Here is a 57,671-nt window from a genome sequence, read left to right as displayed (position 1 = left end):
AGCACCAATAGCAGTACCGCGAGGATGGTGACCAGGACTTTTATCCACACCGCCTGTAACGCCCTCTATTCTGACCCTTTGTGCCGGGTTCATCATCGATCCGCAGCGTGTTTAGAGCATATAAGGAGACGCCCGGGCATGAAACCCAGGCGCTCATCATCAGTGACGATCAGCAAATGGCGACGAGTCAGCTCTGCAGATGGGGAAATGCGGCCAGACCCGGATAGGCTCCCTCCGCGCCCACCTCTTCTGCGATACGGAGCAACTGGTTGTACTTGGCGACACGATCGGAACGCGATAAAGAGCCGGTTTTGATCTGTGTCGCCGTCGTCGCAACGGCGAGATCGGCAATCGTGCTATCTTCGGTCTCGCCGGAACGGTGCGACACCACTGAGGAATAGCCGGCGTCATGCGCCATTCGAATCGCATCCAAAGTCTCGGTCAGGGTTCCGATCTGATTGACCTTTATGAGTATCGAATTAGCAATCCCCTTATCGATGCCCTCCTTGAGAATCCTGGTGTTGGTAACGAACAGATCATCGCCAACCAGTTGGCAACGCTGGCCGAGGCGTTCTGTCAGATGTTTCCAGCCATCCCAATCGCTCTCTTCCATGCCGTCCTCGATGGAGATAATGGGGTACCTCTCGACCCACTCTTCCAGGTAGGCCGCAAAAGCCGATGCATCGAGGTGTTTGTCTTCCGAGGCCAGGTGATAGAGGCCGTCCTTGTAGAACTCCGAGCTCGCCACATCGAGCGCGAGATGGATGTCCTTGCCGGCGTGGTAACCGGCCCGGGCAATCGCCTCCATGATCACTTCGATGGCCTCCTCGTTGGAGCGCAGATCAGGTGCAAACCCCCCTTCATCACCGACAGCGGTGTTGAGACCGCGCCCCTTCAGCACCTCTTTCAACGAATGGAACACCTCGGCACCACAACGAATGGCTTCCGCGATACTCGGGGCTCCGGTCGGTAACACCATGAACTCCTGGATATCGACATTGTTGTCGGCATGGGCACCGCCATTGAGAATGTTCATCATGGGCACTGGAAAAAGGTAGGGCCCTTGCGGCTGGAGGTGGCGATACAGCGCTACACCGTTCTGGGCAGCGGCGGCGCGCGCTGCGGCCAGCGAAACCGCCAGCAGCGCGTTGGCGCCAAGTCGCCCCTTGTTCTCTGTGCCATCGAGCTCAATCAGGGTGCGATCGATCTCGGCCTGCTCCCCGACCTCCATACCGACGACGGCGTTGCGGATCTCACCATTGACGTTGGCCACGGCATGCAGAACACCCTTGCCCAGATAGCGCCGGGCATCGGCATCTCGCAGCTCGACAGCTTCGCGAGATCCGGTTGACGCACCGGAAGGAACGGCCGCACGCCCCAGAATTCCGGAGTCGAGGATGACATCCGCCTCGACGGTCGGATTGCCCCTTGAATCGATGATCTCCCGACCAATGACTTGCCTGATCTTTGACATTATCCTTTTCTTTCTCAATGAGATACCTGGTTTTATTAATGTGCTTTATTGAATGAATTTTCAGTGTTTACGCTTCGTCACCTGATCGAGTTCCCGCAGGATTACAAGCAGATCCGCCATCTCACCCAATGGCCAGGCGTTGGGACCGTCGCTGAGCGCCCGGTCGGGTGTGGGGTGAGTCTCCATGAATAAACCCGCGACACCAACCGCTACCGCAGCACGCGCGAGCACGGGGACGAACTCCCGCTGTCCGCCGGAGCGGTTTCCTTCCCCGCCGGGCAATTGAACAGAATGGGTGGCATCGAACACCACCGGGCAACCGGTATTGCGCATTACGGCGAGCGAGCGCATATCCGAAACGAGATTGTTGTAACCAAACGAGACACCACGTTCGCAGACCATGATCTGCTGGTTTCCGGTGGCACGTGCCTTTTCCACGACGTTGCCCATATCCCAGGGTGAGAGAAACTGGCCCTTCTTGATATTCACCGGCAGTCCTTGTCCGGCGACGGCCTGGATGAAGTTGGTTTGTCGGCATAGAAACGCGGGTGTTTGCAACACGTCGACTACCGCAGCCACTTCGCTCAGCGGCGTATCTTCATGAACATCCGTCAGGACCGGCACGCCAAGCTGCTGCTTAACGCTCTCGAGGATCCGCAAGCCTTGCTCGATCCCGGGCCCGCGGGGGCTGATATGGGAGGAGCGGTTGGCTTTATCGAAGGAGGACTTGTAGATGAACGGAATACCCAGCCGGGCGGTAATCTCGCGCAGTTCACCCGCGGTGTCCAGCGCCAGCTGCTCGCTTTCGATGACGCAGGGTCCGGCGATCAGAAACAGCGGGTGTTCGATTCCGGCGTCAAAGCCGCACAGCTTCATGCCGTTGCCACCGCCTTTTCGCGCGTCACACGCGCATCACGCGCGGCCTGGATGAAGCCGCTGAACAGCGGATGCCCATCACGGGGATTGGAGGTGAACTCGGGGTGGAACTGGCAGGCCAGAAACCAGGGGTGACCGGCGATCTCGACCACTTCCACCAGGTTGCCATCCTTGCTGAATCCGGTCAGTGACAGTCCCGCCTTGCTCAGAGGCTCTCGATAATTGTTATTGAACTCATAGCGATGCCGGTGCCGCTCGCGTATCGCGGCCTTGCCGTAGAGCTTGCGCACCAGACTGCCCTCCACCAGCCGCGCCTCCTGGCCACCCAAACGCATACTGCCGCCTAGATCGGTATCTTCGCTGCGGCGCTGTACCGTCCCGTCACCCTCCTGCCATTCGGTGATCATGGCGATGACCGGATGGGGGGTATCACGGTTGAATTCAGTGCTGTGCGCCGCATCGAGCCCGGCCACGTTACGGGCGTACTCGATCACGGCCACCTGCATTCCCAGACATATCCCGAGATAGGGTATGCCCTGTTCGCGGGCGTAGCGCACGGCTGCGATCTTACCTTCGACACCACGCTCGCCAAATCCGCCGGGGACCAGAATAGCGTCCATACCGGTCAGGCATTCGATACCTGCACGCTCTATCGTTTCTGAATCGATGTAGTGGATACGCACCCGGGTGCGCGTGTGGATACCGCCATGGGCCAAGGCCTCGTTAAGAGACTTGTAGGACTCGGTGAGTTCGACATACTTGCCGACCATGGCAATGTGAACCTCGGCCTCGGGGTGTTCCATGGCATCGATAACCCGTTCCCAATCGGAGAGGTCAGGCGAGGGCACGTCGAGACGCAATTTATCGACCACGATGTCGTCCATCCCCTGACCGCGCAACAACCCCGGAATCTTGTAGACGTTGTCTACATCCTGGGCCGAGATGACCGCCTTCTCTTCCACGTTGGTAAAGAGGGCAATCTTGCGTCGTTCCTGTTGGGGAAGTGGCAGCGCGGAGCGACACAGCAGCAGATCGGGCTGGATGCCGATGGAGCGCAGCTCCTTGACCGAATGCTGGGTCGGCTTGGTCTTGATCTCGCCGGCGGTGCCGATGTAGGGCACCAGAGTCAGGTGGATGAAGATGGCGCGATCATGACCCAGCTCCACCCCCATCTGGCGGATGGCCTCGAGGAAGGGCAGCGATTCGATGTCACCCACGGTGCCGCCGATCTCGACGATGGCCACATCGGCGTTTCCGGCCCCGGCGCGGACCGAGGCCTTGATCTCGTCTGTAATATGGGGAATGACCTGTACGGTGCCGCCCAGATAATCGCCGCGGCGCTCCTTGCGGATCACGCTTTCGTAGATCTGCCCAGTGGTGAAATTACTCTGCTTGCCGGTGGCTGAGCGCGTAAAACGCTCGTAGTGCCCCAGGTCCAGATCGGTTTCCGCACCGTCGTCGGTGACGAAAACCTCGCCATGCTGGAAGGGGCTCATGGTGCCGGGGTCGACGTTGATGTAAGGGTCGAGCTTGAGCATCGACACCTTGAGACCGCGCTCCTCGAGCAACGCACCCAGCGACGCGGCGGCAATGCCCTTCCCCAATGAGGAAACGACGCCGCCCGTTATAAAGACGTATTTGGTCATGGAAATCCGGCTTTCGGATTTGGGAACCACCACCACTTCGTTGCGGCAGAAGCGGGTAAAAGGTAGTGAAGTTCCGTGAATTCAGAGGTACTACGGACGGGAGGTAAAAATACCAGAAAGCACCCCACTTCCACAACGCCGGTCGTCGCATCAAAGAAGCTGCTCAGTCGTTTGCGGGCCTCCATTTCAGCACCCATCCACATTCGTCTGGAGAGGCGGCAAACCCCTCACTGATGATCCGGTCGGCAACCGCTATCAACTCCTCGCCGTGGTAGATCAGAGGAATGCGATCACGCAGCCAGGGTGGCACGGCGTGCTCCTGCAGCAGTTTTTTCAACGAATGGGAGTCACGCCGTCCTGCGGGATGGCAATGCTCACCGCCCTGCCGGAAGCGCACGATCAACGGACCTGAAAGCAATTTCGACACTGACAGTCCCTCGCCGGGCCGTCGTTGTGCGCCAAGCCTCCCCCCACCCGGCAGTTCGAGGGGTAATTCGGGATCCCACGACAGCCGGAGTGCAGGATCAACGGCCGGAAGCGTCGGCATGAGGTAGAGCATCTCCCGATAACGGTGCATTTCGGCGCCTTCCCAGCGCAGTGCAGGATTGCGGTCGGGCGCCGCATCCCAGAAATCGGTTGCCATGCGCTCCAGTCGCCGGGCATTCGGCACTGGAAAACCGCAACGAGCAATCCAGGCGCGCAGCAGATTGCGTCTTCTCACGACCGAGTGATCGGCAAGCACCTTCCAGCGCAGTTCACGGGGATGGGGGGTACTTGCCGCCGCAATATCGCTCGCCGCCAGCTCCTCCAGCAGTTGCGCTGATTCGCCGCAGAGGCGTGCGCTGCGTGAGAGCGTCGTCGCCAGTGACGGCCAGCGCTGCTTCAGGAGCGGGATAACGCTGAGCCGCAAAAAATTGCGATCCAAATCCTGCTGCCGGTTACTGTGGTCTTCAACCCAGCACAAACCTGCCTGCGAGGCCCAGGCAAAGAGCTGATCACGCCGAAAATCCAACAGCGGCCGCACCAGCAGGCCATTGCCGAAGGGGCGCAAAAAGGGCATGGCAGCCAACCCATGCGGACCGCTGCCACGAAGCAGCTGCAACAACAGAGTCTCGGCCTGGTCATCCGCATGATGGGCCATGAGCAGGCAATCGCCAGGCTCCGTTTCCCGCGCCAGGGCGCTGTACCGTGCGTTCCGCGCCGAGGCCTCGATTCCCTTACCGCTTTCCGTATCCACGACCACATTGAACTGCACGAGAGGCACGCGCAGTTCACAGCAAACTTGAGCGCAGTGTTGGGCCCATTCGTCGGCATAGGGACTCAGCCCGTGATGGATGTGGATGGCATCCAGCGCCGCCAGGAGAGCTCCGGATTCGCGCAAGCGCTGCAGCGCTGTGAGTAGCACCATGGAATCAAGACCACCGCTGAAAGCGACGCGCAAGCGTCTGACATCGGGTATCTCAAGCAGCGGCGGCAGCAGGGTTTCGGGAGTGAAAGGCATGTGGAGGGCGCTTTGCCCGGGGCGATTTAGCTCTTGAACGAACCGTAGCCCATAAGACGTTGATAGCGTTGCTCAAGCAACGCTTCCGTATCGAGTTCTTCCAATTCGTCCAGATTGGCGATGAGCGCGACCTTCAAGGTCTCGGCCATACCATCTATATCGCGATGTGCGCCACCCAAAGGTTCCGCAACGATCTCGTCGATGAGATGGAGAGACTTGAGCCGTCTTGCCGTGATACCCATGGCTTCGGCTGCATCCGAGGCACGTTCAGAGCTTTTCCACAGAATCGAAGCACATCCTTCGGGCGAAATCACCGAGTAAGTGCTGTACTGGAGCATCGACACCCGATCCCCGACCCCGATGGCGAGCGCACCACCCGATCCCCCTTCACCGATAACCGTGCAGACAATGGGTGTGCGTAGTTTGGACATGACGAAGAGGTTGCGAGCAATCGCCTCGCTCTGACCGCGCTCTTCAGCGTCTACCCCTGGATAGGCACCCGGAGTATCGATAAAAGTCACAATCGGGAGTTGGAAGCGATCGGCCATCTGCATAAGTCTCAGGGCCTTGCGGTAACCCTCCGGTCGCGGCATACCGAAGTTGCGCCGGAGTTTTTCTTTGGTATCACGACCCTTTTGATGGCAGACGAGCATCACCGGGCGTCCATCGAGCCGCCCTACACCGCCAACGATGGCGGGATCATCGGCGAAGGCTCTATCGCCGCTCAGCTCCTGAAAATCGGTGACGATTCGCTCGATATAATCCAGGGAATAGGGCCGTTGCGGATGACGCGACAGCTGCGCGACCTGCCAGGGTTTCAGTGCGCTGAAGATCGACTCCGTCAGCGTGCGGCTCTTGGCTTCGAGCCGTGAGATCTCCTCGCTTATGTTGATCTCGTTGTCATCGCCCACCAGACGCAGCTCTTCAATCTTGGCCTGAAGCTCCGCGATGGGTTGTTCGAAATCGAGAAAGTTGAGATTCATGTTAGAACATACTTTAAATGATTAGCATAACCGACTTTTATGATTGGATTTTTCCGAGCCCTCACAGGCACAGGGTTCACATTATGACTCTGCGGCAGCTGATTGTCACATGCTTCCAATTTCAGAACCTGTCTCAAAATTTCACGCGAGCTGTGCCGGTCGCTCGCGCTTGCAGCGCCAGGCGCTGCAATCGTAGTTAGTTTATTCCCAATGAGCGAGCCGCAACACCGCAGGCGGGGGATTTTGAGATAGATTCTAGAACCTATCTCAGAGTCCCGCGCGTGCTGTGTTGAGCCCCAGAGGTGCGCTGGGTAGGCCCGAAGGCGCAGCCAATAGCAGCGCTATTGGCAAGTCGAGAACACCGCCAGCGCACCTCCGGGGCCAACCCGCAGGGCCGGCCGCTCATGACTCCAGCGTGGTGTTGCGGCTCGCTCATTGGGAATGACCCAACCACGCTCGCCGCGCCTGGCGCTGAAACCACGAGCGACCGGCACAGCTCGCGCGGGACTCTGAGATAGGTTCTAGTAAACGAGTTCCACATTCTCTGCCGCCTCCAGCTTTGTCAGTCGCATGAGAAGTTCATCGCTGGGCACTATGTTCCACGATGTGTCGAGCATCAGGGTGGTGGTGGCAGATTCGTTGCGATAATGGATCCAAACCGGTGTCGTGCCTCCACGGAAGGGGTCCAGGGCTTTGACAAGCTTCCCCGCCAGATCGCCCGATGCCGGAGAACCATGCAGCGTGATACGCAGATGGCGGGCGAATTGGGTGCGCGCCTGTTCAATATTCAGGACCCGCTCCACCATCAATCGTTGACGACCTGAATAGTCATCGAAGCTCAACGTCCCCTCGACGACCACCAGCCGGTCTTTGACCAGCAAATCCCGAAACTGTTGAAAGGTTTCGCTGAACAGTGTGATCTCGATCCGGCCACTGCGATCATCCAGTGTGACGAAAGCGATCTTGCCACCGCGCTTTGTGGTCGTCAGGCGTTGCGCTATCACCAAGCCCGCCAGAATCACGCTCTGTTCGCGCTTACCGCGCCCGTTGTTACCCGTATCTTCGTCGCCGATAAAATCAGCGATCCGCCCGCTGGTGAATCGACTCAATTCCGCTTCATAGCGCAGGATGGGGTGTCCCGTCAGATACAGTCCCAAGGTCTCTTTTTCGGCTGCCAAACGCTGTTCTTCATCCCACTCTTCAAGCTCCAGGAGCGCCTCGGGTATGGCCTGCGTCGTCCCCGCGCCATTGTCGGCAAGCCCGAAAAGGTCCACCTGACCCACCGCTTCCATCGCGGTGTGTTGTACCGCCATCTGCAGCGCGGTCGGGAGCTGCGCCATCAGGGTGGCCCGATTGGCTCCCAAAGCATCGAGAGCTCCCGCACGTATCAACGCCTCGAGAACCCGTCGATTGACCTTGCGTTGATCAATTCGACGACAGAACTCCGAAAGATCCTTAAAGCGACCGTGTTGTGTGCGCTCGGCAACGATGCCCTCCAGCGCCGCCTGTCCCACCCCTTTGATAGCCCCCAGGCCATACCGGATCCGCGCCTCATCAATGGCACTGAATGCATATTCCGAACTGTTGATATCGGGCGAGAGAACTTCCAGCGACAGGTTATGGCACTCGTTTATCATTCCCACCACTTTATCGGTATTGTCCATATCCGCGGAAAGCACCGCGGCCATAAACGCGGCCGGATAGTGAGCTTTTAACCAGGCAGTCTGGTAGGAGACCAGCGCGTAGGCCGCTGAGTGGGACTTGTTGAAACCGTATCCGGCGAATTTCTCCATGAGGTCGAAGATATGCCCCGAGGTCTTCTCCTCAACTTTCCTTTTTGCCGCTCCCGCGAGAAAGATGCTGCGCTGCTCGGCCATCTCTTCGGGTTTCTTCTTGCCCATTGCTCTGCGCAGCAAATCCGCGCCGCCCAGCGTGTACCCGGCCAGCACCTGGGCGATCTGCATCACCTGTTCCTGATAGAGAATAACGCCGTAGGTGGGTTTGAGAATCGGTTCCAGCTCCGGGTGGGGATAGTCGACTTTCGCCCGTCCGTGCTTGCGATTGATGAAGTCATCGACCATGCCAGACTGCAGCGGCCCGGGACGAAACAGGGCTACCAGCGCAACGATATCTTCGAAGCAATCGGGCTGCAGGCGCTTGATCAGATCTTTCATGCCCCGCGATTCCAACTGAAAAACCGCCGTTGTGGCACAACGCTTCAACAGCGTGAAGGTCGGGGGATCATCAAGAGCGATTGTGGTGATATCCACTGGGTCGGCACCGTTCGCCGTTCTGCCGCTGTTGATGGTCCTGAGGGCCCAATCGATGATGGTTAAGGTGCGCAAGCCCAGGAAATCAAACTTGACCAAACCCACTGCTTCGACGTCATCTTTGTCGAACTGGGTCACCAGTCCTCCGCCACCCTGTTCACAGTAGAGAGGTGCAAAATCGGTGAGCACCGAGGGTGCTATGACCACGCCGCCAGCGTGTTTGCCGGCGTTACGGGTAATTCCCTCCAGGGAACGGGCGAGATCGATGAGCGTTCGTATCTCTTCATCGGTGTCGTAACCGGTGCGCAGTTCCTCACTTTGCTCAAGCGCCTTATCAAGGGTTATGCCGAGTTCGAAGGGAATCAGTTTGGCGACTCGATCAACAAAGCCGTAGGGGTGTCCGAGCACGCGGCCCACGTCCCGGACCACAGCACGAGCAGCCATGCTTCCGTAAGTGATGATTTGGCTGACGCGGTCTCGACCGTACCGTTGTGCGACATACTCAATAACCCGATCACGCCCCTCCATGCAGAAGTCGATATCGAAATCCGGCATCGACACGCGTTCAGGATTGAGGAAACGTTCGAAGAGAAGATCGTACGTCAGGGGGTCGAGATCCGTGATACCCAAGCAATAGGCGACCAACGAGCCGGCTCCGGATCCACGCCCAGGTCCCACCGGAACACCGTTCTCCCGCGCCCAGCGAATAAAATCGGCAACGATCAGGAAATAGCCGGGAAAACCCATCTGGGTGATGACTTCCAGTTCGTGCTTCAATCGTGCTCGGTACTCCGCCTCCGGCAACGGGAGTTGCCCATCGTGGAGAATTCGGGTTTTCTTCAACCGCTGTTCCAGCCCCTGCTCCGCTTCGCGTCTGAAGAACTGATCCTCCGTCATCCCCGAGGGAACCGGGAATTCCGGCAGGTAATTTTCACCCAGCGTCAGTTCGAGATTGCAGCGTTTGGCTATCTCTACCGAGTTGGCAAGCGCCTCGGGCAGATCGGCAAACAGTTCGGCCATTTCCTGGGGCGATTTGAGATACTGTTCCGGACTGTAGCGATGTTGGCGGCGAGGATCATTCAGGGTGCGTCCATCATGGATACAAACCCGTGCTTCGTGGGTTTCAAACTCGTCGTTACGCAGAAATCGCACATCATTCGTTGCCACGATTGGAACCCCATGTCGGGTTGCAAGATCCACTGCTTGATGCAGATACTCCTCCTCCCCGTCACGTTCTGTTCGCCAGACTTCCATATAGAAGCGGTCGCCGAACAAGTTTTGATAGCGGTCGATGAGCATCGCTCCCTCCTCGCTTCGCCCACCGAACAACGCACGGCCGATCTCACCATTCACCCCGCCGGAAAGCGCTATCAAGCCATCCACTCCCTCCTCGGCGAGCCACGCCGAATCGATCATCGGCACGCCGCGATGCTGCCCTTCCAGATAACCACGCGACACCAGGCGAGTCAGGTGGCGATAACCCTGGGCATGCTGACACAACAAGGTGACACGAGCGGGAACAAGGGACTCATCATGAGGACGGAGCCAGAGATCGACACCAACGATTGGCTTTATCCCGCCCTTTAACGCTGCCTTATAGAACTTGACCATCGCAAAAAGGTTGGTTTGATCCGTAACGGCGACCGCGCCCATTCCATGTCCCGCAACCGCATCTATCAAGGGTTTGATGCGTACCACACCATCTACCAACGAGTATTCGGTATGGAGTCGTAAATGTACGAAGGGCGTTTGCTTCATCGAACTCGCACTGTTCAGCTACCGTTGTGGATGGTGCTCATCGACAATCACGGTCCTCATCTATTCCGATGTGTGTCCATACCTGCGAAATGCCTGCGATCACTTCGTCGATACAAGACGACGAACGGGGGCGAAACTGCGCCGGTGCTCCTGGCAGGGACCATGCAGGCCCAAAGCCATGATATGTCTTTTAGTCGGATACCCCATGTGCTCGCATAATCCATATCCCGGGTATTGTTCATCAAGCTCCCGCATGATGCGATCTCGTGACTCTTTGGCCAGAATCGAGGCAGCAGATATGGCTGCCTCCGTCAAATCACCTTTGACGATCGCCTCAACAGGCACTTCCAGATCAGGGCAATGATTACCGTCCACCAGCACTCGGGTTGGTTGTTGTGCCAATGCCATGACTGCCTTGCGCATCGCGAGCAGTGTAGCTTGCAATATATTGATGCGATCAATCTCCGCAGCCTCCACACGCGCCACAGACCAACAAAGCGCATTTGCAATGATCTGCTTCTCCAAAAACGCTCGGCGTTTGCTGCCTAGTTTTTTTGAATCGGTCAAACCCTCGATGGGGCGAAGCGGGTCAAGAATCACTGCGGCGGCGACAACAGGTCCAGCCAGCGGTCCCCTGCCTGCCTCGTCCACACCTGCCACGAGTGCTTGAAGTTCTACAGTCACATCATCGCCCTTTAGTGCCGACCAACTCGAGAACCGCGCTGGCGGCCTGTTTGCTCGCATCTTTGCGCAACTGAAAATGAATTTCCGCGAAGGTCTCCTGCAATTCATGGGTCCGATCCGGATTATCAAGGAAGGACAGCACTGCGGGGCCCAGCTTTTCAGGATCGACATCGTTTTGAAAGAACTCTTGCACTACCTCTCGTCCCGCCAAAAGATTGGGAAGGGAGAAATTCGGGACTTTAAGCAGGCGACGCATCATCAATTGCGTCAGAAACGCCATTCTGTAGGCAACCACCATCGGTCGCTTGAGGAGCATGGCTTCCAAGGTTGCCGTGCCCGACGCCGCCAGCACAACATCCGCTGCTTCCATGACTTCTCTTGAGTGGCCATCAATCAGGGTAATGGGAAGCTTTTCATCATATTGCGCGATGAAAGCTTCAAACATGCCGCGTATCTTTGGACTTGCCATCGGAGCTATAAACCCGAGATTCGGTTTTCGCTGTCGACACCAATCGACGGTCGCAACGAAACGCGACCCGAGATACTTGAGTTCACTGGAGCGGCTACCCGGGAGCAAGGCGACAATCTGTCCGCGCGATGATAGGCCTAGATCCCGCCGCGCCTCCAGGCGATCACTGACCAGCGGTATCAAATCAGCCAGGGGATGACCGACAAAGCGGACGGGAATATTGTGCTCCCTGTAGAACTCAGCTTCGAAAGGAAACACCGTGAGCATCAGATCAACTGCACGGGCTATGCTGTGGATACGATATGTGCGCCAGGCCCATACAGTGGGACTGACATAATGAACCGTTGGTATTCCCTTCGCCCGAAGGTGACGTTCAAGGTTGAGATTGAAATCGGGCGCATCGATGCCAATGAAAACATCAGGTGGCGCGTGAGAAAAATGTTTGACCAAACGTTTTCGAATGCGGAGTACTTCGGGTAAATGCCCAAGAACTTCTACGAGACCCAGGAGCGAGAGTTTTTCTGCAGGGTAGAGTGCTCGGCAGCCTTCGGAGATCATCTGCGGCCCGGCGATACCCTCGAACTCGATACTCGGGTGTTGTAAGCGCATAGCGCGAATCAAGCCGGCACCTAAAAGATCTCCAGATGTCTCTCCGGCTACTATGCCAACCCGCAGCGTCGACACGCCGCTCTTCTCCACTTGGTTTCCCGATGGCCTGTACTCAGCGCACGATACTGCGCCGAGACTGGCTGATGAACCGTTCGATGGAAGCTACTTCATTGCATATTTTTCCCATCTCCACTAACTCTTCCTGTGCCTTGGCCAGTGGCAGCTTAGATTTATAGAGTGTTTTATGGGCGATGCGTATGTGTTGAATTGTTTCCTGGGAAAAACCCCGGCGGCGCAAACCTTCGGCATTGATTCCATGCGGACTTGCCGGATTGCCAGAAACGGTCGCGAAGGGAGGCACGTCCTTGAAGATCACACTACCCAGTGCACAAAAGCTGTGCGCACCTATGCGGCAGAATTGATGAACGATCGCAAAGCCGCCCATAATAACCCAGTCGTCAACCGTGACATGTCCAGCCAGGGAAGCCGCATTGGCAAAAATGGTGTTATTGCCAACCTGGCAATCATGGGCAAGATGACTATACGCCATCATATAGTTATCGTTACCCAGGCGGGTCACCCCATTTCCGTTCACGGTACCGCGGTTGAGTGTCACATATTCACGAATGACGTTTCGATCACCGACTTCCAGCCGTGTTGGATCACCTTTGTAGCCCTTGTCCTGCGGGGCATCACCGAGCGATGCAAATTGATGGATTCTGTTGTCTCTGCCAATATGAGTAGGTCCTTGTATAACCACATGCGATCCGATGTGGCAGCCCTCTTCAATTACGACTCCTGGACCGACCACAGTAAAAGGGCCAATCGTGACCCCCGCGGCGATCTCAGCTTTCCCGTCTATCAAGGCAGATGGATGTATCACTACTCTAGATCCTTTATAGCGCCCATCAGATCCCCGGAGGCTGCAGTCTTACCATCCACCTTTGCGACCCCCGAGAACATCCATATCCCGCGTTTACACTTATTGAGCTCCACCTCAAGAAAGAGCTGATCCCCCGGCTCGACCGTGCGCTTGAACCGGACGTTGTCCATGCCGGCAAAGTAGTAGAGTTTGTTACCTGATACTTCCTCGGGCGCCGTCAAAAACGCGAGCATCCCGGTTGCTTGTGCCATTGCTTCCATTATCAGAACGCCTGGCATTACGGGTTTGATCGGAAAATGCCCCTGAAAGAATGGCTCATTGACTGTCACGTTCTTTAACGCGACCAGTCGTTTTCCAGGTTCCGATTCGATCACCCTATCTATCAACAAAAAGGGATAGCGATGAGGCAAGAATTCGCGAATCTGGTGAATATCTAAAACGCTCAAAGAAACCTCCATGGAGTCATTAGAACACTCAACTCGAACCCTCCTGATCGTAACCCTCGACTTTTCGTTCGAGTGCCTTCAGGCGTTTCGCCATATCGTCGAGTTGCTTAAAGCGGACGTAATTTCTGTGCCATTCGGCATTTGATTGCAGGGGTGTTCCTGATGAGTAAACACCGGGTTTTTCTATTGACTTTGTTACAAGCGACATTGCCGTTATATGTACATCATCTGCAATTTCGAGATGCCCCAGCACCACCGCTGCGCCTCCAATAGTGCAATTACTGCCTATCTTTGCACTTCCCGCGATGCCTGCGCAGGCGGCTATTGCCGTATGTGCCCCGATGCGCACATTGTGCGCAATCTGTATTTGATTATCGAGTTTGACGCCATCGGCTATGTAGGTGTCGTCCAGCGCTCCTCGATCGATCGTTGTATTGGCGCCTATCTCAACATCATTGCCGATTACTACGCGGCCTATCTGCGGAATTTTCAGCCACGCAATCCCGTCCTTGGCCAGTCCGAACCCGTCCGCACCAATCACTGCTCCCTGGTGAACCAGCACCCGATCGCCGATACAAACATCGTGTGCAATGCTTACATTGGCTTTCAAACTACATTCGGATCCCAATTCACTTCTGGCGCCTATTACACAGTTTGGTCCTATGGATGTTTTCTCCCCGACCACTACCCCCTGTTCCACTACTGCATTAGGTCCAACATAAACGCTTTTCGCCAAGCTCGCCGATGGGTCGATTACCGCAGTTTCGTGAACACCACTTTTGATCTCCGTCGGTGTAATGAGATTAACTGCACGTGCAAAATCAGCGTACGGGTTGTTCGAGATGAGTGTGTTACCAATAAATTCGCTGCCCAGTTCCTGATGTACTATCAGCGCACTTGCCCCACAGTCGGCAAGTGCCTTTTTGTGCTTGGCGCTCCCGACGAACGAAATATCGCCAGACTTGGCGCTCTCCAGGGAGGCCGCTCGCCTGATGACAATCCCCGGATCACCCTCGAGTTGCAATCCAAGGTATTGTGCCAACTCCCCCAGAGTGATCTCACCCATCTGGATCGTCGTGCCTATTTGGTTGCTTCTTTCTTCAACTTTTCTAAAACGAGTGAAGTGATATCAACGTTATCGCTGGCGTACAGAACTCCATCGGTCAGCACCAGATCATAGCCCCCCTCGTTTGCCAGTGCCCGGATGGACTCGACTACCAACTTCTGCAGTTTGGCCAATTCCTCGTTGCGTCGTATGTTCAAATCTTCCCTGAACTCATCCCGCGAGCGTTTCAAATCCCGCTTCCCGGAAAGTATATCTCTCTCAATTTTCTTTCGTTCTGCATCGCTCATTATGGCGCCGTCTTTGCTGAGCTTTTCTTCCAATTGACGCAATTCCTTCTGTTCTGCTACCAATCTCCTGTCTCGCGGCGCAAATTCCTTTTCCAGGTTTGCTCGTGCCGCATCTGCCTGTGGAGCCTTTTCCAGCAATTGTGCCGCGTTTACGAATCCTACCTTTAAATCCTGTGCACCAATCGCCATTGGAGAAATCAAAGCGCATAAAAAGGCGACCGTTTTTACCGCTGCTACTTTCGACGTGAACCTCATCGCACGTGCCCCCTCTAAAACGCGAAACCTAGTGTGAACTGAAATTGCTGGATATCATCTCCGGCCTTTTCCTGAATAGGCTCTGCAAAACTGAATACTAATGGACCTATTGGGGAAAACCAATTAAGTACCACCCCCATTGATGCTCGAAATTCGCTGGCATCATACTCGCCTGAAACGGTATCAAACACGTTTCCAACATCAAGAAACAGACCCATGCGGACCGAATCACTGCTTTCAAGCCAAGGTGGTACGAATATCACCTCTGCACCACCTACAACTTTCAAATTGCCCCCGATTGGATTACCGTTTGAGTCCTTTGGGCCGAGGGAGTTGCCATCAAATCCTCTTACAGATCCTATACCCCCGGCATAGTAGTTTTCAAAGAAGGGCAATGCGTCGGTTTTTCCAATTCCTTCGCCAAATCCTAACACCCCTTTCAGGGCCAGTGTCATGCTATTCGACAGGCCGTAAAACCAGCTATGTTGATAACCCAGTTTGTAGAACTCCAGATCGCCGCCTGTCAACTCAAGCGTTGCGCGGGCGGAACTACCTTGTGTGGCAAAAAAAGAACGATCTCTGGAGTCTCTATGCCAAGAGAAGGTCACTTTAGCCGTATCAAATTTATCGCTATAGGTGTTGATGAAATCGTAGATCTCAGTTGGAGTTGATGCTGTTGTATCCAATGCGGTGTTTTTGATCTCAAGCGCGACACCTAACCGATCGACTTCGCTGACGGGTATGCCGTAGTTTATGCTTGCGCCAATTTCATCCGATGTGTAATCGGAAACGGATGCGCTCCCCGCATCGGTCTCGCGCCGATAGACACTAAAACCGCGACTGATGCCATCTTGGGTATAATAGGGGTTGTTGTAGGAAAAACTATAGGTTTTGCTGACATCACTATTATCGAATTTGAGACTGACCTTGCTGCCCGTACCCAGAAAATTTTCCTGATTGACGCTGAAGCTAAAAATGACTCCTTGCGTGTCGGAGTACCCGACGGCGGCAAGAACATTCCCTGACGGCTTTTCCACCACTTTTACGACGATATCTACTTTGTCGTCATCACCCGGTACCGAGGGTGTTTCTACAGTTACGCTCTGAAAGAAACCAAGTCTGTTCAATCTCTCCCTGGAAAGCTTTAGCGATTTTCCCGACAGGGCGGCGCCTTCGTATTGCCTCAATTCGCGTCTGATCACTTCATCATGTGTCTTGAAGTTTCCTGCAATCGATATGCGCCTGACAAATATTCTTTTGCCCGGATCAATAAAGAACGTCAGCTTCACTTCGTTCGCTTCTTCATTCACTTCGGGAATGGTATTAACGTTGGCGAATGCGTATCCCTCGTCTCCCAGCCTTTCGGTGACGGCCACTGCTGATTCTGTAACCAGTTTTCGTGAGAAACTTTCACCCGATTTTACCTTTATAAGCGATCGAACTATTTCTTCAGCTATAACCAAATCGCCCGCCACCTTGACATCACCGACATTGTATTTTTTACCTTCACGAACATTGACGGTTATATAAATGTCCTTTTTGTCCGGCGTTATTGAAACCTGGGTGGAATCCACTGCGAAATTAAGAAACCCTCTATCCAGGTAGTAGGAACGAAGTTTCTCAAGGTCGCCCGCAATTTTTGCCCGCGAGTATTCATCCTTGCTGGAAAAGAATGAAAACGACCCCGGTATACCCGATTCGAACTGGTCCAGGAGTTTCTCGTCATCAAAGGTAGTGTTGCCAACGATGTTGATTCGCCTTATCTTCGCAACCCATCCCTCGGCGATTTTAAGATTCAACTTCACGCGGTTGCGTTGCAAAGGAACAACTTCCGAATCCAGCCGAATGCTGTACTTTCCCTGGCTGATATATTGTCGCCGCAGTTCCTGTTCGACCTGCTCCAATATCGCCTGATTGAATACCCGCCCCACTGAAAACCCTATTCCCCGCAAGCCCGTCAGCAAATCCTCTGTATCCATACTGTCGTTGCCTGATATGTTGATTTCTGCCAACGCTGGCCGTTCTCTTACAAATACAACAAGCACATCCCCATCTCGTTCCAACCGAACATCTTCGAAAAACCCGGTCTTGAACAGAGCACGCACCGCATCCTGACTTCCTTGCCGGGTTAATGGGTCACCCACCTTCACCGGCAGGTAGGTGAACACGGTACCCGCCGAAATTCGCTGCAGGCCCTCCAGACGAATATCAGAAACAGAAAATGTTTCAAAACCCCACCCGGCACTCGCGTAACCCAGGAAGGTCGCCAATACACAAAGCCTCAGCAATCTTCGACACGCTTGTATAGTAGGAACCACAACCACCCCTATTATCGTTTTTAGGCCCAAGAAGTTGTGTGGCCTGCGAAAGTAAACCGCCTCCAGGGCGATGAACCCAAGCACACCAGCCCACCCCACCACGACACCAGGTGCCTCCTCAAATGGCGCTAGCCGAACACTCGCGAGAGATCGTTATAGAACGCCAAACCCATCAACACGACCAGAAATGCGACGCCGAGTCTCTGTCCCAATGCCTGAGCAGTTTCGGACAGTGGCCCCCCTTTTATGGCTTCAATCAGATAGTACAGGAGATGCCCCCCATCAAGGAGGGGTACCGGTAAGAGGTTAATTATACCAAGGCTCAGACTTATAACCGCCAAGAACATTATGAAGGGAACCAGCCCAATACTCGCGGATTGCCCTGCATACTGCGCGATGCTGATCGGACCGCTTAAATTTTCGACGGATGCCTCACCAACGATCATTTTCCCCAACATCTTGATCATCAACGTTGACATGCTCCAACTCTTACGTAGCGATTCCGCCAATGCGTCCAAGGGGCCGTAGCGCACCTCGGTGCGCATGGACTCTCCCAGGCCCTCCGGCAACCGGACATAGGCCCCTATTCTACCAATCGTTCCCTTCGCTTCATTGGATGACGGTTCAGGTGTCAGATTGAGCTCGATTCTGGCCCCGTCTCGTTCGACGCCCACAACAATACGCTGTCCCGGATGGCGCTGAACATATGCCACCCACTCCGCCCAGTTGGATATAGCATGATCATCCACCGATAGAATCAGGTCACCCCCCTTCAGGCCGGAGGCGTCCGCTGCACCACCGCTCACGACTCTGTCTAGCACCGCCGGAAGTACCGGCCTCCATGGCGTGATGCCGAGCGTTTCCAGGATGAAGGTCCCTTCGAGAAGAGCGCTACCACGCGTCAGGTCGAGTTGCACGATACGCAGCGCGCCTTCCCTGCGCACCTGAACCGCTGTTCTACCGCCTTTCATCGCTTCATCCAAAAGCGTCAGAGTGGCGATATCCCAAGTCTGAGTCTGCTTATCCCCCACCTTTGTCAGTTCATCTCCCTGCTGCAATCCGCTCAGAGCGGCTATAGAATTCTCGGCAACCTCGCCCACCACTGGGCGCGCACCTTCCACCCCACCTATAAAGACCATCCAGTATGCCAAAATTGCGAACAGGAAATTAAACACCGGCCCTGCGGCAACTATCGCCGTGCGTTTCCAGAGTTGCTGTCGATTGAAAGCGCGATGGCTCTCCTCAGGAGGGACATTTTCTTCGTGTTCATCGAGCATTTTCACATAGCCACCCAAAGGAATGGCTGCGATGACATACTCCGTTTGGTCGGGTCCACTCACTCTTCGCCACAACGGTTTTCCAAATCCAATTGAAAAACGCAGTACTTTGACACCGAGTTTGCGCGCCACCCAATAGTGCCCGAACTCGTGCACAGTGATCAGTACCCCGATCGCGACGAGAAACGAAACTGCTGAAATCATAAATGAGGACATCGACATCTCTACACTATCCCAACAACTGGACAAGACACCGACGAGCGAGTTCCCTGCCGCGTCGATCCGTTTCTAAGATACCGTCCAATGAGCGAATATCAGCATCTACTTTCGCTGCCAGCACACTTGCAACAACCTTGGGAATATCGGTAAACGGCAACTGCCCCTGTAAAAAAGCCTCCACGGCGATTTCATTGGCCGCGTTGAGTAACGCAGGGTAGGGGCCACCGGCGGCTAATGCTTCGTAGGCATACACCAGACATGGAAATCGGCGTGGATCCGGTTTTTCAAATGTGAATTTTCCAATTTGCAGTAAATCGAGCGTGCTCACTCCTGACGCAATCCGCTCCGGCCAACCCAGCGCATGTGCGATAGGAGTGCGCATATCGGGATTGCCAAGCTGAGCCAGAACGGAGCCGTCTTCATAGTGCACCATTGAGTGAATGACACTCTGCGGGTGAATAACCACCTCGATCTGTTGCCAGGCCATTGAAAACAACCAGCTCGCCTCGATGACCTCCAATCCTTTGTTCATCATGGTTGCCGAATCGACAGAGATTTTCCGCCCCATTTCCCAGTTAGGGTGCGCAATGGCCTGAGCTGGGGTGACCTTGTCCAGTGTCTCTAACGAGGTTTGTTGAAACGGTCCGCCAGAAGCGGTCAGTACTAACTTTGTCACACCAGCCGGCCGATCGCCGGCTTTGTAAGTAGCCGGTAAACACTGAAACAACGCATTGTGCTCACTGTCGATCGGCAGTAATACACTCCCCCCCTGTTCTACCGCTTCCATGAACAGCGATCCGGCCATGACCAGAGATTCTTTGTTGGCCAACATCACCCTCTTTCCAGCGCGTGCGGCGGCCAAGGTGGGTGGCAACCCAACCGAGCCGACGATAGCCGCCATCACGTAATCCGCAGCGGGAGCACTGGCGACTTCCATCAGGGCATCAGCGCCACACAACGCCTGGGTGGGTAGCGCGGCCACCTTCAACCCCTCTTCAAACTCTTTCCCGTAACGGCTATCCGCGATCACAGCGTATCTTGGTTTGTGAATCCGGCATAACTCAAGCAGCTTATGCCACGACGTATTTGCCGTCAGCGCGAACACTGAAAAACGATCTGAATGGCGCGCCATGACATCGAGCGTGCTCCGCCCGATGGATCCCGTTGCGCCCAGCACCGTTACCCCGATCATTGCCACCCTTCCAACAGGAGTAATCCCAATAGAAAGAGCGGTGCCCCGGAAGTAAGACTATCTATACGATCAAGCACGCCCCCATGGCCAGGTAACAACGTACCGCTGTCTTTCAATCCCTGGTCTCGTTTGAGCAGGCTTTCCCACAAATCACCAAGGATGGAAAAGGCGACGGCGACGGTACAAAGCAAAACAAACGCTCCCAACCGATAATCATGAAAACCAAACAGCCAACCACCTGCAGAACTATACAAGGTGGACGCCACCAGTGCGCCTGCAACGCCCTCCCAGGTTTTTCCTGGACTGACGCGTGGCGCGAGTTTGTGCCGCCCCCATTTACGTCCCGCAAAGTAGGCACCACTATCCGCTACCCACATCAAAACCATCACAAACAGCAGCATCCAAGGTCCTCGCGCCGAGTCCGCATGAATTGCAACCAATGCTGACCATGCAGGTACCAAAGTCAGAAAACCAGCGACAAACTTAATGGCGCGAAAACGATCGATTACCTCGGTCGGTAAACGGTAGGTAATCACCCAGATCAGCGCGATGAGCCACCACACCAGTGCGACAATGAGAATCCATGCCGGGGCGCCCGTCCGAAAGATGTACATCCCGGTTGCGACAAGGGCGGTACCAATCAAGGCCAGATAAATCAATCGCATTGCGGTTTTGCGCAACGGGATCATCCTGGTCCACTCCCAGGCACCCATCATCACCAATACTCCCAGCACCCATGCCAGGTAGATGTTTGGCAGGCCAAAGATGGCCCAGATAGTGATCGGGATGAGAATCAGCGCGGTGATAATGCGCTGCTTAAGCACCGCGGCACGTCTCCACTTGTTCGCCAGTCTGCCCAAATCGCCTTTGCCGGCTCGCGTAACATTCCAGTGCGGTATCGAAGGTGGCTCGATCAAAATCGGGCCATAAAACATCGCTGAAATAAAACTCGCTGTAGGCCATGTGCCAAAGCAAAAAATTGCTTACCCGTTGCTCGCCACCCGTCCGGATGAAGAGATCCGGATCAGGCGCATTACCCAACGATAACTCACCATGTAATCTCTCAGGGGTGATATCGTCGATGGTCAACTCACCTTCCGTCACCTGTTTTGCGATACGTTTCGCGCCTTGAGTGATGTCCCAGCGTCCACCGTAGTTGGCGGCTATGATCAGCGTGAGTCCGGTGTTCAAAGCTGTCAGACGCTCCGCCTCGTTGATCTTTTGCTGCAGTTGCTCACTAAAAGCGGATCGATCGCCGATGAACTGTAATCGGATACTGTTCTTGTGCAATTGCTTGACTTCGGTGCGAAGCGAAGTGAGAAACAGCTGCATCAACATTCCTACCTCGGTCTGCGGACGCCGCCAGTTCTCACTGCTAAAAGCGAACAGTGTCAGGAAACCAATTCCTAGTCGTGCACAAGCTTCAACGGTGGAACGGACCGATTTGACACCCGCGCGGTGTCCAGCGTGACGTGGAAGCCCGCGCTGCTTTGCCCAACGACCGTTTCCGTCCATGACAATGGCGACATGGCGGGGCAGCTTGGAGTCTTCCTTTTGAGACATGAGCTTTAGCTAATGATGTTGTTCCGATCAGTGCAAATTACGTGAGGTTGAATCGCTCGCATCTAGATCGCCATCAATTCCTCTTCTTTTACAGCAAGAAGCTCATCTACCTTTGCAACATACTTATCGGTAAGTTTTTGGATACCTTCCTCAGCACGCCGATCCTCGTCTTCAGAGATTTCCTTCTCTTTTAGAAGCTCCTTTATATGATGATTCGCATCACGTCGAATATTGCGTATTGCCACTTTCGCACCTTCTGCTTCTTGGCGCACTATACGCACCATGTCCTTACGACGTTCTTCGGTGAGCGGCGGAAGCGGGACGCGAATCACCGTGCCTGCCGTGGTTGGATTCAAACCCAGATCAGAAGTCATGATGGCCTTCTCGATCGGCTGTACCATGCTCTTTTCCCACGGATTTATCACGAGCGTCCGCGAGTCTTCCACACCGACGTTAGCCACCTGATTGAGTGGCATGTCGGTACCGTAGTAAGAAACAGTGATGTGATCGAGCAAACTGGTGTGCGCTCGGCCGGTGCGTAGTTTGGACAGCTCCTGCCGCAATGAGTCGATACTCTTGTGCATGCGAGTATCTGCATCTTTCTTGATATCCTCAATCATCTGCGGTCTCCCCATGTACCAGAGTGCCAAGCGGCTCGCCTTGCAGAATACGTTTTAATGCTCCAGGCTGGTTCATATTGAATACCCGCAATGGCAGTTGATGATCGCGGCATAGTACCACCGCGGCTGCATCCATGACCATGAGCTTCCTCGATAAAACCTCGTCGTAACAAAGGGTTCGGTAGTGTTCGGCATCCGGATGCTTGACAGGGTCTTTTGAGTAGACACCGTCAACTTTCGTAGCTTTGAGCATCAACTCGGCACCAATTTCGATAGCGCGCAAACTGGCAGCGGAATCCGTTGTAAAAAAGGGATTACCAGTACCCGCGGCAAAAATCACCACCCTTCCCTTCTCCAAATGCCGAACGGCGCGGCGGCGCGAAAAATCCTCACACACCTGATCCATTCGCAGTGCAGACATCACCCGAGCGTCGACGTTCACCTGAACCAAAGCTGCCTGCATGGCCAAGGCGTTCATTACCGTAGCGAGCATTCCCATATGATCGCCTGTCACGCGATCAAGCCCCGCCTGCGCCAGACCAGCTCCCCGAAAAAGATTACCGCCGCCTATCACCAGGCCTATTTGAACGCCCGCCTTGACGGCTTCCGTAATCTCCTCGGCTAATCGATTGAGTATCGACGGATCGATGCCGAAACTACCCGACCCCAAGAGTGCTTCACCGCTCAGCTTCAGCAGTACACGCCGATATCGATAGTCCTCGCTGGCCATCCTCTCTCCTCGGTCATCGATGCCTGTCAGTTGCTGCCCTTAACCTGCGCCATTACCTCTTCAGCAAAATTGTCCTGTTTCTTTTCGATACCCTCACCGACCTCGAGCCGCACGAATTGCAGCACTTCCGCGCCTGCTTTTTGCAACAGCTGTGCGACTGTTTCATCGGGATTTTTCACGAACGGTTGACCCAACAGCGTGACCTCTTTGAGATACTTCTTGATCCGGCCATCGACCATCTTGTCAATGATTTCCGCCGGCTTACCGCTTTGTTCAGCCTGGGCAGCAAAAATTTCACGCTCCTTCGCCAATAGGTCTGCAGGCACCTGTTCCTCTGCGATGCACACGGGCCGACTCGCGGCGATATGCATGGCCACATCGCGCGCCAAATCTTCGCTGCCGCCCTTCATGGTGACAACGACGCCAATGCGGCCGCCATGCAGATAGTGAGCGACCGTAGCGCCGGCAGCCTCGACAACGACAAAACGGCGTACATTGATGTTTTCGCCGATCTTGGCCACAAGCGCCTGGCGCGCTGCCTCGACGGTGGAACCGTCCGCTAATGTCGCATCCTTCAGCGCTTCAACATCCGCAGGGCGTGAGGCAAGTATGATCGCGGCCACGGCGTCTGCGAAGGATTTGAAACCGGAATCTTTAGCGACAAAATCCGTTTCGCTGTTGACCTCGACGATCGCTGCCACACCGGTATCGGCGGCGACCACAATCGCGCCATCAGCCGCCACACGACCTGCTTTCTTGTCAGCTTTGGCAGCACCGCTTTTACGCATCAGTTCAACGGCGGCCTCGATGTCGCCTTGGCACTCGACCAGGGCTTTCTTGCACTCCATCATGCCAGCGCCTGTGCGCTCGCGAAGCTCTTTAACTAGCGCTGCGGTAATCTGCATCGGTTTTATCCTCGTACGGGAAATACATTAGTCACTCCTGGAAAAACAACGGCGGGGCACCCGCACCTTATCAGGCAGTGTGCTCCCGCCGTCCATAGACTTGACTTACGACTCGTCAGCCGATTGGGCAGGTTCTTCGGTGCTTTCCTCCGCCTTCTTGGCGGGGGCGGCCTTTTTCTTAATCACCGCCTTTTTCTTGGTGACGGGCTTTTTGGGTTCCGCGGTTTCGGCCGATTTGCGGGGTTTGGTGTCCGCGTGGCCTGCGATATTGCCCTCTTCGTCGAGTTCGATGAATTCGTCCGCGGCTCCGCCCACTTGGGTCATGCTCAAACGACCTTCGATCACCGAATCAGCGATCCCCTTCACATACAGTTCAATGGCACGCATCGAATCGTCATTGCCAGGGATAATGTAGTCGACGCCGTCGGGAGGATTGTTGGAATCGACCACGCCCACTACCGGAATACCCAGTTTCGCAGCCTCTTTGACAGCAATGTCTTCGTGACCCACGTCGACGATGAAGAGCACATCGGGCAGGCTCGGCATATCTTTGATGCCTCCCAGACTGCTTTCAAGTTTCTGCATCTCGCGGCGCAGCCCCAGTTGCTCCTTTTTATTGAAGCGTTCGATGGCTCCGCTCTGCTCCATGGCTTCAAGGTCTTTGAGCCGTTTGATCGACTGTTTGATGGTCTTGAAATTGGTGAGCATGCCGCCCAGCCAGCGTTGATTTACATAGGGCATCTCGCAACGCTTGGCCTGCTCGGCCATGATCTCGCGGGCAGCACGTTTGGTGCCGACGAAAAGCACCGATCCGCGCTGCGAAACGACCTTGCTGATAAAGTTAGTCGCTTCCTTGTACAGCGGGAGTGTTTTTTCCAGATTCAGAATATGGATTTTATTGCGTTCCCCAAAGATGAAAGGTGCCATCTTGGGGTTCCAGTAACGGGTCTGGTGACCGAAATGCACGCCAGCTTCCAGCATCTGGCGCATAGACACAGTTGCCATGGTAATACTCCAAATTGTATGGGGTTAGGCCTCCACACGTCCCATGCGCCGACCTGAAGCCCTGAGGCTCAGGCACCCCGCCGCATGTGTCGACGTGTGTGTGGGTTTAGTGCCGCTACCCCGCGCGGGGGATCGTCGCAGCGCGCGCTTTATACCATACCCCGGCCTAAACGGCCAATGGCCCGCCATACCGGGGACTGCTACCATAGCTCGATCCCGGCCCACCGATCGTTCTGAACCGCATGAGCGTTACCATTAAAACCCCTGAAGAAATTGGGAAAATGCGTGCCGCAGGGCGGCTCGCCGCTCAGGTTCTTGACATGATTGGTCCGTATATCGAGCCCGGTGTAACCACCGAGGCGCTGGACCAGATCTGCCACGACTATATGGTCGACGTACAGCGGGTTGTTCCGGCACCCCTTAACTATCATGGATTTCCGAAATCGATCTGCACCTCGGTGAATCATCAGGTATGCCACGGGATACCAGGGCCGCGAGAGCTGAAAAAGGGCGACATTATCAATGTCGATATCACGGTCATCAAGGATGGATTCCATGGCGATACCAGCCGTATGTTCATCGTTGGAGAGGCATCGATTCTGGCAAAGCGCGTTGTGCGTATCGCCCGGGAGTGCCTCAATTTGGGCATTGAAATGGTGCGACCGGGCGTCCGGCTGGGAGATATCGGGGCGGCGATCCAGCGCCACGCCGAGACGCAGCACTGCTCGGTAGTAAGGGAGTATTGCGGCCACGGGATCGGTCGCGCCTTTCACGAGGAGCCGCAAGTGCTCCACTACGGACAGGCGGGAACCGGACTGGTGCTGGAGCCGGGAATGACGTTCACAATAGAACCCATGATCAACAGTGGCAAACGCCACGTGAAGGTACTGCCCGACGGCTGGACCGTGGTGACCAAGGACCGCAGCCTCTCAGCACAATGGGAGCATACGATTCTGGTCACCGATGACGGCCACGAAATCCTCACGCTGAGTAACTGAGCGCTACCGCTCCACGCCCGCCATGACCGCGCAACTGCCCGATCCCACAGTCGCCACGGTCGATCATCCGATATTCGCTGAAGCCAGCTTCGATCTGGCGCTGGCGGCCACAAAGAAACCGATACCGCTGTTTCGCAAGGCGCTTGCTGCGGGCGACAAGGCACTGCGGGACCGTTTTCTCGCCGGTGTCCCCGCCAGCGAACTGGTGCCCCAACGCGCCGTCTTCATAGATCAGTTGCTGGTACGTGCCTGGGGGCTGCATCTGGCGGACAGTGGCGCTGATATCGCGTTGATCGCCGTGGGAGGTTATGGACGGGGCGAGCTGCACCCGGCCTCCGATATCGACGTCATGATCCTGCTGCGCGGCGAGGATCACGACCGGTTCCGCTCCCCGATTGAAGACTTCATCACGCTGCTTTGGGATATCGGTCTCGAGGTGGGGCACAGCGTGCGTTCGCTGACAGAGTGCGTGACCGAATCGCAAAAGGACATCACGGTCGCCACCAATCTCATGGAAGCGCGGTTGCTGGCAGGAACGACGGAGCTCATGGATCAGCTCAGTGAGGCGGTTGGCCCCGATCACCTCTGGCCAAGCCGCGAATTCTTCGAGGCCAAGTGGCGCGAGCAGCAGGAGCGCTATGTCAAATACCACGAAACCGCCTACAACCTGGAGCCCAACATCAAGGAAGGACCCGGCGGTCTGCGCGATATCCAAATGATCGGTTGGGTGGCCAAGCGCTATTTTCGCGCCAGCGCGTTGCACGACCTGGTAACCCGCAACTTCCTCACCGAATCCGAGTATCGCGATCTGATCGCCCGCCAGAACTACCTGTGGGATATCCGCTTCGCCCTGCACATACTCACCGGGCGGCGCGAGGACCGCCTGCTTTTCGATCATCAACGCGCCTTGGCCCGTCAGTTCGGCTACCAGGATGACGATCACCGCCTTGCGGTCGAAAAGTTCATGAAACGCTACTACCGCACCATCATGGAACTGTCACGCCTCAACGAAATGCTGTTGCAGCTTTTCCAGGAAGTCATTCTGTACGCGGACGACACCAGCGAGCCTGAACCCATCAACCGCCGTTTCCAGGCGCAGCGCGGTTTCATCGAGGTTACCAGCGATGATGTCTTCCGGCGCTTCCCCTATGCGCTGCTGGAGGTGTTTCTGATCATGGAGCAGCGCCCCGACCTCAAGGGGGTGCGCGCCACGACCATTCGGCTCATCCGCAGCCACCGGCATCTGATCAACGATGAATTCAGGCGCGATCTGCGGGCACAGAGCCTGTTCATGGAGATCCTGCGCCAACCACAGGGCATCACCCATGAATTGCGGCGCATGAACCGCTACGGTGTGCTGGCGGCGTATATCCCGGCCTTCGAGAACATCGTCGGGCAGATGCAATATGACCTGTTTCACGTCTACACCGTCGACGAACACACCTTGCGTGTAATACGCAATCTGCGCCGTTTCACGGTCGCCGAGCATTTCGGGGAATTTCCCCATTGCAGCGAAATCAGCCAGCGCATTCCGAAGATGGAACTGCTCTATCTCGCAGGATTGTTCCACGATATTGGCAAGGGTCGCCGTGGGGATCACAGCAAAATCGGCGCCGACGAAGCACTTCGGTTCTGTGAAGAGCACCACCTGAGCGCTTACGACGCCGGCCTGGTCTCCTGGTTGGTGGCCAATCACCTGGTCATGTCCCTGACCGCACAGCGGCGCGACATCAGCGATCCTGAAGTCATAACGGCATTTGCACATACCATGGGCGATCAGGATCACCTCGATTACCTGTTTCTGTTGACGGTTGCCGATATCCGGGCCACCAACCCCACCATCTGGAACTCGTGGAAGAACACGTTGCTTCACGACCTCTACACGCGGACCAAACGGGCGCTGCGCCGCGGCCTGGAGATCCCGATCGATCGCGACGACCGTCTGCGTGGCATTCGCGCCATGGCCCGTGCGCAACTGCGCCGCGAGGGCCTGAGCAACGAGGAGATCAACAGCCTGTGGCGGCACGTGCACGAAGAGTATGTCCTGCGTTGCTCGGTCGACGAATTGGCGTGGCAAACCAAGGCCATAGTACGCACCCCGCGCGAGGAGTTACCCCTGGTTCTGGTTCGTCCGCACGAGAAACAGGGCGGCACCGTCATCTTCATCTACACCCGCGACAGCGACCGCGTCTTCGCCCAGACGACCTCAATGCTCGATCAACTGGCATTGACCATCGCGGATGCGCGCATCATGCCGACGAACAATGGTTACACGCTTGACACCTACCTGGTGCTCGACGAATCGGGAACACCGGTGACGGATCCTTTCCGGCTCGATGAGATTCGCGACCAGCTGCGTCGGATGCTGGCGGCTCCAGACCAACCCATCCCACCCATCCGGCGTCGCATTCCGCGCCAGCTAAAGCACTTTACCATGCCCTCGGAGATCCATTTCAATCTCGACGAACCCAACAACCGAACGGTGTTGGAATTGTTTACCTCCGATCGGCCGGGGCTGCTCTCATCGGTGGGCAAGGCGTTCGCCGAGTGTGGCGTGCGCCTGAAAAACGCCAAAATCGCCACCTTCGGGGCGCGGGCCGAGGACATCTTCTACATCACGGATAACAAAAACCAGCCGCTCAGCAGTCCGGCGCAGTTTCAATGTCTCACCGACGCCATCCATCGCTATCTGGACGGCTAGTTTGCGCACCCGGGGCTGCGGCGCCCCGAAACGTAGGCCGCTGCGACGATGAGTGCCCCACCCAGCCACTCCCTGCCATGCAACAGCTCTCCCGCCAACCAGTAGGCACTCAGTGCCCCCGCGACCAGTTCGAACAGCAGGATGATCGAAGAGCGTTGGATCGGCAGATGGGTGACGCCATACTGCAATGATAAGGTCATCAACGTCATACCAAACAGTCCCAATGCCCCTGCCCCCAACCAGACGCCGTTGGGCACTGCGGGCAGTTCGGCCCCGCTTAACACCAGCCACAGCAAAGCAATACCCACCACACCCAGCCAGGCAGTCGTTGTCTTCACCCCGATCGATACGCTTTGCAGCCGTCGCACCAGCACGTTGTTCAGGCCGAATGTGAAGCCGCTGGAGAGTGCCAGCCAATCGCTGCGCTCGCGCGGCCAAGGCAGGCCAATGGCGGGATCCCACAGCATCACCGCGGCCCCACCGATGGCCAGGGTGAGCACCACCAACGCCGTGGGGGTGATGCGTTCGCCAACCAACCAGTGTCCCAGTAGAACCGCCCACAGGGGCGCCAGATAGAAGAGCAGCAGCACCCGCACCACGGTCCCATCCAGCACCGCGAGGATAAAAGCGACATTGCACCAGCCGCTGGAAAGCGCCAGCGCCAGCAACCAGGACAGGTGACTGCGCCATGCCCGTCCTGCACCCCGCACTATCAAAGGGACGGCACAAAGTGTTGCGAGATACATCACCAGCGACGACCACAAACCGCTAAGTCCCGCCTCTTCCAGCAGGCGCAGTGGATACCAGACCACGCCCCAGAGCGTCGCGCACAGCAGAAGACTGCCAACCGGGAGCCATACACCTTGGGACGGCGCCTGGCCATCGCCTATACTACGGCGCGTTGTCATCGACCCTTCGCCACCCTGATTGGCCACGCATGAACCCCGATCTCAATCGACTGCAACCCTATCCCTTTCAGCGCCTCAACGAACTGCTAAGCGGCGTCACACCCAACCCCGAGTTCGCACCCGTTAACCTCTCGATCGGTGAACCCAAACATCGACCGCCGGGATTCGTGATCGAAGATCTCATCGGCCACCTGAACGGACTGGGGAGTTACCCACTGACCAAGGGGATACCGGAGTTGCGTAATGCCATCGCAGACTGGCTGATTCGGCGATTCAACCTCAAGACGGGTTCCGTCGATCCCGAACTGCACATACTCCCGGTGGCCGGTACACGCGAGGCGCTGTTCGCCTGCGCACAGGCGATGATCGATCGCTCAACCAATCCGCTGGTGGTGATGCCGAACCCCTTTTACCAGATCTATGAAGGAGCCGCACTGTTGGCGGGCGCGGAACCCTACTTCCTCAACACCACCGCCGAAACGGGCTTCCTGCCCGATCTGAACGCAGTGCCGGAACGGGTGTGGGACCGCTGTCAACTGCTCTATCTGTGCTCGCCTGGCAACCCGTCGGGCGCTGTCGCCGACCTCGAGACGCTGCAGCGTCTGATCGATCTGGCGGATCGTCACGATTTCATCATTGCCTCCGATGAGTGCTATTCGGAGATCTATCAGGATGAAACCGCTCCCCCACCGGGATTGCTTGCCGCGGCGGCGGGCCTGGGTCGTGACGATTACGCGCGCTGCATCGTCTTTCACAGTCTTTCCAAGCGTTCCAATCTGCCGGGTCTGCGATCGGGGTTCGCCGCGGGTGACGCGCGTCTAATCGAACGTTTTCTGCTCTATCGCACCTATCATGGTTGCGCATTACCTCCGCCCACCCAGTCAGCCAGTGTCAGCGCCTGGCGCGACGAAAGACACGTGGTCGAAAACCGCACGGCCTATCGCGCCAAATTCGATGCCGTTCTGGAGGTGCTTGGCGACACGTTGGAACTCTATCGCCCGCCGGCGAGCTTCTACCTTTGGCCGCGAACGCCTATCTCCGACACGGTGTTCGCCCATCGCTTGTTTGCCGAGTACAATGTGCGCCTTCTTCCAGGCAGTTACCTGTCGCGCAACGCCCACGGCGTCAATCCCGGCACCAACCGGGTGCGTATGGCGCTGGTGGCGCCGCTGGAGGAGTGCGTTGCAGCCGCAATCCGCATCCGTGATTTCGTGGCGGCGCTGTGAGCGTCGCGCTTCCCGCAATCGAAAAGACGTTGGCAATATCTTTGGAGAATCGTGAATGACTGACCTGCAGAACACCATCGAAAAGGCCTTCGAACACCGTGCGGAACTCAATCCGCATAACGCCGACCCCGCCCTTCGCGAAGCGGTGGCGGAGGCGCTCAATCTGCTCGATACCGGCAAGGCGCGGGTGGCCGAGCAACGGGGCGTGGGTGAATGGGTGGTGAATCAGTGGTTGAAAAAGGCGGTATTGCTCTCCTTCCGGCTGGAGGAGAACCGTGTCATGCAGGGAGGATTCACCCATTACTACGACAAGGTGGCACCCAAATTTGCCGATATGGGCAAGGCGGAGCTGGCCGCCAGCGGCGTGCGTGTGGTACCCCCCGCCATGGCGCGCCGCGGGGCCTACATCGCGCCGAATGTGGTATTGATGCCCTCCTATGTCAACATCGGCGCCTATGTCGACAGCGGAACCATGGTCGATACCTGGGCCACCGTGGGCTCCTGCGCGCAGATCGGCAAGAACGTCCATCTCTCCGGCGGCGTCGGTATCGGCGGGGTTCTGGAACCGCTGCAGGCCAGCCCGACGATCATCGAGGACGACTGCTTCATCGGCGCCCGCTCCGAAGTCGTTGAGGGCGTGATCGTGGAGAAGGGCTCCGTCATCTCCATGGGCGTCTACATCGGGCAAAGCACCAAAATCTACAATCGCGCAACGGGCGAAACCAGCTTCGGGCGCATTCCTGCCGGTTCCGTAGTGGTCTCCGGCAATCTACCAGCCCAGGACGGCAGCCATAGCCTCTACTGCGCGGTGATCATCAAACAGGTGGACGCCAAGACCCGCAGCAAGGTCGGCATCAACGAACTGCTGCGCCAGGATTGAGTGGTAGTGAACGCATCCCCTCGCCTGTTGCGGCTGTTCCTGAACGCACCTGGACGCGTTCACAAACCCTGATGTCCGCCACCCTGAAGTTGACCCAGGAGCTGATTCGGCGTCCCTCCGTGACACCGGACGATGCCGGCTGCCTGGAGTTGATCGCCGCACGCCTGGACACCGTCGGGTTCCACATCGAGCGCATGGATCACGGGGACGTGAGCAATCTCTGGGCGCGGCGCGGGACGGAGGCGCCGCTGCTGGTACTCGCCGGTCACACCGATGTGGTGCCACCCGGACCGGCCGAACGCTGGGTTGCGCCACCCTTTGAGCCAACGATTCGCGACGGCATGCTCTACGGACGTGGCGCCGCGGACATGAAGGGCGGCATTGCCGCAATGGTTACCGCCTGCGAAGAATTCATCGCCGCACACCCCGATCATCGAGGATCCATCGCGTTTTTGCTGACCAGCGACGAAGAGGGCCCTGCCATCGATGGCACCGTCAAGGTTGTCGAGGCGCTGCAGGCACGCGGCGAATACATCGACTGGTGCCTTCTGGGTGAGCCTTCCTGCGAGATGACGCTGGGCGATGTCGCCAAAAACGGCCGTCGCGGGTCACTCAATGTGCATCTGCGCATCAACGGCGTCCAGGGCCATGTCGCTTACCCCGACAAGGCCGACAATCCGGTGCACCGCTTCGCACCGATACTGGCGGAACTGACGACCACCGAATGGGACTCTGGCAACGAGTTTTTCCCACCCACCAGTTTTCAGGTGGCCAATATCAACGCCGGCACCGGCGCCGACAACGTCATACCGGGCCACCTGGACGTCCAAGCCAACTGGCGCTACTCCACGGAACAGACCTTCGAGGGGTTACGCGCACGGCTCACCGAGTGCCTGAATCGGCACGAAGTGGATTACGAGGTGAAATGGAAGTCCTCCGGTTTACCCTTCATCACGCAACCGGGCGAACTGACCGCGGCTCTCCAGGCGGCGGTGCGTACCGAACTTGGCGTGGAATGCCGGCTTTCGACCGCTGGCGGAACATCCGATGGCCGATTCGTCGCCCCCACCGGATCGCAAGTGGTCGAGTTCGGCCCCCTCAACGCCACTATCCACAAGGTCAACGAATGCGTGGCCGTGGACGATCTGGACACCCTGTCGCGGACCTACCGGAGGGTGTTGGAGAATCTGCTGCTCACTTGAGCCTCGACAACATGTCCGTGGATCCCGATGCGCAAACCCCGGCACTGTGTCGTTACTCGATCAGGCGAAGATATCCACTCCCATCACATCGTGGAGGAACGCCCTTTCTTCCTCGCGTCTGGTTTCGACATAGGCGTCCAGCGCCTGTCGGCTGCGCAGCGGTAATACCGTCCGCCCGTCCTGGGGTTCTGCCTGTCCGCGCAGTTGCGCAAACCGCCGCAGCGAATCGACCACCTCCGCCTGGCTGGTGGCGTATTGGCGGGCGGCACGCGACTCGGGTAGCTGTTGCTGCGCCTCCGGATCGGGCCCGGGCAGGCGCGGGGAACGCCCCGAATCCACTCGTGGGCGCGGAGCGGGTAGTAGAGTGGCATTGGTGGAACTGATTTGCATGGTGCCAGACACCTGCCCCTGGTTCAGGTCAATCGCGCCCGATTATCACTCAAACTCCCCCTCTCCCGGTGCAGACTGCTTCTCGAATCGGTGTTCAGCCGGTCGCCGGGTTACCGGCCGATTGGCCGTTTCCCCGTGGGGTTAGCGGGCGCACCTGCTTCCCGACCGCGTAGCGGTGCGCGCTTATCAGCGTTCAAAGCACGCGGCGCCACCGCACCGCGGGCGATGTCATTGGGATCGTAAGAGCAGACCCGGCTGCCACCCGCGCCTTCCTTGCAGCACATCGCTGTGGTCTCCGGTCGGCCATTTATCGAACCCTTGCTGCAGGACACTATGCCGCCGTTGAGGGCGCATGCATTCAGAAACTCCAACGAGGCACAACTCATATCCGACCCCTTGGGCGCGGCGCCCACCGTCACCACCCACAACAGGCACAGCACCCCACCTGCCAGTAAACACTTTTTCATCGTTTCTCTCCCTGTTGTTTGTTATTGGTCATTTCATAACAGGCACAATGGCGATGCCTGCCCGGGCGGGCTAGCGGTCGGTGTGGCCCGACCGCGGTCCGCCGGGAACTTGCAGACCGACACCCGATCAAGGTGCCTGAACCACCCTGTTGCGCAGATAGACCGGTAGGGCCTGGTCGGCGGCCACGGTATTGCCAGCGCTCCATTCCCTGACCGCCAATCGCGCAATGGAACGCGCACGCGGAAAGGTCTCGGCAGCAACACCGGCCAAGCGCTGTTCCAGGCGATCGCGCAGCTGTACGCCATAGACATCCCATCCCGATCCTGCGCCAAACCAGGTTTCCGAGTCGGGGATAACCACTCTTGCGGCATCGGTTACCTGTTCATCTCCAACGGCAACCGCGTAGCCTTGATCACCGCACCGATAGATTCCCCAGTAGAGTTCTCCCATCCGCGCATCAATCGCAGCCAGGATCCGCGTCTGATTGCTGTAATCTATTGCATCCTGCGCCAACGCCGCCAACGACGAGACCGGGATCACCGGCAGGTCGGCCCCGAAAGCGATTCCCTGTACGACCCCCGCCGCGATACGGACACCGGTGAAGGCCCCCGGACCACGCCCAAAGGCGATGGCGTCGAGTTGCTGCGGTTTCAGTTCCGCCACGGCGAGCAGTTCATCCACCATACCGAGGATCAGCCGGGCATGCGCCCGCGGCGCGATCTCGTAGCGTTCAGCGATTTCACCGCCGATCAGCAACGCCGCTGAGCAGGCTTCGGTGGATGTCTCGACTGCGAGGATGCTTGGGTCCGCCATGACCTCGATGTTCTCGTTCATTGTCAATCGATACTAACTCGAAACCGCTTCGTTCAACGCGGTCAGATGATGGCGTGGATCGTTGAAGAAACGCCTGACATCGTCAATCGCCTGCGTGACCGGCATGGGTGGCAGGCTTTGGCGAAAGACACGACCATAGGATTTGGTGCGCAAACGCGGATCGCAGACAACCAGAACGCCCGAATCCTCTTCATCGCGAATCAGACGCCCCACACCCTGTTTCAGGCCGATGACCGCCTGCGGCAGCTGGTAGTCGCGAAAAGGATTGCCTCCCGCCTCCCGCAGTGCCTTGATACGCGCCTCCAGGACCGGATCGCCGGGTGAGGCGAACGGCAGCCGGTCGATGATGACGCAGGAGAGCGCCGGGCCGCGTACATCCACACCTTCCCAGAAACTGGCGGTACCCAGCAGTACCGCGTTGCCGGCCGCACGAAATCGATCCAGCAGTTCACCCTTGGGGGCACTTCCCTGCACCAGTAGCGGGAAATCGATACGATCCTTCAGACGATCGTGAGCCTCCTGGAGTGCACGATGACTGGTGAAGAGCAGGAAGGCTCGACCGCCACTCGCTTCCAGTATCGGCAACGCGCACTCCACCACGGCACGCGTATAGCCAGGATCATTGGGCTCCGGCAATTGAGGCGGCAGATAGAGCAGCCCCTGGCTGGCGTAATCGAAAGGGCTCTCCCAGCGGCCGGAGGTGAAGTCCTCGAGCCCAAGTCGACGGGCGAAGTGCTCGAAACGCCCGCCCACCGCCAGTGTCGCCGAGGTAAAGATCCAGGCCCGCTCCGCAGCCTTGAGATAAGCCTGAAAAGGCTCAGCGACGTCGAGTGGCGTCAGGTTCAGGTTGAACCCTCGCCGGGTGGTCTCAAACCATTGCACATAGCCTGCAACGGCCGTACCCGACAAGGTGGCAAGCAGACCGCGCAGCTCATCACTGCGACGCCAGCAGCTCTCCAACCCCTTGCCGCGTGCTGCATGGGCTTCCAACTCCTGGCGTAGCGCCACCAGCCCTTCCAGTACGCGGGCGACACCGACGCTCACCGCGGGCAGGTCGCGGACGGCATCCCAGGGGCCCCGTCGCGCCTCACGGCCAAAGGCGAGACGCATATCGCGCGTCGCCTTCTCGAGCTGACAGGCGGCATCCTCGATACCCCGGGCATCCGGTGCATCGCGCAAACGCTCGGTGATTGCATCATTCGCCAGTTCCTCCAGCCGCCGCGCGCTCAACGATTGACCAAAGTAACTCGCGGCTATTTCGGGCAGCTGGTGGGCCTCGTCCACGACAACGGCATCGGCGCTCGGCAGCAACTCGCCGAAACCGTTTTCCCGTAACGCCAGATCGGCAAACAGCAGATGGTGATTGATCACCACCAGATCGGCTTCCAGCGCCCGCTTGCGCGCCTTATAGAGAAAGCAGCGCTGCAGGTGTTCGCACTCCTGCCCCAGGCAGTTGTCGGTAGTGGACGTGACGCGAGCCCAGAGATAGGAGTCCTCGGGGATACCCTCCACCTCTGCGATGTCGCCATCCTGCGTACGTCCTGACCAGGCTTGAATACACTGGAAGTGGCTCGCGTCTTCGCGGCGTGCAAAGCGTCCCTCGGCGGCCGTAACTTGCATGCGGTGCTGGCACAGATAATTGGACCGCCCTTTGAGCAGCACCGCCTGCACCGGGATACCCAACGCCTCGCGCACGCGTGGCAGGTCGCGATGAAAGAGCTGATCCTGCAGATTGCGGGTGCCGGTGGAGATCAGAACACGCAGGCCCGAACGCAGCGCGGGGACCAGATAAGCGAAGGTTTTTCCGGTTCCGGTACCGGCCTCGCATATCAGGATATCGGCGTTCTCCAGCGTGCGCTCCACCACCTCGGCCATTTCGCTCTGCGCCTGCCGTGGCGTATAGCGCTCCAGCTGCCCGGCAATGGGGCCATCAGCGGCGAACAGTTCGCGCAGGGAAGCGTCAAAGTGGCTCACAACGGTGGACCTACTTGCGGAGGTCTGAATCGGCCGGTCGGTTTTCCCAGCCTTGGGGATCGAGTCCCGTATCGCGATCCCAAACCAGCCGCGAGATCATCTTGAATTTGGCCACCGAGAGGGCGCCGCGTTTTGCACGTGCGCTGCTGGTCTGTTCAGCCAATGCGGCCATGATCTCATCACGCGCGGCTTCGTAGATTTCGAAGGGCTGGTATTCGTCGTCCATCAACACCAGCACCAGGCAGTCCCAGGCCTCACCGCTGCTCAATTGCCCGATACGCTGCCCGCCTTTGGCTTCGTCAAAGATCACGCGCCCCTTGATCTGAATTCGCTTGCCGTCGCGTGCCCCGCGACCGATCGCATCATAGCCGCCGGCACCTGGAGTCAAATCCAGGTCGAGCAGACGAGCCGCATCATGCAGAGCGATCTCGATGCTTACGCCGGGTAAAGGCTTCCCGGTTGCCCGCCGGTAGTCGGCGGCCAGGCGGCGCGCCTCACCGATCAACTTATCGAGCGAGTAGACTGCGGGCTGTTCTTTTTTGTCTTCATCACTCACGGTAGTTTCCAGCCTGGCGCAAGGCCTCGGCGGCTCCGGCAGTATCACCCCTCTGGTAGCGGGCCTGGGCGATCAATCGCCAGCTTTTTTCGATCAACACGGGATTGGCTACCGCCAATGCCTTGGCTTTCATGGCGAGCTGTTCCGCTCTTTCCGGCATCGCCATCGCAAGACGCAACTCAGCCAACCGCAACCAGAGGCGCGGGTTGCGCGGCTCTATGCGCAGCGCCCTCTCCACAGTGGCGACCGAGCGCTCCAACTGCCCGCCCGAACGTTGGTTGTCAGCCTGGTCGAGCAGCGCCACCACCGCGGGCGACTCCTGGGTCGCAGGCGCCTGAACGGGTGTCGACAGATCACTGACGGGCGCCGCAATGGCGGTGGTATCCAAGTGCCTATCCTGCGCATCGGGCGCCACACCCGCACACCCGGCGAGCAGCGCGAGCAGGATCGCGGCAAGCCCCTGCAGCGGCGATCTTGGTCGCCCGTCATTCATCCCATTCCACCACATCAGCTCCGTAACCGGACTAACCATATCGGGTTCTGGGGAGGATGCAAGGGTCACCAGGGGGTCGCGCAAGGCGCCTGCTGGCGCGGCTCGCTGCCGCGAACGAATGGCAGCCAGTCGCTCCGCTCACAGCGGTCGTTGGCGATCAGGCCGGAGTCACGATCGACACGCGCCCACTCTATGCCTTCCGGGGGCAGCAACTCCAGAGGCCGGAGCGGCAACCGCGCCATCAGTTCACCCCAGATCCGCATCGCCCCGCTGCTGCCGGTCAGTCCGGTGGGTTCATTGTCATCACGCCCTACCCACACCACGGCGACATGATCGGTCGTATAACCCGCAAACCAGCTGTCTCGCATCCCATCGGTGGTGCCTGTCTTGCCCGCGATGGCCGCGTTGGGAGATATCTGCTCGGCAAGCTGTTTGGCGGTCCCAACACTTACCACCTGCTGCAATACGGACGAGACCAGGAAGACCGCCCTGGGATCGGCGGCTTGCTCCACCACCAGAGGATAGCGTTGCAGTGGTTGGCCATCCGCGGAGAGCACCTCCCGGATGCCTCGTAACGGCGTCGCAAAACCGCCATCAGCGAGGCTTTGATAGATCTGGCCCACCTCCAGCGGTGTCAAGGCGGCAGCCCCTAAGAACAGTGAGGGATAAGGATCGAGCGAACGACGGGCACCCAGTTGGCGCAAGCTGTTGAGAACGCGCTCCATGCCGAGGTCCATTCCCACTCGCACCACCGGCACGTTATAGGAGTTCGTCAAGGCATCCCGTAACGTGACAGCCCCCCGATACTCGCCATCAAAGTTCTGCGGCGACCAGATAGTGCCATTCTGTCCCTGGATGCGGATAGGCGAGTCATCGATCCGGGTGGCGAGATGGTAACGATCCGGTTCGCTGAGGGCAGCAAGATAGACCACCGGTTTGATAAGCGATCCGATCGGCCGGGCGGCATCCAGCACACGGTTGAAACCGGGGTAACGGGGTTCGCTGCCACCCACCAGGGCCAGCACCTCACCACGTTCACGTGCGCTGACCAGCAATGCCGTCTCCAGCGTACCGGCAGACAGATTGCTGCGCCGCTCGAGACGCCCCATCCATCGGGCGACCGCGCGTTCAGCCTGCGCCTGCACCACCGGGTCCAGGGTGGTGAAGATGCGCAGTCCCTCTGAGGTGAGGTCCTCTTCGCGATAGAACTGACGCAACTGGCGACGCACCAGATCCATGAAGCCGGGATAGGGTGTGGCTCCCCCGGCGGGGCGCTCGCCGATACCCAAGGGTTGCTTCTGCAGCCGCTTCGCCTCGGCGCTGTCCAGCAGCCGTTGCCCGGCCATTTGCCGCAGAACCCGGTTGCGTCGCTCGAGCGCGCGCTGAGGATGACGCCAGGGGTCGTAGTAGGAGGGACCGCGGACAAAACCGATCAGGGTGGCCAGTTGTGCCGCATCGAGCTGCTCGATCGGTCGTCCGAAGTAGAACCGGGAAGCGAGCCCGAAGCCATGAATCGCGTAGCGCCCCCGCTGGCCCAGATAGATCTCATTGAGGTACGCCTGCAGAATCTCGTCCTTGTCGTAATGCCACTCCAACAGGAGCGCCATCAGCGCTTCGTTGGACTTGCGCCAGAGCGTGCGCTCAGGTGTCAGAAAAAAGTTCTTCACCAGCTGCTGCGTGACAGTGCTGGCGCCCTGAACGAGACTGAGCGCGCGCAGATTGGCCCAGGCGGCACGCGCTATGGCGCGTAAATCGATGCCGGAATGCTGGTAGAAATTGCGATCCTCGACCGCCAGCAGTCCCTGAATCAGCAGCGGCGGCACATCGGCGAGTCGGATCAGTACGCGGTCCTCCCGGTGCGCCGGGTAAATGGCGCCAATCTGGGGTGGATCGAGTCGCGCTATGGGCAATGCCGCACCAAAGGTGTCAGGTCCCACGGCGCGAAGCACACCACCGTCGAATTGGATGCGCAGGCGGCGCGCCGGCTCTTCAGCGTCCCAGAATCTGAACTGGCGAGTATGCACATGGAGGGTATTACCCGCGCGGTGATACTCGCCCGGCCGCTGGGGATTGGTCACGGAGCGGTACTCGAGCCGCTGCAGCTCTTCCGTCAATTGTTCTATCGAGATCGGTGCGCCGGCAAAAAGCTCCAGCGACCGCGCATAGACGCGCGCCGGCACCGCCCAGCGCCGACCCTCGAAGGCGCCGCGTATTTCGAAATCCAGATAAACGGCATAGCCGGCGAATGTCATCAACCCGATCAGCACGATCCACCCCGCGCTGCGCCAACGCCGCGGAGCCGGGGCGCGTCGGGTGCGTGGTTTTCGTCTTTTTCTCTTTGCCACTACCTGTTCCGAATTCGATACGACAGCATTTCGCTACCGTGCTAGATTGACGTCGCTATGACCGCCGCATCTCAACCCGAGTTCATTGCAGCCCTGATGCAACCCGGCATCCTGGCGGACGCTGGCGAACCCGTTGAGTTGATCGAAACCCACATTTCCTGGGTGCTCCTCGCGGGCAATTGGGCTTATAAAATCAAGAAACCGCTTGACTTGGGTTTTCTCGATTTTTCCACGCTCGAAAAGCGGCGTGCAGCCTGCGAGGCGGAACTGCGACTCAACCAACGCTTGGCCCCCCGCCTCTATGAGGCAGTGGTAGCCATCACCGGAGCTGCACACTCGCCCCGTGTCGAGGGCAAGGGAGTGCCGTTGGACTATGCGGTTAAAATGCGTCGCTTCCCGCAATCGCAACTCCTCGACAGGCTGCAGGAAAATGGTCAATTAACCGCCGCACTCATCGACACCGTCACCGACGAAATCGCCCGCTTTCACCAGCAGTTGGAGCCCGCGCCGACGGATTCGCACTACGGTACGCCTGAGCAGATCTGGGCTCCCGTCGAGCAGAATTTCCTGCAGATCGATGGAACACCGCTGGCCATGCCTCAGCGCGAGCGCCTCGAGCGCTTGCGGGACTGGAGCGGGCGGGAGCATACCACGAAGCACGATCTCTTTTCGCGACGCCGGGCGGAGGGGCATATCCGCGAATGCCACGGCGATCTGCATCTGGGCAATATAGTCGCCCTGGAGCAGACGGTGGTGCCCTTTGACTGTCTCGAATTCAACCCTGATCTGCGCTGGATCGATACCCTGAGCGAGATCGCCTTTCTGATCATGGACCTCGATGATCGAGGCGAAACATCGCTCGCTCATCGTTGTTTGAATCGGTATCTGGAAGTGACAGGCGATTACCGCGGCATGGCTGTCCTGCCATTTTATCTCGTCTATCGCGCACTGGTGCGCGCCAAGGTAAATGCCATCCGCAGCGGTCAGCCTGGTGTATCCCGGGATGAGCGACAAGCAGCCTTGAGTGCGGGGGCCAGATACCTCGAATTGGCCTCTCGATATATTGAGCCGGCGGCACCGCACCTCTATCTCACCCATGGACTATCCGGCAGCGGTAAAACGACGTTGACGCAGGAGTTGCTCGAGAAGGGAGGCATGGTGCGCATTCGTTCCGACGTGGAGCGCAAACGCCTTTCCGGTCTGGAGCAAGAGGCCAGCAGCCGTTCGGCGCTCGGCGCCGGGCTCTACAGCAGGGATACCACGGAGCGCACCTACCTGGAGTTGGAGAACCTGGCGGCTGCGCTGCTGACCGCGGGCTGGTCGGTCATTGTCGATGCCACCTTTCTTCGCGTTGATCAACGGACGCCATTCTTCGAGCTTGCGCGGTGCTTGAAAGTGCCGATCACGCTGTTTCATTTTACGGCACCCGTGGATGTCCTGGAGGGCCGCATCAAGCGTCGTCTGCGGGACGCGACCGATGCTTCAGAGGCGACCCTGGAGGTGCTGCACCATCAGATCGCGCAACGCGAATCACTCACCGCACCGGAGCAGTCCTGCGCGGTTGTTATCGACACCCGTGACCCCGCCAGCATGGCGCAGTGGATGACGCGATCATTCCCAGGTGACTCATAGATCAGAGGTATTGTCACCGCCTTTGCGCCGATCGCCAGGGTAGTGCTCCGCGAGCCTCTCAAGATGGCTTTGAATGATGGCGGCCGCTTCCTCAGCCGTATCCACCAGTGTCAAGAGCTCCAGATCTCCGGCATCCAGGCAATGGCGCCGGACTGCCTGCGCGTGCAGCCAATCTATAAGACCTTGCCAGTAGTCTCTTCCCACCATCACGATGGGAAAGTGCCGGATGCGTTCTGTCTGCACCAGGGTAAGGGCCTCAAAGAGCTCATCCAGCGTCCCAAACCCCCCGGGGAAGATGATGAAACCGCAGGCGTATTTGACAAACATAAGTTTGCGTGTGAAAAAATAATGGAAGGTCAGACTGACGTTCTGGAAGGGATTGGGCGTCTGCTCATGGGGCAGTGCAATGTTGAGCCCGACCGAACGGGAACCGCTATTGAAATTCCCCTTGTTGGCCCCTTCCATGATCCCGGGACCGCCACCAGTGATTACGGATACCCCCATATCCGCGAGCAGCCTTCCGGTTGCCACCGCAGCCTCATAGTAGGGGTTGCCCGGCGGCAGGCGCGAGCTGCCAAATACCGTGACCGCCGGTCCCAGTTCATTCAGCGTTTCGATACCATCGATCAGCTCCGCCTGGATGCGAAACACCCGCCACGCCTCCGATGACTTGAGATCCTCCACCACTCACCTCCCCGTTTTCGTTTGACCGCCTTGCCTACCCCGCCGCGACGCCACTGAGGCTTTTCCGTATACTCGCACCATCGTCACCGGCGAAACCGAAACAGAAACCAACGAACCGATTGCGGAATGCCTCACGTCCTACTAGTCGAACGCTCCGATACCCTGCGCCATGTGCTGACCCGTCTCTTGGAGAACGCCGGTTTTGAGACTGACGCAACCGCCAACTACCTCGAGGCGCATGATCGACTGGTCTCATTGTCGCCCGACCACACACCTTATGACATAGTGCTGCTGGGTTGGCCCAAGCACGGCGAGCCGAATGCTGAACGCCTGCTCGACCGCCTGTTGCGGGATCCCTATCGGCAGACCGGCGTCGCCGTGCTCGCGCAGGAGGTCGAACCCGCCATCCAAGGTTGGTGCACACAACAAGGCAACGCAACCCCGGTTCTGTGGGAGAACTACCGCCAGGTACTCTCCGTGCTCGCGAGTATCGTCGATCGCAGCAGATCGCAGTCGATTTCACCGCCCGCCGCCGATTTGCAGATTCCCATAAGGATCCTGCTGGTTGACGATTCACCCACCGTTCGACGTCACTTCGGCGGACTCCTTTCGGATCACGGCTACTATACGGAAACCGCCTATTCCGTAGAGGAAGGACTGCGCCTGGCGCTGACCAAACCCTTCGATATCGCTATCATCGATTATTTCATGCCCGATCAAAATGGCGATGTGTTGTGCCGCAAGTTGCGCAGCAATCCCCATACCACGCATATCGCCTGTGCCATTCTCACCGCAACCTACGTCGAACAGGTTATTCACGATGCGCTCGAAGCCGGTTCCGTCGAATGCATTTTCAAGGACGAATCCGAAGAACTGTTCATGGCACGGGTTTCCGCGATTTCACGGCTGATTCGGGCACGCAAGTCGGCGGAAGCTGAACGCAAGCGACTCGCAGGCATCCTGGGATCAGTGGGAGACGGCGTTTACGGGGTCGATCGTTCCGGGCGCATCACCTTCATCAACCCTGCGGCGCGACGCATCTTGGGTTACGTGGATTCTCCGACCCAACTGGAAGGACAACTCGCACACGTGCTTTTTCATTTTGCGCATGAGGATGGTACCGCCAGAGTCACCGAACACTGCTTTCTCTGCCGCGCCTACGGAACCGGCAACGAGTTGCACTGTTGGGAGACCGTTTTCTGGAACCGCAGCGGCAAACCACTGCCCGTTGAATGCACCATTTTTCCGCTGCGCATACAAGGCAGGCTCGAGGGATCGGTTGTCGCGTTTCGCGATATATCGGAGCGCAAAGGTATTGAAGAGCTGCGCTGGCAGGCCAATCACGACCCACTTACCGAACTGTACAACAATCGTTACTTCATCGAGCAGGTCGAGGATGAACTTGCCCAACTGCGCCGCGGGAGTGATCGCAGCGCCCTGCTGATCATCGATCTCGATCGTTTCAAGTTCGTCAACGATCTCTCGGGGCATACGGTAGGTGACCATCTGCTGGTAGAGGTGGCGCGGATACTGCGCACACGCCTGCGCGAGTCGGACATACTGGCGCGCATTGGAGGCGACGAGTTCGGCATTCTGCTGCGCAACATCGATCCGCGCAATCTTTACTATATCGCCAACAGTTTCCGCGACGTGCTGAGCGAAAGCAGTTTCAGCTACGGTGGGCGCAGCTTGCGTATTTACGGCAGTGTCGGGGCTGCCCTGCTGAACAAGTCCGTCCAGAGCGCGGAAGAGGCGTTTAAATCCGCTGAACTCGCCTGTCAGATGGCTAAGCGCAGAGGACGCAACCAGACCTATGTAATGCAGGAGCCCGAGGATCCGCCAGGCGTGGCAGCAGACCCAATAGAATCAAGCTGGTCTGAGCGGCTGCGCGAGGCCCTGAGTGGGGATGGCTTTCAACTCTACTATCAGCCCATCCTGGCTATGGCCGACATCGCATGCGACCCTCTTCCCGGCGAGGGGGTGATCTGGAATGCCGATTGCCTCAAGAGCGAACGCGAGCAGATCTTTGAGGTTCTCGTTCGTCTTACCGGCCCTAACGGGGAGATTACGCCTCCCCATGCTTTTCTACCCAGCGCGGAACGATTTGATCTGCTGAAGGACATCGATCTGTGGGTGGTAAGCCGCGCACTCAAGGTGCTGAGCAAGATAAGGCGACGCTATGCGAACGTTGCTTTTTCAATAAACCTCTCATCCCGCACGCTTGAAGATCCCACGTTGCTCGAAATGATCAGGAATCTGCTAGCCGCTACCGACCTCGCGCTTGACGCGGTGATCTTCGAGGTGACCGAGACATCCGCCATAACCAATCTCGCGGCTGCGCAGCGATTCATGGGCGAGTTGCGTCAGTCGGGATGCCGTTTCGCGCTCGATGATTTCGGATCCGGCTTCAGCTCGTTTACCTACCTGAAGCACCTGCCGGTCGATTTCATCAAGATCGACGGTCAGTTCGTTCAAGACATGGTGATAGATTCTGTCGACAGCACCATGGTCACTCATATGAATGAAATCGCGCACACCCTGGGCCGAAAGACCATAGCGGAATACGTCGAGAACCCGCAGGTCTTGCACATGTTGCGGCAGTGCGGGGTGGATTGGGTGCAGGGAAACTACATTTCGCAGCCGCTACCCGATCTCGAATTGCTGGTGGAGGCACACAACCCACTGCAGCCGCAGAAGCAGCTGAGCTGACGGGCATCCCTAGGCAGCCAGGTCACGCGACATCTGCTCCAGTTGATCATTGCCGTTCATTACTCGCTCCAGCAACGATTCAGCCATATCTTCCGCCAGTCCCAATGCTGTCAAAACTGCGCGTGAGAGTTCTCCCGTCGGCGCGTCCCCCATGCCATACCGCTTCAACAGTTGGTCGGTAACGAATGCCAGATTGGCAAGCACGCCATCTTCGGCACGATACGATTCATTATGGTGATGAAGCGCGGCTGCGACGATCTCCTCGGGCAGGTTCCAGGCGCTCAACAAGGCCCCGCCCACATAGCTGTGGCTGGTCTCGCCCCCATTGCCGTTTCCATTACCCAGGACGCGCCTTTCTATGACACCGAGCGGGACATCGGGATTGGCCTCAGCCAGCTTGTTAAGTACGAAAAAGTGCGCCGGGAAGAGGTGTCCCACCAGAAGCTGGCCAAAGTTGTGCAACAGGCCCGCGAGATAGGCCACACCGGGTTTTGGGCGAATTTTTTTAGGAAGAACACTAGCCAGAAGCTGCATCAGAGCAGCACTGTAGACTGAATGACGCCAGAACTCGTGAAGACCGAGCGGTCCGTCATAAGGAATTTTAAAGCCTTTACCGGCGGCGATCCCCACCGTCATGTTCATCACCGTATCGAAACCGAGCACCCGTGAGATCGCTTCGTGCAGGGAATCGATGCGCCCGCGGTAACCGAAGAAAGGCGATCGCGCGTAGCGGATTATCTGGGCTGCAAGGCTGGGATCCTGCTCAACGATGGCGGCCAGGTCGCGGGCGTTTGCCGTTGCATCATTGCGCAGGAGCAAAAGCCGGTGTGCCATTTCCGGCATGGCGGGCAGCTTGTCGACGCCCTTGATCACGGTATCGACATCGCCGACGGGGGTGAGATCCCGCAAGGTATCCCGCACCTCACGGTCCTCAGGCACCAGAAAATCATGCGTCGGCAGCCGCTTCACATTGGATTCGTTGCGCGCGAAAGGTCGCAGTTTCGCGCCGCGCATCAGGTGACGGAAATCCTGATTTGAAACACCTATCAGACACCCTTTGCGGCCCGGCTCAAAGAAGACTTCCGGTACCTGCATGAGGCTCTCGTCGATCATTGTGTGAATATCGTAGCGGGGCCCGAGTGGCGGTACCGAGCCTTCATCGCAATCGGTAAAAAGACGATTGAGCGGCAGGTGGGTGACCGGGGCGAGATTGCGAAGTGTCACCTGACGAAGGGCATTGAAATCGATCATGGCCGTCAACGGCACAACCGCCATCAGGATTCCTTGATCGTCGTGCAGTAGAACGGCCCTGGCGACCTGTTCCGGTGCAATCCCGGCAGATTGAGCAGCCTGCTCCAAGGAGTGTACGCAGGTATGCCTGACTACCTTGTACTTCACCCCCGATTCCTTGAGGGCGTTGGATACCGTTGTGGCAAAATCCATGCGACTGCACCTAACCTATCACGGTTTTCGGTAGTATAAGGCAGGATTTCGAAAAATGCCTTACCGGCCATCTGTGTCCCCGAGCCGATCGTCAGTTTCCTGTTTTCGCCATTGGCACAGCGGGGCCCGCTCCGGACTGCTTTACCGAGGATGCCGTGCAAGGGAGCTGGAGATACACTTGTTCTAATGGATACTAGGCGTTAGTTGATTTCCATGAATCTGGCTTGGATCGACCCTTGCGCGACGCACGATCCCTTTCCGGATGTGGGCCGTGCACTCTCCAATCCCAACGGTCTGCTGGCCGTCGGCGGAGACCTGCAACCCGCACTGTTGCTAACCGCTTATCGCCGCGGCATATTCCCGTGGTACAGCGAGGACCAGCCCGTTCTGTGGTGGTCCCCCGATCCCCGGGCGGTGATCTATCCCAGCGACCTGCATGTGTCGCGCAGTTTGCGGCGTTCGTGCCGCAAACGCGGCTACGTGACAACCTTGGATCACGAGTTTGATGCGGTCATAGCCGCGTGCGCTGCCATACGGATAAATCAGGAAGGCACCTGGATCACGGCCGAAATGATCGACGCTTATCGCGCGCTGGCACGGTTGGGCTACGCTCATTCAGCAGAAACCTGGTTGGAGGATCGACTGGTAGGCGGTATATATGGGGTTGCCATCGGGCGCGTGTTCTTTGGTGAGTCCATGTTTAGCCGTGAGGTCGACGCCTCCAAGGTAGCTTTGGTGCGTTTGGCAGACGAATTATGCCGCCGCGGCTACCGGCTGCTCGACTGCCAGATGCACTCGCCACACCTCGAATCCCTGGGCGCGGTGTCTATCCCGCGTGAGCGTTTTATCCAATTGCTCGCAACCCTGTGTGAGCAGCAGCCGGAGCACCCTCTCGACGGGGCCCTTGAGGAGAGCCGTAGTGAGGCCTGAGCAGATTCGGTCGATTACACTCTATGCCGGTCCAAAGCACGCCTGCGGTTACCTGCCCGGGCGCTCAGCATGCAGCTGGTTCGTCGATCCCGCGCTGCCACTGACTCCCAGCCTGTATGCGCTGTTGCTGGCACAGGGTTTTCGGCGGAGCGGAAGCTTTGTCTATCGCCCGGCATGCCCCGATTGCACGGCCTGCATACCAGTGCGGATACCTGTTGGGTTATTCACCTCGCGGCGCTGGGCAAAGCGCAACCTGAAAAAGAACCAAGATCTTCGCTTGTCTCTTCACAATCTCGGGATCAGCGATAATGCCTTCGAGCTTTACCGGAAATATCAACGCCGGCGCCATCCAGGCGGCGATATGGACTACGCCAATAACTTAGAAGTTGAGGGGTTTCTATACTGTGCGTGGATGGAGCGGATGACGCTGGAATGGCATTTGAACGATCAACTGGTCGCGGTTTCCATACTGGACGAAGTGCCCAACGCCCTCTCCGCCGTGTACACCTTTTTCGATCCGGATCTCGCTGATCGCGGTCTGGGCACTTTTGCCATCCTGAGTGCAATCGCACTAGCCCGGTCGCGAGGGCTGCAATGGCTCTATCTGGGGTACTGGGTCGAGGAGTCACCGAAGATGCTTTACAAAGCCCGATTCCAACCGCTGGAGTGCTATCGGGACCAGCATTGGGCTCTGCTGGGGGATTTTCCGTCGATATAGATGACTTCAACCCTTGTCAATGCCGTGAATATGCCCATAATTACGCGCTGGCAAAGAGAAGTGCACACATACCCCTTCACACGAAGAGTTCTGCGCTTCCATTTTTGGAGATTGGATGGCTAAAGAAGATCACATCGAGATGGAAGGCACAGTCGTTGAGACCCTGCCCAACACTATGTTCCGAGTCGAGTTGGAGAATGGCCACGTCGTGACCGCGCATATCTCGGGGAAGATGCGCAAACACTACATCCGGATACTGACGGGTGACAAAGTGACAGTGCAGCTGACCCCTTACGACCTCACCAAGGGCCGCATCACCTACCGCGCCCGCTGAACCCGCCGCCCGTACTCATCGGTGCGGCACTACCACGCAACGAGCAGCTAAATAGCAGTGGCTGCCGAGGAAAGGCAGCAACAACCTAGGCCCACGTCACTCGTGTACCGGTTGTTTCTTGCCCTCGATTTCAAATTTGAGTTTGGAATCTTCGGCATCCACCAGTACGCTGCCTCCCTGGACCAGGCAACCAAACAGCAACTCTTCGGCCAAGGGCCGTTTGATATGCTCCTGGATGACACGCGCCATCGGCCGGGCACCCATCTTTTCGTCGAACCCATGCTCGGCCAACCAGGCTCTTGCTGGCGCGCTGACCTCTAGCGCGACACCCTTCTCATTCAGCTGAGTTTCAAGCTCGATCAGGAACTTGTCCACGACGCGGCTGACGTTCTCCCGATCCAGTGACTGGAATTGAATAATGGCGTCCACGCGATTGCGAAACTCGGGCGTAAACATCCGCTTTATCGCCTCCATTCCATCAGAGGCATGGTTCTGACTGACGAAGCCGATCGAGGGGCGGCTCATGATTTCGGCGCCGGCATTTGTAGTCATCACCAATACGACGCTACGGAAATCGGCCTCGCGGCCATTGTTGTCCGTCAGCGTGCCGTGATCCATGACCTGCAGGAGCAGATTGAAGACGTCGGGATGCGCTTTCTCGATCTCGTCCAGCAGCAGCACGGCGTGAGGATTCTTGGTGATCGCTTCGGTAAGCAGTCCTCCCTGGTCAAATCCAACATAGCCGGGCGGTGCGCCAATCAGGCGCGATACAGTGTGTCGCTCCATATACTCCGACATATCAAAGCGAATCAGTTCCACACCCATCACCCGCGCCAACTGCCGTGTTACCTCCGTCTTGCCCACACCGGTGGGCCCGGCGAAGAGGAACGCACCTACCGGGCGCTCTTCATGGCCCAGTCCCGAGCGTGACATCTTGATCGCGGTGGCGAGTGTTTCTATGGCTTGATCCTGACCAAAGATCACCATCTTCAAATCGCGTTCCAGGTGTCGCAGTTGTTCCTTGTCGGATGCACTGACGCTCTTCGGCGGAATCCTCGCTATCTTGGCAACCAGATTCTCGATATCGGTCACGCCGATGGTCTTTTTCCGCTTGGAGGGAGGCAGCAGGTGTTGGCTGGCGCCCGCTTCATCAATGACATCGATGGCTTTATCCGGCAGGTGGCGGTCATTGATGTATTTGTGGGAAAGTTCAGCTGCCGCACGAAGCGCTGGTCGCGAGTATTTGATGCCATGGTGTTCCTCGAAACGCGTCTTCAGGCCTTCCAGAATCTTTACGGTATCTTCAACCGAGGGTTCGGATACATCGATCTTCTGGAACCGTCTCGCTAGCGCACGATCCTTTTCAAAAATGCCGCGGAACTCCTGGTAGGTGGTCGACCCAATGCATCTCAGCTCGCCCGACGCCAACATGGGTTTGATGAGGTTGGAGGCATCCATGACGCCCCCTGATGCGGCCCCGGCGCCGATCACAGTGTGGATCTCATCGATGAACAGGATCGCCTTGGGCTCTTTCTTCAATTGCTTGAGAACGGCCTTCAAGCGCTTCTCAAAATCACCCCGATACTTGGTCCCCGCGACCAGCGAGCCGAGATCGAGTGCATAAATGGTGCACCCTCTGAGGACTTCAGGCACCTCGTCTTCAATGATCTTCTTCGCTAAACCCTCGGCTATGGCCGTCTTGCCCACGCCCGCCTCGCCGACCAGCAACGGATTGTTTTTACGACGCCGGCAAAGGATTTGCACCACGCGCTCGACTTCGTCCTGGCGCCCTATCAACGGATCTATTTTGCCGGCAAGGGCCAGCTGATTGAGGTTGGAGGCAAAGTTCTCCAGTGGCTGGCTCGATGACTCTGATCCGCCCTCCTCCTCGGCACCAGTGGGCGCTATACCGTCGCTCTCATCGTCGTTGTGAACCTTGGAAATGCCGTGAGAGATGTAGTTGACCACATCAAGCCGCGCCACATCCTGACGGTTCAGGAAGTAAACCGCCTGAGACTTTTGTTCGTTAAAAATGGCAACCAGAACATTGGCGCCGGTTACCTCGCGTTTTCCCGCGGATTGCGCCTGAAACACCGCCCGCTGCAGTACGCGCTGAAAACCAAGTGTCGGCTGAGTTTCACGCTGATCACTCACCGGAATCAGCGGTGAAGTCTCCTCCAGGAAACTGACCAGATCACGCCGTAGCCCTTCAATATCCGCCCCGCACGCCCGGAGCACTTCGGTGGCCGTCGAGTTATCCAGCAAGGCAAGCAGGAGATGTTCTACCGTCAGAAACTCGTGCTTCTTTTCACGAGCCTCCTTGAAGGCATTGTTCAGGGTTAGTTCCAGTTCTTTACTAAGCATCGGACAGAACCTCCCTCAAGCGCCTACGCCTCCTCCATCGTACAGAGCAAAGGATGTTGATGACGGCGGGAATATTCATTTACTTGGGCGACCTTTGTTTCAGCGATCTCATAGGTATAGACGCCGCACACACCTCTCCCGCGGGTGTGTACGTGCAGCATGATCTGTGTTGCCTTCTCGCGACTCATACAAAAAAACTGCTCCAGTATCTGAACCACGAATTCCATAGGGGTAAAATCGTCATTCAACAACAATACCTTAAACAATGGAGGCCGTTTAAGTTTCGGTTTGGCCTCCTGTACGGCTAATCCGTCTTCATGATCCGATTTCCGCTCGCTCATGGGACCAGATTGTAGCGGAAAAGCCTGTGACTTTCGTCAACCCTTCACGGCAAAATCCACGAACCCTGTCTCTTTGACTTTAGCGCATTAAAAAAGTTGTGGAAGTAGCCAAAGATTAGATTTTTTTCTGTCTGGCAGTGGCATCCATCGTACGGCTCAGTGTGTGGCGGCCAAAAAAAAGGCCGGTCAGCTGCGGAGCTGAGCGGCCACCACAACAGCAAGGCTCGATCGCGACTTTTTACATATGGGAGCCCACGGCTTCGCCGAATTCGGAGCAACTGAGCAACTTTGCCCCGTCCATAAGCCGCTCGAAGTCATAAGTCACCGTTTTCGCATCGATGGCACCTTCCATACCTTTGACGATCAAATCGGCCGCTTCGACCCAACCCATATGTCGGAGCATCATCTCGGCAGACAGAATCAACGAACCCGGATTCACCTTGTCCTGTCCCGCGTACTTGGGCGCCGTACCGTGGGTTGCCTCGAACATGGCCACGGTGTCAGACATATTGGCTCCAGGGGCGATACCTATACCCCCCACCTGAGCCGCCAGGGCATCCGAAATATAGTCGCCATTGAGGTTCAATGTGGCAATTACATCGTACTCGGCCGGCCGCAGCAGGATTTGTTGCAGAAAAGCATCGGCAATCACATCTTTCACCACGATTTCCCGCCCCGTCTTGGGGTTTTTGAAGCCACACCATGGCCCCCCGTTGATCTCTGTGGCGCCGAACTCCTGTTTGGCCAACTCGTAGCCCCAGTCGCGGAATCCCCCCTCCGTGAACTTCATGATATTACCCTTGTGGACCAGGGTTAATGAGGGGCGGTCATTGTCGATAGCGTATTGAATCGCCTTGCGAACCAGCCGATGCGTTCCTTCCTGTGAAACCGGTTTGATTCCGATGCCCGAGGACTCCGGAAAACGAATCTTCTTGACACCCATCTCCCGCTGGAGAAAGTCGATGACCTTCTTGGCGGCATCGCTCTTGGCTTCCCACTCGATACCCGCATAGATATCCTCGGAGTTCTCGCGAAAAATCACCATATCGGTCTTTTCAGGCTCGCGGACCGGGCTCGGCGTCCCTTTGTAGTAGCGGACAGGGCGCAGGCAGACGTAAAGATCGAGGTTCTGACGCAAGGCCACGTTCAGCGAGCGGATGCCCCCACCAACCGGGGTGGTTAGAGGTCCCTTGATAGAGACCACGAATTCCTTTACAGCATTCAACGTCTCATCGGGCAGCCAGGTGTCTTTATCGTAAACTCGGGTGGCTTTCTCACCGGCGAAGAGCTCCATCCAGGCAATCTTCCTTGTCCCGCCGTAAGCCTTTTCCACCGCTGAATCAACAACTTTGATCATCACCGGCGTGATATCCACACCGATCCCATCCCCCTCGATGTAGGGGATGATCGGTCTTTCCGGCACAGTGAGGGAATTGTCCGCATTGACGGTAATTCGCTCGCCATCGGTGGGCACCGAAATCTTATCGTAGGCCATGGGTAATCCCCTCCAACCAAGTCTTTAAAAGAGCGCGATTATAGCCGGTTACCCCTAATCAGCAAATCTTATAGGCCAATAATTCATAGTAAACCAGCTTACCGGCCCCTCATTTACTCTAACCTGTTTATGGTAAGGTTCGCGAAATGCGTTGGACGCCTCATCTTACCGTTGCCGCTATTGCTGAACGCAACAAGACATTCCTGATGGTAGAAGAGCGAATCAACGGGAATTTGGTTCTAAACCAGCCTGCAGGCCACTTGAACGATGCCGAAAGCCTCCTGGAAGCGGTTGTTCGCGAGACCCTGGAAGAGACAGGCTGGCATTTTCATCCGGAATCGCTCGTTGGGATCTATCGCTGGCGCAATCCCGAAAACGGTGAAACCTATCTACGGGCCGCCCTCAGCGGCGAGTGCACTGATCACGAACCCCGCAGGCCGCTAGACGACGGAATTGAAGGGGTACTGTGGTTATCGCACTCGCAGATCGTTGCCCGAACCGTATCATTGAGGAGCCCGCTGGTGCTGCGATGCCTGGACGACTACCTGTCGGGCACACGTTATCCGCTGGCGCTGCTCCAGAATCTTCCCTGAGCCCAAGGAGTGACAAGCGGCCCGATTGCCCGGGCTTTTTCACAACGGCATGACAAAGCGATCTCCTAAACACGTCATCGTCGGTATGTCCGGAGGCGTGGACTCCTCTGTGGCCGCCCTGTTACTGAAGCAACAGGGCCACGATGTCCATGGCCTATTCATGAAAAACTGGGACGAAGATGACAACGGGGGCAAGTGCTCAGCGTCAGAAGATATGGCGGACGTCGAAGCCGTCTGCCGCATCCTAGATATTCCATGGCGCGCGGTAAACTTCTCCTTCGAGTACTGGGAGAAGGTGTTTGAGCGATTCCTGGCGGAATACAGCGCCGGCAGGACGCCGAATCCCGACATTCTGTGCAACAAGGAGATCAAGTTTCGTGCCTTTCTCGACTTCGCACTCGATCAAGGTGCAGATGCCATAGCCACCGGTCACTACGCACGATGCCACCTCGATGGGGGAGGCTATCATCTGCTGCGCGGAGCAGATTCAGACAAGGATCAGAGCTACTTTCTGTACACCTTGGGCCAGAAACCGCTGTCACACAGCCTGTTCCCGATCGGGCAACTGCTCAAATCGGAAGTTAGGCTTCTGGCGCAGCAAGCTGGCTTTCCAACTCACAACAAGAAGGACAGCACGGGCATCTGTTTTATAGGTGAGCGCCAATTCAAAAGTTTCCTGCAACGCTATCTTCCCGCCCGCCCAGGATTGATAAAAACGCTCGATGGCCGTGTCGTCGGCCATCATGAGGGCCTGATGTATTACACCCTCGGCCAGCGCCAGGGGCTGGGCATCGGCGGATTACGCGATGCCGCGCCCGACCCATGGTATGTTGCCGGGAAAAATCTGGATGAAAATACATTGATCGTCGTCCAGGGTGGCGACCACCCGGCGTTGCTGAGCACCGGCTTGACGGCGACGGATGTCCATTGGGTGAGCGGAACGGCGCCAGAAACGCCTTTTCGATGCACGCTCAAGGTGCGTTATCGTCAACCCGATCAAGGCGCGACCATTGTCGCCCTCGACAGCCAGAGGTGTAGAGTGCGCTTTGAACGACCGCAACGCGCAGTCACCCCAGGTCAATCAGTTGTTTTCTACCGCAATGAGGAGTGCCTCGGCGGCGGCACTATCGAACACCTTGAAGGCAATGCTGCTGAACTGCAGATTGGACCGGGCCTCGAAGTCACACACACATCCACCTCATCAGCTTAGAGACAGAACACTTCTTGATTCAGAACAGCAGAAACCGCACGTTGGCCCTGGGAGGACTGTTCCAGGCTGTGTCCCTGGTGCAAACGATTGCTTATACCGGCAAAGTCGAGGCGGCTGCGTTCGAAGCCAGTCTGCACAGCCTGTTTCAGATCGACGCCAAGGATGTTGAAGCCGTGTTCGGAACAGGAGGTGGTGTACTTACGGGGCTGCAGCAACTCCAGCGTCAGATTCAGGGGGGTAAAGAGTCCCGTGACATCGAAATCGCCAAGTATGTCGTTTCCCTGCTTTATCTCCAACGAAAACTCACAGCCGATCGGGAAATGCTCGCCCGCCTTCGCGAAGGTATCGAACGCGCCGCACAACAGGCAGCCCATTTCGGGACGCAACACGCCAATGTGCTTGCCAGCCTTGCCGACACTTACCTGAACACTGTTAGTACCTTGAAGCCCAGAATCATGGTGAACGGCGAGCACGTTCATTTGTCGAACCAGATCAATGCCAATCGAATTCGCACCCTGTTACTGGCGGGTATTCGTTCGATTGTTCTTTGGCGTCAGTGCGGGGGCAAGCGCTGGCAACTCATTCTAGGTCAGAAATCGATAGGCCGCGAAGCCGCTGAGCTGATCGCCGATCTCAGACCGGCGGAGTCGCTTGAATAGTCGGGGTCTTTCGTCTCATGAAAACGCTAGCACAAATTACCTGTCTGTTATGCTTGGCTGTGCTGCCAAGTGTTGGATGCACCTCGCGAACAGCCGTACCACCCGAGTCGGTACGCTTGATTTACATGGGCAACCTCGACGGTGAACTGGAGCCCTGCGGATGCACCGAAGAGGGCGATTTAGGGGGCATACTCAGACAGACGGAGATAATCGACCAGTTCCGCGCCCGCCACCCCGAACTCTTCATGGTTCATTCCGGTGGTCTGTTCAACAGCGCCATTGCAACCGACAGGATCACCAGTCAGTTCATTCTCTCCGGAATGGCCGAACAGGGCTTCGATGCAATCGGGCTTCAGTGGAAGGACTTGGCCTACGGCACCGAGTTCATCGCCGCGAGCGGGCTTCCGATAGTCGCCAGCAATTGGCCCGACAAGCGCTATGCGACTGAAAAGCGAATCAAACGCGGCGGGACAACTCTGGCTTTCTTCCAATGGTTGGACCCGGAGCAATCGCCGTACCGTGAGATGAAGGGCAACCACTTTCCGGTCGACACCACCACCGGCGCGCTCGAGCGCGCTCTGCGCAGTGCCCGCGCGGACGGCGCTCTGACTGTGTTGTCCACCACGCTGCCGCGTCCGGAGGCCAGCGCACGCCTTCCCGTCGCCCTGGCCGATATCGTTATTCTCCAATCCAATTACGAGATGTATGGCGAGCCGGTAATGGAAAACGGCACCCTCTATCTGCAGCCCGGATCACGCGGGCAGCGGCTGGCGCTGATCGAGGTACAGAGGAACGCGGCCGGGAGAATCACAGGCGCTCACCAGCAAGTGGTGAATCTACCGAGCAAGGTGGCTAATGCAGAGCGCCTAAGAGCATGGTATGAGGCGTTCACAGACGCTTTAAAGGCCGATTACAAAGAACGCGTCGCAACTCGTAAGGCGCGCGCCGCAGAGCCCTCGCCTTACGCCGGCGATGCAGCTTGCGGCAGCTGCCACACCGATGCCTACAAGATATGGAAAAGCAGCCGCCACGCCCGCGCCTTCGCCACGCTGGAGCGCGTCGACAAAGCGTTCGATGCCAACTGCTTGGGTTGTCATACCGTCGCTTTCAATCAACCCGGGGGATTTGTCGATCCGCAGATCACGGCAGATCGGCTCAACGTGCAATGCGAAGTTTGCCACGGGCCGGGACAGGACCATATTGCCAGCTCGGGGACTGCGCCGCTTTTAAAACCGGTGAGACCAGACAAGTTGGTTTGTCTTGACTGTCATAATCGTAGCCACAGCCCGCTTTTCGATTTCGAGCAGTACTGGCCGCGAATCCAACACGGGCTTGATCAGACGACAGCAGTACACTGATCCGCTAGGGCGCAGTAGCAGGTAGACTTCCCCCAAATGCAGTGGTCTGAAACCGGTGACCACACGCCAAGCAATACTCCAGCCACTTTTCAAGAAACCGGTTCTGCTGCCACTTGCGTTCGAGCACCCACCCGTCTACCGCAGGGGGTGTGGAGGGCGCTGAGTGGCTTTGTCTGGATTCTCCGAAGCCCACCACTTCCGCAACCCCGGCATCATGATAGACACGTACGATAATGTCGGGATCGGTCCGCGGCACACCGGTTTCACGAAACAGGTAGGTCAGCGACAAGGTTGTGGTGTAGCGAAAACGCTCCAATACTCTCAGGCGCAAGGGCAGATGCGCGGGTGCGCGTGATACGACCTCTGCCGGCAATCGTTCGTGATTACTCAGTAATTCATTGATGTAACGGTAGTTTTGCTCATAGATCGCCATGAGTCCGGCGAAGGACCCTGGGGTGCACAAACACTGACTCAAAAGCGACCTTGATTGCATGACAAGGAGGGTATCATACCCGGTAGGGGTCCTAGCAAAGGACAGGCCGAAGCCGATGAAATCCGCTCTAGGCTTGGCACGTAATGTTAAACAGCCGCTGGAAATTGGCTGTGGTCTGCACCGCCAGTTCCTCTGCAGACACCCCTCGAATTTGTGCGACTGTAGCCGCGACATACGTTACCCACGCAGGCTGATTGGATTTCCCACGATAAGGTAGCGGCGACAGGTAAGGGCTATCTGTCTCCACCAGAAGGCGATCAGTCGGAACGCTGGCGGCGGCATCCCGGATATCGCCCGCGGTAGGGAAGGTGACGATGCCGGAGAACGAGATATGGAATCCGAGATCGAGCGCCTCTTTCGCCTCGGCGGCTGTTCCAGTGAAGCAGTGCATGACCCCCCCGACGTCGCCCGCACCCTCCTCCCTCAATATTCGCAGCGTGTCCACCATTGCGTCTCTGGTATGGACTACAAGCGGCAATCGAGACGCGCGGGCAGCGCGAATATGCACCCGAAACCGTTCGCGCTGCCACTCGACATTACCTTGGCTGCGGAAATAGTCGAGTCCTGTTTCACCGATCGCAACAATGTCGGGATCTCGTGCTTCTGCGACCAGACGCTCAATGGTCGGCTCTTCGCCCCCCTGCTCATTTGGATGAACACCTACCGTTGCCGACACGAAAGGAAAACGTCGCACCAG

General features: G+C 57.4%; 51 protein-coding genes (2 of these 51 only partly in view). 14 read left to right on the top strand and 37 right to left on the bottom strand.

Going from position 1 to position 57,671, the window contains the following annotated elements; all coding sequences use genetic code 11:
* From DWQ09_13225 to rpsB, 22 genes are all read right to left on the bottom strand, one after another.
* Positions 1–44 carry the 5' end (the start) of a cell division protein FtsB gene (locus DWQ09_13225; protein KAA3627392.1) on the bottom strand. The gene continues 283 nt to the left of window position 1, outside the view, so 44 of the gene's 327 nt are visible here — the first part of the coding sequence; the start codon lies at positions 42–44; the stop codon falls past the left edge of the window.
* 143 nt (positions 45–187) lie between these two features.
* Positions 188–1,474: a phosphopyruvate hydratase gene (locus tag DWQ09_13220; GenBank protein ID KAA3627276.1), complete on the bottom strand. Its 1,287-nt coding sequence runs from the start codon at positions 1,472–1,474 to the stop codon at positions 188–190.
* A gap of 60 nt (positions 1,475–1,534) precedes the next feature.
* Complete coding sequence (locus DWQ09_13215) at positions 1,535–2,350, bottom strand: 3-deoxy-8-phosphooctulonate synthase (GenBank protein ID KAA3627275.1); 816 nt, start codon at positions 2,348–2,350, stop codon at positions 1,535–1,537.
* Entirely contained in the window at positions 2,347–3,996 is a 1,650-nt protein-coding gene (locus tag DWQ09_13210; protein KAA3627391.1) for a CTP synthase, read from the bottom strand. The genes DWQ09_13215 and DWQ09_13210 overlap by 4 nt, the downstream gene beginning before the upstream one ends.
* A gap of 163 nt (positions 3,997–4,159) precedes the next feature.
* Entirely contained in the window at positions 4,160–5,497 is a 1,338-nt protein-coding gene (tilS, locus tag DWQ09_13205) for a tRNA lysidine(34) synthetase TilS (GenBank protein KAA3627274.1), read from the bottom strand.
* A gap of 26 nt (positions 5,498–5,523) precedes the next feature.
* The gene (gene accA / locus DWQ09_13200) at positions 5,524–6,480 is read right to left on the bottom strand and encodes an acetyl-CoA carboxylase carboxyl transferase subunit alpha (protein KAA3627273.1); all 957 of its coding nucleotides are present in this window, start codon (positions 6,478–6,480) and stop codon (positions 5,524–5,526) included.
* A 521-nt stretch (positions 6,481–7,001) separates the two neighbouring features.
* On the bottom strand, positions 7,002–10,508 hold the full coding sequence (locus DWQ09_13195) for a DNA polymerase III subunit alpha (GenBank protein ID KAA3627272.1): 3,507 nt from the start codon (positions 10,506–10,508) through the stop codon (positions 7,002–7,004).
* A 99-nt stretch (positions 10,509–10,607) separates the two neighbouring features.
* Positions 10,608–11,252, bottom strand: coding sequence for a ribonuclease HII (locus DWQ09_13190; GenBank protein ID KAA3627271.1), 645 nt, complete (start codon positions 11,250–11,252; stop codon positions 10,608–10,610).
* Positions 11,194–12,345 carry a lipid-A-disaccharide synthase gene (locus DWQ09_13185; GenBank protein ID KAA3627390.1) on the bottom strand — a complete coding sequence of 384 codons (1,152 nt, stop codon included), beginning with the start codon at positions 12,343–12,345 and terminating at the stop codon, positions 11,194–11,196. Before DWQ09_13185 ends, DWQ09_13190 begins: the two co-directional genes overlap by 59 nt.
* Before the next feature lie 37 nt (positions 12,346–12,382).
* Complete coding sequence (locus tag DWQ09_13180) at positions 12,383–13,153, bottom strand: acyl-ACP--UDP-N-acetylglucosamine O-acyltransferase (GenBank protein KAA3627270.1); 771 nt, start codon at positions 13,151–13,153, stop codon at positions 12,383–12,385.
* Positions 13,153–13,611, bottom strand: coding sequence for a 3-hydroxyacyl-[acyl-carrier-protein] dehydratase FabZ (fabZ, locus tag DWQ09_13175; GenBank protein KAA3627269.1), 459 nt, complete (start codon positions 13,609–13,611; stop codon positions 13,153–13,155). Before fabZ ends, DWQ09_13180 begins: the two co-directional genes overlap by 1 nt.
* 16 nt (positions 13,612–13,627) lie before the next feature.
* Entirely contained in the window at positions 13,628–14,665 is a 1,038-nt protein-coding gene (gene lpxD, locus DWQ09_13170) for a UDP-3-O-(3-hydroxymyristoyl)glucosamine N-acyltransferase (GenBank protein ID KAA3627268.1), read from the bottom strand.
* 14 nt (positions 14,666–14,679) lie between these two features.
* Complete coding sequence (locus DWQ09_13165) at positions 14,680–15,207, bottom strand: OmpH family outer membrane protein (protein ID KAA3627267.1); 528 nt, start codon at positions 15,205–15,207, stop codon at positions 14,680–14,682.
* 14 nt (positions 15,208–15,221) lie between these two features.
* Entirely contained in the window at positions 15,222–17,495 is a 2,274-nt protein-coding gene (bamA, locus tag DWQ09_13160) for an outer membrane protein assembly factor BamA (protein KAA3627389.1), read from the bottom strand.
* Positions 17,496–17,653: 158 nt separating this feature from the next.
* Positions 17,654–19,018, bottom strand: a complete 1,365-nt coding sequence (locus DWQ09_13155; protein ID KAA3627388.1) for a sigma E protease regulator RseP — start codon at positions 19,016–19,018, stop codon at positions 17,654–17,656.
* Between the two features lie 13 nt (positions 19,019–19,031).
* On the bottom strand, positions 19,032–20,213 hold the full coding sequence (locus tag DWQ09_13150) for a 1-deoxy-D-xylulose-5-phosphate reductoisomerase (GenBank protein KAA3627266.1): 1,182 nt from the start codon (positions 20,211–20,213) through the stop codon (positions 19,032–19,034).
* Complete coding sequence (locus DWQ09_13145; GenBank protein KAA3627265.1) at positions 20,210–21,037, bottom strand: phosphatidate cytidylyltransferase; 828 nt, start codon at positions 21,035–21,037, stop codon at positions 20,210–20,212. Before DWQ09_13145 ends, DWQ09_13150 begins: the two co-directional genes overlap by 4 nt.
* Positions 21,030–21,776, bottom strand: coding sequence for an isoprenyl transferase (locus DWQ09_13140; protein KAA3627264.1), 747 nt, complete (start codon positions 21,774–21,776; stop codon positions 21,030–21,032). The genes DWQ09_13145 and DWQ09_13140 overlap by 8 nt, the downstream gene beginning before the upstream one ends.
* 62 nt (positions 21,777–21,838) lie before the next feature.
* Positions 21,839–22,396 carry a ribosome recycling factor gene (locus DWQ09_13135; GenBank protein KAA3627263.1) on the bottom strand — a complete coding sequence of 186 codons (558 nt, stop codon included), beginning with the start codon at positions 22,394–22,396 and terminating at the stop codon, positions 21,839–21,841.
* Positions 22,389–23,126, bottom strand: a complete 738-nt coding sequence (locus DWQ09_13130) for a UMP kinase (protein KAA3627262.1) — start codon at positions 23,124–23,126, stop codon at positions 22,389–22,391. The genes DWQ09_13135 and DWQ09_13130 overlap by 8 nt, the downstream gene beginning before the upstream one ends.
* A 26-nt stretch (positions 23,127–23,152) precedes the next feature.
* A complete protein-coding gene (locus DWQ09_13125; GenBank protein KAA3627261.1) occupies positions 23,153–24,031 on the bottom strand; it encodes an elongation factor Ts in 879 nt (292 codons plus the stop codon).
* A gap of 105 nt (positions 24,032–24,136) precedes the next feature.
* Positions 24,137–25,036: a 30S ribosomal protein S2 gene (gene rpsB, locus DWQ09_13120; protein KAA3627260.1), complete on the bottom strand. Its 900-nt coding sequence runs from the start codon at positions 25,034–25,036 to the stop codon at positions 24,137–24,139.
* A 242-nt stretch (positions 25,037–25,278) separates the two neighbouring features.
* Here rpsB and map point away from each other — a divergent pair, with 242 nt between their 5' ends.
* Positions 25,279–26,034: a type I methionyl aminopeptidase gene (gene map / locus DWQ09_13115; GenBank protein KAA3627259.1), complete on the top strand. Its 756-nt coding sequence runs from the start codon at positions 25,279–25,281 to the stop codon at positions 26,032–26,034.
* 22 nt (positions 26,035–26,056) lie between these two features.
* Positions 26,057–28,735 carry a [protein-PII] uridylyltransferase gene (glnD, locus tag DWQ09_13110; GenBank protein KAA3627258.1) on the top strand — a complete coding sequence of 893 codons (2,679 nt, stop codon included), beginning with the start codon at positions 26,057–26,059 and terminating at the stop codon, positions 28,733–28,735.
* On the opposite strand, the gene DWQ09_13105 is transcribed toward glnD, so the two are convergent.
* A complete protein-coding gene (locus DWQ09_13105; GenBank protein KAA3627257.1) occupies positions 28,732–29,670 on the bottom strand; it encodes a DMT family transporter in 939 nt (312 codons plus the stop codon). The two genes, glnD and DWQ09_13105, sit on opposite strands and share 4 nt — an antisense overlap.
* 2 nt (positions 29,671–29,672) lie before the next feature.
* On the opposite strand from DWQ09_13105, the gene dapC reads away from it, so the two are divergent.
* From dapC to DWQ09_13090, 3 genes are all read left to right on the top strand, one after another.
* Positions 29,673–30,869, top strand: coding sequence for a succinyldiaminopimelate transaminase (dapC, locus tag DWQ09_13100; protein ID KAA3627256.1), 1,197 nt, complete (start codon positions 29,673–29,675; stop codon positions 30,867–30,869).
* Positions 30,870–30,924: 55 nt separating this feature from the next.
* Positions 30,925–31,749 carry a 2,3,4,5-tetrahydropyridine-2,6-dicarboxylate N-succinyltransferase gene (gene dapD / locus DWQ09_13095; GenBank protein KAA3627255.1) on the top strand — a complete coding sequence of 275 codons (825 nt, stop codon included), beginning with the start codon at positions 30,925–30,927 and terminating at the stop codon, positions 31,747–31,749.
* Between the two features lie 71 nt (positions 31,750–31,820).
* Positions 31,821–32,951 carry a succinyl-diaminopimelate desuccinylase gene (locus DWQ09_13090; GenBank protein KAA3627254.1) on the top strand — a complete coding sequence of 377 codons (1,131 nt, stop codon included), beginning with the start codon at positions 31,821–31,823 and terminating at the stop codon, positions 32,949–32,951.
* Positions 32,952–33,011: 60 nt separating this feature from the next.
* On the opposite strand, the gene DWQ09_13085 is transcribed toward DWQ09_13090, so the two are convergent.
* From DWQ09_13085 to mrcB, 7 genes are all read right to left on the bottom strand, one after another.
* Positions 33,012–33,290, bottom strand: coding sequence for a hypothetical protein (locus DWQ09_13085; protein ID KAA3627253.1), 279 nt, complete (start codon positions 33,288–33,290; stop codon positions 33,012–33,014).
* A gap of 161 nt (positions 33,291–33,451) precedes the next feature.
* On the bottom strand, positions 33,452–33,808 hold the full coding sequence (locus DWQ09_13080) for a hypothetical protein (GenBank protein KAA3627252.1): 357 nt from the start codon (positions 33,806–33,808) through the stop codon (positions 33,452–33,454).
* A gap of 127 nt (positions 33,809–33,935) precedes the next feature.
* Positions 33,936–34,622, bottom strand: a complete 687-nt coding sequence (tsaB, locus tag DWQ09_13075; GenBank protein KAA3627387.1) for a tRNA (adenosine(37)-N6)-threonylcarbamoyltransferase complex dimerization subunit type 1 TsaB — start codon at positions 34,620–34,622, stop codon at positions 33,936–33,938.
* A 33-nt stretch (positions 34,623–34,655) separates the two neighbouring features.
* Entirely contained in the window at positions 34,656–36,518 is a 1,863-nt protein-coding gene (locus tag DWQ09_13070; GenBank protein KAA3627386.1) for an ATP-dependent DNA helicase, read from the bottom strand.
* Between the two features lie 109 nt (positions 36,519–36,627).
* Positions 36,628–37,173 (bottom strand): hypothetical protein, encoded by a 546-nt coding sequence (locus DWQ09_13065; GenBank protein ID KAA3627251.1) that lies wholly within the window; start codon positions 37,171–37,173, stop codon positions 36,628–36,630.
* Complete coding sequence (locus DWQ09_13060; protein KAA3627250.1) at positions 37,166–37,705, bottom strand: tetratricopeptide repeat protein; 540 nt, start codon at positions 37,703–37,705, stop codon at positions 37,166–37,168. Before DWQ09_13060 ends, DWQ09_13065 begins: the two co-directional genes overlap by 8 nt.
* A gap of 26 nt (positions 37,706–37,731) precedes the next feature.
* Positions 37,732–39,918 carry a penicillin-binding protein 1B gene (gene mrcB / locus DWQ09_13055; protein KAA3627385.1) on the bottom strand — a complete coding sequence of 729 codons (2,187 nt, stop codon included), beginning with the start codon at positions 39,916–39,918 and terminating at the stop codon, positions 37,732–37,734.
* A 189-nt stretch (positions 39,919–40,107) separates the two neighbouring features.
* Here mrcB and DWQ09_13050 point away from each other — a divergent pair, with 189 nt between their 5' ends.
* Positions 40,108–41,643: an aminoglycoside phosphotransferase gene (locus DWQ09_13050; GenBank protein KAA3627384.1), complete on the top strand. Its 1,536-nt coding sequence runs from the start codon at positions 40,108–40,110 to the stop codon at positions 41,641–41,643.
* Here DWQ09_13050 and DWQ09_13045 read toward each other — a convergent pair.
* The gene (locus DWQ09_13045) at positions 41,638–42,327 is read right to left on the bottom strand and encodes a TIGR00730 family Rossman fold protein (protein KAA3627249.1); all 690 of its coding nucleotides are present in this window, start codon (positions 42,325–42,327) and stop codon (positions 41,638–41,640) included. The two genes, DWQ09_13050 and DWQ09_13045, sit on opposite strands and share 6 nt — an antisense overlap.
* Positions 42,328–42,453: 126 nt before the next feature.
* Here DWQ09_13045 and DWQ09_13040 point away from each other — a divergent pair, with 126 nt between their 5' ends.
* Positions 42,454–45,036: an EAL domain-containing protein gene (locus tag DWQ09_13040; GenBank protein KAA3627248.1), complete on the top strand. Its 2,583-nt coding sequence runs from the start codon at positions 42,454–42,456 to the stop codon at positions 45,034–45,036.
* 9 nt (positions 45,037–45,045) lie between these two features.
* On the opposite strand, the gene DWQ09_13035 is transcribed toward DWQ09_13040, so the two are convergent.
* On the bottom strand, positions 45,046–46,479 hold the full coding sequence (locus tag DWQ09_13035; GenBank protein KAA3627247.1) for an HDOD domain-containing protein: 1,434 nt from the start codon (positions 46,477–46,479) through the stop codon (positions 45,046–45,048).
* A 213-nt stretch (positions 46,480–46,692) separates the two neighbouring features.
* Here DWQ09_13035 and DWQ09_13030 point away from each other — a divergent pair, with 213 nt between their 5' ends.
* The 3 genes from DWQ09_13030 (at position 46,693) to DWQ09_13020 (ending at position 48,461) form a co-directional block, all read left to right on the top strand.
* On the top strand, positions 46,693–47,409 hold the full coding sequence (locus DWQ09_13030) for a leucyl/phenylalanyl-tRNA--protein transferase (protein ID KAA3627246.1): 717 nt from the start codon (positions 46,693–46,695) through the stop codon (positions 47,407–47,409).
* Complete coding sequence (locus DWQ09_13025) at positions 47,315–48,127, top strand: arginyltransferase (GenBank protein ID KAA3627245.1); 813 nt, start codon at positions 47,315–47,317, stop codon at positions 48,125–48,127. Before DWQ09_13030 ends, DWQ09_13025 begins: the two co-directional genes overlap by 95 nt.
* 115 nt (positions 48,128–48,242) lie before the next feature.
* Positions 48,243–48,461 carry a translation initiation factor IF-1 gene (locus DWQ09_13020; protein KAA3627244.1) on the top strand — a complete coding sequence of 73 codons (219 nt, stop codon included), beginning with the start codon at positions 48,243–48,245 and terminating at the stop codon, positions 48,459–48,461.
* 96 nt (positions 48,462–48,557) lie between these two features.
* Here DWQ09_13020 and clpA read toward each other — a convergent pair whose 3' ends face one another.
* The 3 genes from clpA to DWQ09_13005 form a co-directional block, all read right to left on the bottom strand.
* The gene (gene clpA / locus DWQ09_13015) at positions 48,558–50,825 is read right to left on the bottom strand and encodes an ATP-dependent Clp protease ATP-binding subunit ClpA (protein ID KAA3627243.1); all 2,268 of its coding nucleotides are present in this window, start codon (positions 50,823–50,825) and stop codon (positions 48,558–48,560) included.
* Between the two features lie 23 nt (positions 50,826–50,848).
* Positions 50,849–51,166: an ATP-dependent Clp protease adapter ClpS gene (locus DWQ09_13010; protein KAA3627242.1), complete on the bottom strand. Its 318-nt coding sequence runs from the start codon at positions 51,164–51,166 to the stop codon at positions 50,849–50,851.
* A 238-nt stretch (positions 51,167–51,404) separates the two neighbouring features.
* Complete coding sequence (locus tag DWQ09_13005) at positions 51,405–52,661, bottom strand: NADP-dependent isocitrate dehydrogenase (GenBank protein ID KAA3627241.1); 1,257 nt, start codon at positions 52,659–52,661, stop codon at positions 51,405–51,407.
* A 146-nt stretch (positions 52,662–52,807) separates the two neighbouring features.
* On the opposite strand from DWQ09_13005, the gene DWQ09_13000 reads away from it, so the two are divergent.
* The 4 genes from DWQ09_13000 to DWQ09_12985 are packed head-to-tail and all read left to right on the top strand — an operon-like array spanning position 52,808 to position 56,481.
* Positions 52,808–53,254, top strand: a complete 447-nt coding sequence (locus DWQ09_13000) for an NUDIX hydrolase (GenBank protein ID KAA3627240.1) — start codon at positions 52,808–52,810, stop codon at positions 53,252–53,254.
* A gap of 49 nt (positions 53,255–53,303) precedes the next feature.
* Positions 53,304–54,464 carry a tRNA 2-thiouridine(34) synthase MnmA gene (locus DWQ09_12995; GenBank protein ID KAA3627383.1) on the top strand — a complete coding sequence of 387 codons (1,161 nt, stop codon included), beginning with the start codon at positions 53,304–53,306 and terminating at the stop codon, positions 54,462–54,464.
* A gap of 14 nt (positions 54,465–54,478) precedes the next feature.
* A complete protein-coding gene (locus tag DWQ09_12990; GenBank protein ID KAA3627239.1) occupies positions 54,479–55,123 on the top strand; it encodes a lysogenization regulator HflD in 645 nt (214 codons plus the stop codon).
* Positions 55,124–55,140: 17 nt separating this feature from the next.
* Positions 55,141–56,481 (top strand): hypothetical protein, encoded by a 1,341-nt coding sequence (locus DWQ09_12985; protein ID KAA3627238.1) that lies wholly within the window; start codon positions 55,141–55,143, stop codon positions 56,479–56,481.
* A gap of 4 nt (positions 56,482–56,485) precedes the next feature.
* Here the strand turns inward: DWQ09_12985 and DWQ09_12980 are convergent, their stop codons facing one another.
* Both DWQ09_12980 and DWQ09_12975 read right to left on the bottom strand, forming a co-directional pair.
* Positions 56,486–56,974, bottom strand: coding sequence for a DUF1249 domain-containing protein (locus DWQ09_12980; GenBank protein KAA3627237.1), 489 nt, complete (start codon positions 56,972–56,974; stop codon positions 56,486–56,488).
* A gap of 67 nt (positions 56,975–57,041) precedes the next feature.
* Positions 57,042–57,671, bottom strand: partial view of a TatD family deoxyribonuclease gene (locus DWQ09_12975; GenBank protein KAA3627236.1) — the 3' portion only. The gene runs 153 nt beyond the window's last position; 630 of the gene's 783 nt are visible here — the last part of the coding sequence; the start codon falls outside the window, past its right edge; it ends in the stop codon at positions 57,042–57,044.

The organism is Pseudomonadota bacterium, from assembly GCA_008501635.1.
Classification (GTDB): Bacteria; Pseudomonadota; Gammaproteobacteria; order QQUJ01; family QQUJ01; genus QQUJ01.
Note: the sequence above shows the minus strand (reverse complement) of the source record. Positions and strands in the feature narration are given on the sequence as shown.

Coding starts and splice junctions, on each gene's coding strand:
- DWQ09_13220 (KAA3627276.1), bottom strand. CDS start 1,474: ATGTCAAAGATCAGGCAAGTCATTGGTCGGGAGATCATCGATTCAAGG.
- DWQ09_13215 (KAA3627275.1), bottom strand. CDS start 2,350: ATGAAGCTGTGCGGCTTTGACGCCGGAATCGAACACCCGCTGTTTCTG.
- DWQ09_13210 (KAA3627391.1), bottom strand. CDS start 3,996: ATGACCAAATACGTCTTTATAACGGGCGGCGTCGTTTCCTCATTGGGG.
- tilS (KAA3627274.1), bottom strand. CDS start 5,497: ATGCCTTTCACTCCCGAAACCCTGCTGCCGCCGCTGCTTGAGATACCC.
- accA (KAA3627273.1), bottom strand. CDS start 6,480: ATGAATCTCAACTTTCTCGATTTCGAACAACCCATCGCGGAGCTTCAG.
- DWQ09_13195 (KAA3627272.1), bottom strand. CDS start 10,508: ATGAAGCAAACGCCCTTCGTACATTTACGACTCCATACCGAATACTCG.
- DWQ09_13190 (KAA3627271.1), bottom strand. CDS start 11,252: ATGCGAGCAAACAGGCCGCCAGCGCGGTTCTCGAGTTGGTCGGCACTA.
- fabZ (KAA3627269.1), bottom strand. CDS start 13,611: ATGGAGGTTTCTTTGAGCGTTTTAGATATTCACCAGATTCGCGAATTC.
- lpxD (KAA3627268.1), bottom strand. CDS start 14,665: ATGGGTGAGATCACTCTGGGGGAGTTGGCACAATACCTTGGATTGCAA.
- DWQ09_13165 (KAA3627267.1), bottom strand. CDS start 15,207: ATGAGGTTCACGTCGAAAGTAGCAGCGGTAAAAACGGTCGCCTTTTTA.
- DWQ09_13155 (KAA3627388.1), bottom strand. CDS start 19,018: ATGTCCTCATTTATGATTTCAGCAGTTTCGTTTCTCGTCGCGATCGGG.
- DWQ09_13150 (KAA3627266.1), bottom strand. CDS start 20,213: ATGATCGGGGTAACGGTGCTGGGCGCAACGGGATCCATCGGGCGGAGC.
- DWQ09_13140 (KAA3627264.1), bottom strand. CDS start 21,776: ATGTCTCAAAAGGAAGACTCCAAGCTGCCCCGCCATGTCGCCATTGTC.
- DWQ09_13135 (KAA3627263.1), bottom strand. CDS start 22,396: ATGATTGAGGATATCAAGAAAGATGCAGATACTCGCATGCACAAGAGT.
- DWQ09_13130 (KAA3627262.1), bottom strand. CDS start 23,126: ATGGCCAGCGAGGACTATCGATATCGGCGTGTACTGCTGAAGCTGAGC.
- DWQ09_13125 (KAA3627261.1), bottom strand. CDS start 24,031: ATGCAGATTACCGCAGCGCTAGTTAAAGAGCTTCGCGAGCGCACAGGC.
- rpsB (KAA3627260.1), bottom strand. CDS start 25,036: ATGGCAACTGTGTCTATGCGCCAGATGCTGGAAGCTGGCGTGCATTTC.
- map (KAA3627259.1), top strand. CDS start 25,279: ATGAGCGTTACCATTAAAACCCCTGAAGAAATTGGGAAAATGCGTGCC.
- glnD (KAA3627258.1), top strand. CDS start 26,057: ATGACCGCGCAACTGCCCGATCCCACAGTCGCCACGGTCGATCATCCG.
- dapC (KAA3627256.1), top strand. CDS start 29,673: ATGAACCCCGATCTCAATCGACTGCAACCCTATCCCTTTCAGCGCCTC.
- dapD (KAA3627255.1), top strand. CDS start 30,925: ATGACTGACCTGCAGAACACCATCGAAAAGGCCTTCGAACACCGTGCG.
- DWQ09_13090 (KAA3627254.1), top strand. CDS start 31,821: ATGTCCGCCACCCTGAAGTTGACCCAGGAGCTGATTCGGCGTCCCTCC.
- DWQ09_13080 (KAA3627252.1), bottom strand. CDS start 33,808: ATGAAAAAGTGTTTACTGGCAGGTGGGGTGCTGTGCCTGTTGTGGGTG.
- tsaB (KAA3627387.1), bottom strand. CDS start 34,622: ATGGCGGACCCAAGCATCCTCGCAGTCGAGACATCCACCGAAGCCTGC.
- DWQ09_13070 (KAA3627386.1), bottom strand. CDS start 36,518: ATGGCCGAGGTGGTGGAGCGCACGCTGGAGAACGCCGATATCCTGATA.
- DWQ09_13060 (KAA3627250.1), bottom strand. CDS start 37,705: ATGGTTAGTCCGGTTACGGAGCTGATGTGGTGGAATGGGATGAATGAC.
- mrcB (KAA3627385.1), bottom strand. CDS start 39,918: ATGACATTCGCCGGCTATGCCGTTTATCTGGATTTCGAAATACGCGGC.
- DWQ09_13050 (KAA3627384.1), top strand. CDS start 40,108: ATGCAACCCGGCATCCTGGCGGACGCTGGCGAACCCGTTGAGTTGATC.
- DWQ09_13040 (KAA3627248.1), top strand. CDS start 42,454: ATGCCTCACGTCCTACTAGTCGAACGCTCCGATACCCTGCGCCATGTG.
- DWQ09_13035 (KAA3627247.1), bottom strand. CDS start 46,479: ATGGATTTTGCCACAACGGTATCCAACGCCCTCAAGGAATCGGGGGTG.
- DWQ09_13030 (KAA3627246.1), top strand. CDS start 46,693: ATGAATCTGGCTTGGATCGACCCTTGCGCGACGCACGATCCCTTTCCG.
- DWQ09_13020 (KAA3627244.1), top strand. CDS start 48,243: ATGGCTAAAGAAGATCACATCGAGATGGAAGGCACAGTCGTTGAGACC.
- clpA (KAA3627243.1), bottom strand. CDS start 50,825: ATGCTTAGTAAAGAACTGGAACTAACCCTGAACAATGCCTTCAAGGAG.
- DWQ09_13010 (KAA3627242.1), bottom strand. CDS start 51,166: ATGAGCGAGCGGAAATCGGATCATGAAGACGGATTAGCCGTACAGGAG.
- DWQ09_13005 (KAA3627241.1), bottom strand. CDS start 52,661: ATGGCCTACGATAAGATTTCGGTGCCCACCGATGGCGAGCGAATTACC.
- DWQ09_13000 (KAA3627240.1), top strand. CDS start 52,808: ATGCGTTGGACGCCTCATCTTACCGTTGCCGCTATTGCTGAACGCAAC.
- DWQ09_12995 (KAA3627383.1), top strand. CDS start 53,304: ATGACAAAGCGATCTCCTAAACACGTCATCGTCGGTATGTCCGGAGGC.
- DWQ09_12985 (KAA3627238.1), top strand. CDS start 55,141: ATGAAAACGCTAGCACAAATTACCTGTCTGTTATGCTTGGCTGTGCTG.
- DWQ09_12980 (KAA3627237.1), bottom strand. CDS start 56,974: ATGCAATCAAGGTCGCTTTTGAGTCAGTGTTTGTGCACCCCAGGGTCC.